Consider the following 57671-nt stretch of genomic DNA (forward strand, 5'->3'; position numbering starts at 1 on the left):
GTTAATAAACCAGGAGTTTATCAGGTTGGTAAAAACATGCGTGTTTCTGATGCAGTTGAATTAGCAGGTGGTTTTAATCGTTCAGCGGATGCTAAACACATTAATTTGGCGCAAAAATTGTCTGATCAACAGGTTGTTTATGTCCCAATTCGTGGAGAAATTAATGGATTACCAAAGACCAATCAAGTTGCTAGTGATTCATCAGGCAATTCGGCTGGAAGTGATAAAGGTTCTGATAGCGGAAAGGTTAATATTAATGAAGCAGATAAAGCTAAACTTCAACAGCTAAATGGGATTGGTGATAAGAAGGCTGATAAAATAATTGCTTATCGGAAACAAAGTGGCCCATTTAAAAAGCCTGAGGACTTGAAAAACGTTCCTGGATTTGGTGATAAGACCGTTGCAAATTTGAAAAGTTCGATTACTGTTTGAAGCAACTGTGATAGATAAATATTGGTATACTAGATTTAACTATTCTAGTGAAGGTGATGACAGTTATGAAAAAGAAAAGGATTCCGTGGGACCAATATTTCATGTTGCAAGCGATGTTAGTTGCGTCCAGAAGTACATGCAATCGACGATCTGTCGGTGCGGTATTGGTGCGAAATAAGCGAGTAATTGCTTGTGGATATAACGGTTCAGTATCAGGAGATGTCCATTGTATTGACGAAGGGTGTTATTTAGTAGATGGTCATTGTCAAAGAACAATCCACGCCGAGATGAATGCCATTCTACAATGTGCTAAGTTTGGTGAGTCAACTGATAATGCTGAGTTATACGTCACTGATGTACCTTGTTTGCAGTGTACAAAGATGTTACTTCAGGCCGGGATCATTAAAATCAAGTATTTAAGAAATTATCATAACAGTGAGTATGCTAAAAAGTTATTGGACATGAAACATGTCTCTTTAGAAAAAGTTGATGTTAATCAAAATGATGTTAATAATCTACCGTTTGAATCATTCTTATCCGTCGATAAATAATTAAAAAGAATTTTTTGGTTTTTACATCCATTTTGTGGGTGCTTGGTGCATTCGCATTTTTTGGAAATCACGTAATTGGAATTGTTTTATTAATTTTATGGTTGATTCGTATCTTTCTTTTAAGAATTCCCCGTTTCTTTTCAAAAAGTGTCATCTCACTGCTAATTCCACTGATATTTTTTGGAATTTGGCAAAATCACATTAACCGACAAGTTAGGGTGATACCTAAGACAGAAACGACTTCGACTTGGATAGCTAAGGTCCATCCAGATGAATTACAGCTTCATGGAGATACGTATAGTGGAGTTGTAGAAATTCCCCGGCTAAAACAGCGGGTATTAATTTATGGGTTTGTAAAAAATAAGAGTGAAAAAGATGCTTTGCTTCATCTTAATCACACCAGCGAATTTATTATTGATGGCCAACTTAGTTTGATTGATTCACCACCCAATTTTGCTCAATTTGACTCCAAGAGTTTTAATCGCGCTAAGGGAATTGTGAGTGAAATTAAATGTGATCAAATTAAATACCGTCAGATTTGTAGCAATCAAGGTTTAGGTAATCGGGTTCACGACTTAAGGTTTCAAATGATTAAAACGTGTGATCAATTACCTAAACATCTACGGATGTACGTTTTGGGTATCATTTATGGAAGTCGGAGTAGTGATTTTAGAGAAGAACTGACCGGGGTCCAACGCTTGGGTCTCATCCACTTATTCACAATTTCGGGGATGCACGTTTATTATTTAATTGGTTTGATTACGTGGATTATGACGACTTTGCGATTGAGAAGGGAGCAGGTTAATTCATTCTTAATCATTTTTCTTCCATTTTACTTTGTAATTGCTGGTGCAGGAGCTAGTTTACTTCGGGCAATTATAATGGCCGAAGAACGCTTGGGTCTAGATAAAGTGTATCTTGACATATCTCCCTTAGATATCTGGTCCAGTGCGGTGATGATCAACTTGCTGATTAATCCATTGTTTATTTTTCAGTTTGGATGTCAGCTTTCATATTTATTATCACTTGGGTTAATCCTGACGAAAAACTGTGGGTTTTTAAAACAAACTATCCTACTTAACTTAATTAGTTTACCGATTATTTTGTATCATATGTATGAGTGGCATGCATTATCTTTGTTTGCCAATCTGTTATTTGTCCCTTTCTTTTCAACCTTTATATTTCCGATTGTGTTAATTGGATATTTGCTGTCATTTTTAAAATTTGATTTGATTGTTTCATTAATTGATACAACCTTAAAGACATTTGACCAGCTTTTAAATTTTCTTTCAAGGCTTCCAGGAAATTTGGTGATCGGGAAACTAAACGTATGGATCGTTTTATTAATGGCAATAATTTCTTTACTACTCATTGAAAAAGTAACTATGAAGCGAATGATTCTTTTAGTGTTATTTTTTAGCATTGGTTTTGTGATGATTCATTTTCCAATGAATGGAGAAGTTGATGCATTTGATGTTGGTCAAGGGGATAGTTTTCTTGTTAGAGAGCCATTTAATCGTTCGATTACGTTGATTGACACTGGCGGAAAGCCTAATTTCTTTGGCAAACAGAAGCGGGCCAAAATTTATCAAGCCAATGATACTTCAATCCAATATTTAAAAAGCATTGGGATTTCAAAACTTGATAATGTTTGTTTAAGTCATCAAGATGCTGATCATGTTGGTGATTTGCCGGCCTTCTTAAGTAAAATGAAGGTTGATCGGGTTTATGTTCCGTGGGGGATGACTAATAATCAAAGCTTTTTAAGGCGAATTAGACCGTATCAAGGACAGTTTCAGTTGCTTGATGCCAAGACTGGAAATCGAATTAAAAATTCCCCATTTCAAGTTGTTCATCCGATGAAAAGTGGGTCTGGTGAAAATCAAGATTCCATGGTACTTTTTGGTAAAATTGGCGGTTTGAAGTGGATTTTTATGGGTGATTTGAACCGAGAGGAAGAACTTAAGATTATCCAAAAATATCCTGATTTGCGAGTTGATGTGATCAAGCTAGGTCATCACGGAAGTAAGACTTCATCCGATCCTAGATTTATCAGGGCAATTAATCCTAAAGTTGCTCTGATATCTGCGGGTCGTCATAATCGTTATAATCATCCAAATCAGGAAACTATTGATACAATGAACCAACAACATGTTGTAATTATCAGTACCAAAAAGAATGGTATGATTAGATATAAATTCAAAAATAATAACAAAGTTGGAAAATTTGAAACAAAGTGGAAGGTGGCACGTCGTTGAGTGTCGTAGAACAAGTTAATCAGATTGATAGTGATCCTAAATCAATTTATTTAATCCTTGGAAATGATGATTATTGGATCGATATAATTCAAAAGAAACTAAAGTCTCTGATCCCAAATGATGAACGGACAATGAATTTTGCTACTTATGATATGGAAGAAACATCGCTTTCCGTTGCGCTAAATGATGCGATGTCAATTCCCTTTTTTGGGAAAAGACGACTAGTCTTCATTAAGAATCCATATTTTTTAACCGGTGAAAAAAATAAAAGCAAAACCGTTCATCATTCAGAAGAACTCATAAATTATTTGAAGAATGCTCCTGATGAAACAACTCTAGCTTTTTTTGCTTCATACCAAAAGTTAGATGCTAGAAAAAAAGTTAGTAAGGAGCTTTTAAAACGTGCGGAAGTAATCGACTTAAATCGGTTTTCTGAAAGGGAAATTAAGCAGTTAGTGCAAAGTAAGATTAAGAACAGTGGATATTCGATCGATCGAAATGCACTTGAAGAACTTCTTTCTCGAACGTCGGGTAATTTGGCTAGTGTTATGAATGAATTAGATAAACTCTTTTTATACAAAATCAATGATAAAAAAATAACGCTTGATGCGGTCGATTCGTTAGTATCAAAATCGATGGATCAAAACGTTTTTGATTTAATTAATTATTTAATGAGTGGTAAAACAACGCAAGCAATCGAGTTTTATCATGATTTAATTTCTCAGAAGCATGAGCCAATTCAAATCAATGCAATTTTAGTTAGTCAGTTCAGATTATTACTGCAAGTTAAAATTTTAGATTATTTTGGCTATAGTCAGGGGAATTTAGCAAGTTCTTTACGGGTCCATCCGTATCGAGTAAAGTTAGCAATCAGGAACAATCGCAAGTATCCTAGAGAATATCTACGAGATGCATATATTAGTTTGGTAGAAATTGAAGAGCAACTGAAAAGTACGAGTATTGATCCAGAATTGTTGTTTGAAATGTTTGCCGTTAAACTAAATCAGAGTATAAAAAAAGAATCCGATTAATCGGATTCTTTTTTTAGTTGTCGTTTTTAGCAAGTTTATTTGCTAAATGAGACTTCTTACGGTTAGCGTTATTAGCTTTGATAAGACCCTTAGATTTTGCATGGTCAATTGCTGCAACAGCACTGCGGTATACACTATCTAAATCATCGGCACCAGAAGCTTCAGCTTTTTCGAATTTTTTGATTGCACTTCTCATTTCGTTCTTTTGAGATGCGTTTTTCTTTCTAGCTTCTTCGTTAGTTCGCATACGTTCGATAGCAGATTTAATTACTGGCATTAAGTTCACCTCCACCTTGTGAAATAAATTCAATTATTCACATCTTTTGACGTTCCTAATTATACAAAATCCATTGATTAATTGCAATAGCACTAAAAACAAGACTAATTTTTTAATGATAACTTGAATAACGCTTTCTTTTAGGTTATATTAAATAGGTAACTTAATCTTAGTTTTGCGAGTCACTGACGTATTACTCAGATTGAGGGATTAGATTAGAAAGGTGGAATGTAATAATGGCTTTAACTAAAGAACAAAAGAACGATATTATTAAAAAGTTTGCTCAACACGATGGTGACACGGGCTCGACAGAAGTACAAATTGCTGTACTGACTGCTGATATTAATGAAATTAATGGACACATGAAGACCCACAAAAAGGATTTTCATTCACAACGTGGACTTATGAAGAAGATCGGTCACAGAAGAAATCTTCTTGCTTACTTACGTAACAATGATGTACAAAGTTATCGTAAATTAATCAAGGAGTTAGGATTACGTCGTTAATCTTGATTTTAATAGGGCGGATTTTTTCCGCTCTTTTTTTATACATAAATAATTTAGTGCTTAATATAAATATGTTACACTGTTAACAGATATCATGAGCGTTTAGAGGCCAAGCTTCGCATAAAATAGTTAATTTTAATCGTAAGTAATTTTTTGAGAGGAACAAGTAATTATGAAAAAGAACATCAAAATCATTCCACTGGGTGGAGTGAGAGAAAATGGCAAGGATCTTTATGCCATTGAAATTAATGATAATAGTATTTTTATTTTGGATTGTGGACTAAAATACCCTCAAAACGAAATGTTAGGAATTGATTTTGTAATCCCAGATTTTTCGTATTTAAGGGATAACGCCGATAAAATTGTCGGGGTTTTTCTTACCCACGGTCACGCAGATGCAATTGGTGCACTTCCATATTTTTTAAGTGAATTTAACGTTCCCGTGTTTGGAACGGAGTTAACGATTGGTTTGGCAAAGTTGGCGGTTGCCGATAATAAGAAGACTAAGAAATTTAATGATTTTCACGTCATTAATAGTAAAAGCGAAATTGTATTTGAGGATGGCACGGTTAGTTTCTTTGATACCACTCATTCAATTCCTGACTCAGTTGGGATCGTGATTAGTACTGAACTCGGAAACATTGTTTATACTGGTGATTTTAAATTTGATCAGACTGCTGCTGACGGGTACAAAACGGATTATTCAGCTCTTACTGATATTGGTAAAGAACACGTGTTGGCACTTTTAAGTGACTCAAGAAATGCTGACAATCCGGAAGAGAGTACTGACGAGAAAGAGATCAGAGACTATCTCTATGAAACTTTTCACTATCAGAAGGGTCGTGTGATCGTTGCTTGTCTTGCTAATAATATTTTAAGAATTCAAGAAGTATTAAACGCTGCGTCTAAGTCAGGTAGGAGAGTTTATCTAACCAGCAAGGGTCTAGAAGAGGTTATTGATACTGCGTTGAAACTTGGCAAATTAACGTTACCTTCTGACGATTTGTTTATTGAATCTGCAAAAGAGTTAGAGCAAATGAATCCGCATGAAGTTTTGATTCTACAAACCGGTAAGAACGGTGAACCAATGGAATCACTTCAAAGAATGGCTGATAACCGAGACAGAGACGTTGATATTCAGCCAGGTGACCTGGTCTTGATTGCTACCAGTCCATCCCGTGCAATGGACACTCCATGGGCTAAGACTCGCGATATGATCTATAAAGCTGGTGGAGAGGTCATGAGCATTGCTGATGAAAAGAATATTTCAGGGGATGCCAGCAAGCATGATCTTCAACTGCTCCTTAATTTAATTCATCCTGATTACTTAATTCCAATCCAAGGTGAGTATCGATTAATGGAAGCACAAAAAGAGCTAGCTGAGGAAGTTGGGATGAAACCATCACACGTTATTTTACCCGCTAAAGGTGATGTAATTGAGTTTGATGGTGAAAACATGTTTTTGTCAGAAGCTGTCCCAGCTTCTGACACCATGATTGATGGGATTGGTGTCGGAGACATTGGAAACATTGTATTACGAGATCGAAAAGTGTTATCGGAAGATGGTGTCTTCGTGGCAGTGGTTACTATCGACCGTAAGAAGAAAAAAATTATTTCAGAGCCCAAAATCATGGCTCGGGGATTTGTTTACGTTAATTCTGATAAATCCTTGCTTAAAGAAGCAGCTGATATTGTATCTGAAGCAGTCCAGAATAACCTTAATAACAAGGAGTTTGACTGGGGTCATTTAAAACAGGATGTTAGAGAAGACCTTGGACAATTTCTATACAAAAAGACTGGGAGAAGACCAGTAATTCTTCCAGTTATTATGGAAGTCAATCAACACCATAGAAGAAAAAAAGCTAACAATAAAAACGATCAAGAAGACTAAAGAAGTTGAGCCCCGGCTCAACTTCTTTAGTCTTCTTATGTGAGGATAATAGATTGAATGATCATCAAAAGGCAAGATTAAAAAAAGCACAAACAGACTTTAGGCAAAAACATTATCAGAAAAGTTCACAGGAATTGTTGGCTTTGTATGATGAAGTTGACGATTACAATGTGATTGATTTGTTGGGACACTCGCTCTTTAATGAAAAAAAGTACGTTGAATCATATCGATTATTAGAAGATAACTTTAATTATTTTGTTGAAAATGACGTTAAATTATTAATAAATATTTACTTAAAAAACTGGAAGTTTATCCCATTACGAATAATTGTTGATTCAATTGATGTATTAGATAAGGATGATGTCAAAAGCAAAATCGAATCTTTAGAGAGAATCAATGACTCTGAGCAAGCTGAATCTAACCGGGCTAACTTGAAGCATTTTATGCACATGGGTGGACAAACGGGAATCAAGCAGCGCGACATAATGGAAAAGGCTGAAGAACTCCCGTATAAGCAATATTTGAAGGGTGCACAGTTTAACCTAGTAGATCCAGACGTCAATCCGGTATGGAGAAATCAGTTACTTAATAATTTAGCTAAGTTAAAGTATGATAAACCAGTTAAATATATTTGGATGGATGGAAAAACGTATACTTTAACACCATCACAGCTTGTTGATGAATTGGATTCTAGTGCGTATCAAGCAATGCAAAAGGAAATTAGGGAACGCTACGGACAAAATGATCCAATTCGTTATCAGCAAATTTCTAACGCGGCCGAATATGATGCTCAAATTTTGTATCCGTTTATTGATGATGTGATTAAGGAACCTGATGAATGGGTAACCGCTATTCATCGGCATATCATTAATCCGAATATGGTAGTGGATGATGAAAAAATGGGATCAATTGATCATTGGTTAGTGAAAATTGATAAAATCATGAATTTATTACTAAAGTAATTTAAGAAATTGTCTATATCTGGTTTACAAATAATTTGTCAGTGGATATAATATGAAAGTGAATTCCCAAAAGGGTGATAATTTTGCCTTTTAGGGGAAATGTAGTATAATTAATGATAAAGAGACATTGGCGTTTTGCTGATGTTTGTCTTACGAAAATGACAGGAGGGTTTCATAAATGGCAAAAGAACATTATGAAAGAACAAAGCCCCACGTTAATATTGGTACTATCGGCCATATTGACCACGGGAAGACTACTTTAACTGCAGCAATCACTAAAGTATTATCAGAAAAGGGCTTGGCTAAGGCTGAAGACTTTGCTGATATCGATGCTGCACCAGAAGAAAAGGAACGTGGTATTACTATTAATACTGCCCACGTTGAATACGAAACTGAAAAGCGTCATTATGCACATATTGACGCCCCAGGACATGCTGACTACGTTAAGAACATGATCACTGGTGCTGCCCAAATGGATGGTGCCATTCTTGTTGTTGCCGCAACTGATGGTCCTATGCCACAAACTCGTGAACACATTTTGCTTGCTAGACAAGTTGGTGTTGACCACATTGTTGTCTTCTTGAACAAGACTGACATGGTTGATGACGACGAATTGATCGACTTAGTTGAAATGGAAATTCGTGAGTTGCTTTCAGAATATGGTTACAATGGTGACGATGTTCCGGTTGTTCGTGGTTCAGCTTTGAAAGCACTTCAAGGTGACAAAGAACAAGAAGAAAACATCATGAAATTAATGGATGTTGTTGATGAATACATCCCAACTCCAGAACGTGATGACGACAAGCCATTCTTAATGCCTGTTGAAGATGTATTTACCATCACTGGTCGTGGAACTGTTGCTTCTGGCCGTATTGACCGTGGTAGCATCAAAGTCGGCGACGAAGTTGAAATTGTTGGTTTAGTTCCTGACACATTGAAGACTACTGTTACTGGTCTTGAAATGTTCAGAAAGACTCTTGACAAGGGTGAAGCCGGTGACAACATCGGTGCATTACTTCGTGGTATTGATCGTGACCAAGTTGTTCGTGGACAAGTTCTTGCAGCACCTGGTTCAATTCAAACCCACAAGAAGTTCACTGGTCAAGTTTATATCTTAACCAAAGAAGAAGGTGGACGTCATACTCCATTCTTCTCAAACTATCGTCCTCAATTCTACTTCCACACCACTGATGTTACTGGTGTTATCGAATTAGACAAGGGAACTGAAATGGTAATGCCTGGAGACAACGTTACTTTCCACGTTGACTTAACTAAGCCAGTTGCCATTGAAAAGGGTACTAAGTTCACTATTCGTGAAGGTGGACATACCGTTGGTGCCGGTGTTGTTACCGAAATCGATGATTAATTAGTATTTTTATTTAGAGATTGAAGACATTGTCTTCAATCTCTTTTTTTATTGCTATGGCCGTTTTAGCGTCGCTGTTTACTTTTGAGGACGCTTAAGTTAGAATATTATTTGAATACTATTACTTGGAAAAGTGTGTAAATATTTTTCATGTTGGAGGAAATGTTATGGCAGATTGGAAGAAAAAAGGTACCAATGATGGGGAATTAACTTTTGAAATTGGTCTTGATAAGATTAAAGAAGGATTAGATCGAGCTTTCAAAAAGAATAAGAAAAATATTAAAGTTCCTGGATTCCGTAAGGGTAAAGTTTCAAGACAAGTATTTAACCAAATGTATGGTGAAGAAGCTTTATACCAAGATGCTTTGAATTTGTTATTACCAGATGCTTACAGTGAAGCAATTAAAGACGCTGGCATTGAACCCGTTGGTCAACCTGACGTTAGTGTTGATTCAATTGAAAAAGGGAAGCCTTGGGTCTTAAAGGCTACTGTTAGTGTCAAACCTGATGTTAAACTTGGTCAATACAAAGGACTAAGCGTTCCAAAGGAAAGTACTCGAGTTTACAAGAAAGACGTTGATGCTAAGATTGATAAAATGCGTCAATCTCAAGCTGAACTTGTTCTAGTTGATCGTCCTGCCAAAAAAGGTGACACCGTTACCATTGATTTTGAGGGATTTGTTGATGGCAAGCCTTTTGAAGGTGGAAAAGCAAATAACTATTCTCTTGAACTTGGTTCAGGATCATTCATTCCAGGATTTGAAGATCAATTGATTGGAAAAAAGGCTGGCGATGATGTCGAAGTAAAAGTTACCTTCCCTAAGGATTATCAAGAAAAGTCACTAGCTGGCAAAGAAGCTACCTTTAAGGTTAAACTCCATGAAGTTAAAGAGAAACAACTTCCTAAGCTTGATGATGACTTTGCTAAAGATGTTGATGAAGATGTTGATACTCTTTCTGAATTGGAAGACAAAGTTAAAAAAGAACTTAAGGAACAAAAAGAATCAGCCGCTCACGATGCCAAGGAAAATACGGCTATTAGTGAAGCAGTAGATAATGCTAGTGTTAAAGATATTCCAGAAGTTATGATTAATGATGACGTTCAACGTCAGATGGACCAGTACTTAGCTGGAATGCAGCAGCAGGGTATTAACGCTGAAATGTACTACAAACTCACTGGTACTAAGCCAGAGGACTTAAAGAAGCAATTTGCTGATGGTGCAGATCGTCGAGTTAAAACTAATTTGGTCTTAGAAGCAATTGTTAAAGCTGAAAAGATTGATCCTAGTGAAGAAGACATTCAAAAAGAAGTTAGCAACCTCGCTAAACAATACGGAATGGAAGAAACAGCCGTTCGTAATGCATTATCTGATGACATGTTAAAACATGATATTGGTATTCAAAAAGCCGTTGACATTGTGGTTGACAGTGCTAAAGAAGAACCAAAATCAACTACCAAGAAGGCTTCTGAAAAGAAGGATTCCAGTAAAGAAAATAAGAAATAATTTATACAAGATGGGATCCGCTTGTTAGAGCGGGTCTTTTTTTGTAGAGCAAATTATTTTAAAAGGTTCTATTAGTATGGTATAGTTTCAAATTGCAGGCAACGAGACGAATTAACAACGAATTAACAAAAAGGAGAGATACCATGTATGATGATTCAAATCAAAATGAGACCATTACTTGCTCCTTTTGTGGAAAGTCACAGGACCAAGTAAAAAAAATTGTTGCTGGACCCGGTGTATATATTTGTAATGAATGTATCGATTTGTGTGAACAGATCATGAGTGATGAATTAAACAAGACCGATGCTGAAGACATCAATGTGCTTACTCCAAGTGAAATTGTTAAAAAACTTGATGAGTATGTGATTGGTCAAGATGAAGCCAAAAAAACGCTAGCGGTGGCTGTCTTTAATCATTATATGAGAATTAAGGCTTTGAATGATTCTGAAGATGATGATGAAAGTGAAGATGGTAACCAAGAACGACATGCTTATGATGATGCTCAGATTCAGAAAAGTAATATTGCGATGATTGGACCAACTGGATCGGGGAAGACTTATCTGGCCCAAACGCTTGCTAAAATTTTAAACGTTCCCTTTGCAATTGCTGACGCTACGACGTTGACTGAAGCTGGATATGTTGGAGAAGATGTTGAAAATATTCTTTTGAAACTCTTACAGAACGCTGACTATGACGTTGATCGGGCTGAAAAGGGAATCATTTATATTGACGAGATTGATAAAATTGCTAAAAAAGCCGAAAATGTTTCAATCACAAGAGATGTATCTGGTGAAGGAGTCCAACAGGCTCTTTTAAAGATTTTAGAGGGAACTACCGCTAATGTTCCACCAAAGGGTGGTAGAAAGAACCCGAGCCAAGAGTTTATTAAGATTAATACGAAGAATATTCTGTTTATTGTTGGTGGGGCTTTTGATGGAATTCAAGATATTGTTAGACGACGCTTAGGTGATAAGACAATTGGTTTTGGGGTTGATAATCATGAGACCCAAGACGTTGCTGATGAAGATATTATGCAAAAAGTAATTCCTGAAGACCTGATGAATTTTGGATTAATTCCAGAGTTTATCGGTCGTCTTCCAATTTTGACCGCTTTGAATAAGTTAAGTGAAAATGATCTGGTCAAAATTCTGACTCAACCTAAAAATGCGTTAGTAAAACAATACCAAAAGCTTTTATCACTCGAGGGTGTCCAACTTAAATTTGAAGATGCTGCACTTAAGGCCATGGCAAAAAAAGCCATTGCTAGAAATACGGGTGCTCGTGGTCTTCGTTCTATGATTGAAAGTGTGATGAGAGATATTATGTATTCACTTCCAAGTCGTGATGACGTTAAAGAAGTGATTGTTACCCCAGATTCAGTAAATAGTGGTAAAGAACCAAAGATGGTTTTAAAAAGCGAAACAAAGTAATTAAACGGAGATAATAATGGACGTAAATGATGTTGAACTTGTGATGAGTGCAGTTGATCCCAAACAGTATCCCACTACTGGATATCCAGAAATTGGCTTTTTGGGTCGATCTAACGTTGGCAAGTCTTCACTAACGAATGTGTTGATTAACCGGAAGGATTACGCTCATACGTCTGGCCAACCTGGAAAAACTCAAACTTTGAATTTTTATCGCGTTAACGATGAACTCTATTTTGTTGACGTTCCAGGATATGGGTATGCGAAGGTTTCTAAAACAGAACGGGAAAAATGGGCTCAAATGATTGAGACTTATCTAACGCAACGTGAACAGCTCCGGGGAGTGATCAATTTAATTGATGGTAGACACGCCCCGAGTGAGTACGATATTCAGATGCGTGATTGGTTAGAGTATTATGGAATTCCCGTGCTTTATGTAGCGACTAAGGTTGATAAAATTCCTAAAAGTAAGATCAAGAAACAAGAACAGACGTTGCGAAAAGGGCTGGAGCTTGAAGCAGATGAACCGCTGATAATGTTCTCTGCTAAAACCAAGGTCGGAGCAGATCAAATTTGGAACTGGATTGAACAACAAATTAAGTAATAAAAAATCAGCTGTGAGAACAGCTGATTTTGTGTTTATTTGGTTTTGTCTTGATCTAATATTTTATTCTTTTTTGATTCGCGCTGGTCTTCTTTGTTTTTATGATTCAAAAACTTGGTACGGTTAGGATCTTTCGGATTCTCTTTAGCGAATTTACTGAACATGGCATCAAGATCTTCATTTCTTCTAATTTTTAGTCCCATATTGATCGCTCCTTTAAACTCATCATAGCAAAAAAATCATTTCATGTCAGTTTGTTATACAAACTGTAACTAATTCATTATAATTGTAACAGTAGTATTTATCGGAAAGGAGGGAGTTTATGGCATCTGATTTAATTGAACGAAAATTAACGTTACTTCCGGATCAACCCGGTTGTTACATTATGAAAGATAAAGATGGCAAAATTATTTATATTGGTAAGGCAAAAAACCTAAAGAATCGAGTTCGCTCTTATTTCAAGAGTACTCAGTATGGGAGACGAGCCAAATTAGTGCGAAACATTGCTGATTTTGAGACAATCATTACTTCAAATGACAAAGAAGCATTTTTACTTGAAATCACTTTGATTCAGAAGCATCGGCCTTATTATAACGTTCGTTTAAAGCAAGGACACAGTGGGTATCCTTACATTAAAATTACTAATGAACGTGATCCCCGAATGTTGATTACTAATACCGTTAAAAATGATGGTGGATATTATTTTGGACCATATCCAAACGTCTATGCTGCAGATGAAACCTTGAATTTCTTACAAAAGATGTATCCACTCAGACGTTGTAATGGGTATCAAAAACGAGCTTGTTTGTACTACCACATGGGACAGTGCTTGGGGGCTTGCTTTAAGAAAGTACCTAAGTCAGAGTACGATGCTCAAATCAAGAAAATCAAGTCATTTTTAAACGGTAGTGTGGGACCTGCTAGACAACTACTGACTAAACGAATGAATACGGCATCAAATAACATGGAGTATGAGCGGGCAGCTGAATTGCGCGATCAACTGCATTACATTGATGCGACCGTTGAGAAACAAAAAATCATTTCACATGATAATACCCCACGAGATGTGTTTAATTTTTATGCTGATAAGGGATGGCTTTCTGTACAAGTTTTCTTTATTCGGCAGGCACGTTTGATGAAACGTGAGAAAAAATTGTTTCCGATTATCAGTACCGCCAATGAAGAGATGACTAGCTATATCGTTCAATTTTATAACGATTCTGATCGGATTCCACCCAAAGAAATTTTGGTACCTAACTCAATCGACCATGATGTTCTTTCGAAGATGATCGGAGTGCCAGTTAGAACCCCTCAACGTGGTCAGAAGAAAGCCCTTTTGGACATGGCAGAGCATAATGCGCGATTGGTTTTAAACGAACAGTTTAAGTTAATGGAAATGGATCGCAAAAAGACTACCGGAGCAATGGATGAATTGGGCGACGCTTTAGGAATTGGTCATCTCGAACGAATCGAAGCTTTTGATCATTCTCATATTTCGGGTGCTGATTTGGTTTCTGCTATGGTAGTATTTGAAGATGGAAAACCGAATAAGAAGAAGTACCGAAAATATAAGTTAAGAACCGTTGATCATGCCGATGAAGCTGCCAGCACGCGCGAAGTGATTAGAAGGCGCTACACACGGTTATTAAAGGAACACGCTGAAATGCCAGATTTGATCCTAATGGACGGAGGCGAGATTCAGATGAATGCCGTTACTGATGTTTTGGAAAATGAACTTAATCTGCACATTCCAGTAGCTGGAATGGTGAAAAATGAGAAACATAAGACGGCTGATTTGCTTTACGGAAGTAATGATCATCACGTTAATTTAAATCCGAAAAGCCAGGCCTTTTATCTAGTTCAAAGGGTTCAAGACGAAGTGCATCGCTTTGCAATTAACTATCATCATCAACTCCATAATAAGAATTCGATGACTTCTAGGTTAGATAGTATTAGAGGAGTGGGACCCAAAACTAGAAATAAACTTTTGCGAAAATTCGGCTCCACCAAAAACATTGCAGATGCTAGTGTCGAAGACATTCAAGCAGTCGGTATTTCAAAGAAAGTTGCTCAGACGGTAAAATTGACCTTTGAGAACGTTGCACCAGTGGCCAAGATGATGAAAAACTAATATGAAAATGGAGAAATTATGTTTGTAGATCAAGTAAAATTTAAAGTTAAGGCCGGTAAAGGTGGAGACGGAATGGTCGGATTTCGTCGGGAAAAATATGTACCAAATGGTGGACCTTCTGGTGGTGATGGTGGCCATGGTGGTAATGTTGTTTTCAAAGTTGATACTGGAATGTCAACTTTAATGGATTTTAAGTATAAAAAACAATTTAAAGCCAAAAACGGTGGGAATGGTGCTAACAAAAAGATGACGGGTGCAAGTGCACCGGATTTGGTAGTACATGTCCCCGATGGCACCACGATTTATAACTCAGAGACCGGCGAGCCAATTGCGGATTTGACTAAAGCAAACGATGAAGTTGTAGTTGTAAAGGGTGGTCGTGGAGGAAGAGGAAACGTTCACTTTGCCACCCCTAAAAATTCTGCGCCAGAAATTGCTGAAAATGGGGAACCAGGTCAAGAAATGGAGATCGAACTTCAGTTAAGGTTATTAGCTGATGTTGGTTTAGTCGGTTTTCCATCGGCTGGTAAATCCACGTTATTAAGTGCAATTACTTCATCAAAACCAAAAGTAGCTCAATACCACTTTACGACCATTGTTCCTAATCTGGGGATTGTACGAAATCATGATGGAAGTGACTTTGTGATTGCTGATTTGCCTGGACTGATTGAGGGAGCTTCCAAGGGTGTGGGATTAGGTTTTGAATTTTTAAGACACATTCAAAGAACTCGAGTTATCCTTCATGTTGTTGATATGAGTGGAGTTGAGGGACGTGATCCGTATGATGACTATGAAAAAATCAATCATGAACTGGCTAATTTTGATAAAAGTCTTTTGAAACGTCCCCAAATTATCGTTGCTTCTAAAATGGATATGCCGGATTCGGCTGAAAATCTTAAGTTGTTTAAACGTGAATTAGTTGAACATAATGACCACGTTAATGGCAAAATTATTCCCATTTCTTCCATTACTCATTCAGGGCTTAATGATCTCATTCGAGAAACGAGTAGTGAACTTGATAAGGCACCAAAGTTTCCAATTGTGGGTGCTAACGAGCTTAATGATTCTAAGGAAGTCATTTACCGTCCCGATGAGGATGAAAAGCCGTTTACTTTGACAAAAGATGAAGATGGAACTTGGGTTCTGTCTGGACATCAGATTGAACGAGTAATTCAAATGGCCAATACTGAACATGAACAAGGTGTGTTAAGATTAGCTCGAAAATTACGTGGAATGGGTGTTGATCAAGCACTACGGGATGCCGGCGCTAAGAATGGCGATCTGGTATCAATTTCGGACTTTACCTTTTCATATGTTGAATAATATAAAAGACGATACTTGCGGTATCGTCTTTTATTATCCAAAAATAAGCTCATCATTTTTTAAACGATAACCGAATAGTTTTGGAGTTTCAATTGTTTTACAAAAAAGTGATAGATGATCATCAAGTTCTCTTGTCCGGGTATTAAATTGATTCAAGGTTAGTGGCCGTTTGTTTTTGCTTGGTACTAATAAAATTTTATTTTGCGAAAATTCAATGTCAAAAACTGGTAGAATAATCTTATTAATTTCAACGTATATTTTATATGAATTATTTAAATCTTCGGATGAGACGTAAAATTCGTTTAATCTCAAAGTTATCACCTAGATTCAGCTTATTATTGCTAATGTGGTATGCTACAATTGTATAGTAATTCTTCACGAGTGTAAAAATTTGAGTGTCAAAAAGGAACGATAGGATATGCAATTAGAGTTTTTTGGAACTGGTGCGGGAGTTCCTGGTAAGTTTCGAAACGTTTCTAGTGTCGCTTTAAGATTGTTGGATGAGATTAATTCCGTGTGGTTGTTTGATGCGGGGGAAGGTACTCAACAACAAATCTTGCGATCAACGTTAAAACCGCGAAAAATTAATAAGATTTTTATTACCCACCTTCATGGTGATCATATCTATGGTCTTCCGGGATTATTATCAAGTCGTTCGTTTCAAGGCGGAGATGATCCGGTTACCATTTATGGCCCCTTTGGAATCAAAAATTACGTTCAGACTAGTTTGCAAGTGACGCAGACTAAGTTAGGGTATAAAATAAAATACGTAGAGCTGGACCAGCCTGGTAAGATTTTTGACGGTAAAAAGTTTACAGTTTATGCGGAAAAGCTTGATCATCAAGTTCAAAGTTGGGGTTTTCGAATTGTTGAACATGATCATCCGGGTGAACTGCTTGTTGATAAATTGCAGGAGGATAATATTCCGTCTGGTCCACTGTACGGAAAGCTTAAGGAAGGTAAGACGGTTAAACTTAGTGACGGGAGAGTCATTAATGGCAAGGACTACATTGGTAATTCCCAAAAGGGGAGAATTGTTACCATTTTAGGGGATACGAGAAAAGTTGATACCATCAATAAGTTAGCGCAAAATGCTGACATTTTAGTTCATGAAAGTACTTTTGGAAAGGGCGAAGCAAAATTAGCTCACAATTACTATCATTCTACGAACATCCAGGCTGCTAATACCGCCAGGGATGCCAACGTAAAACGATTATTATTAACGCACATTTCTGCAAGGTATACTGCTAAAATGGCTCATGAGTTACAGAGGCAGGCTCAACAAGTTTTTCCAAATACCAAGGTAGTTAAAGATTTTGATTTTATTGATATTCCCTTTAATAAGGGAGAGGAGAATGCCCAATGAAAAAGCAAGTTTCAATGATTTTAAGCATGGTCTTGATTGTGATTGTCGCTATTTTTGTTTTGCTAAATATGGGAAGTGCGGAGATTAATTTTGGTTTTACGACGGTTAAAATGCCGTTAATCTTAGTCTTATTATTGACATTACTAATTGGAGCTTTAATCATGTTCTTATTATCAATGATCAGTTCATTTAAAAATGGTTCCAAGCGGAAAAAAGAAAATCGTGATTCACAGAAAACCATTGATGGATTAAAGGGACAAATTAATGATTTAAATAAACAAATTGATTCTCTAAAGATGCAGTTAAAGAATTCAATTAGTAAACAAAAGGTTAATCAAGATAATCGAAACGTTGAAGATGTGATTAATAAACAGCAGAAGGACAACGAAAAATAGTGAAAAGAGGATCCATATTTGCTTTCTTCAAAGTATAATTGGGAGCTAAAACAAAATAATCTTAACCAAGATGCTGTTAATCAACTAGCTAATGATTTGGGACTTGAACCGTTAGTTGTTAGCTTACTGTTTGAACGTGGTTATGATAATGTCGATAAGATTCAACATTACTTAAACCCGGATACTAGTGACTTAAACGATCCCTTTTTAATGCATGATATGCAAAAAGCGGTTGAACGGATTGAATTGGCAGTTGAAAACGGTGAACAAATTACCGTTTATGGGGATTATGATGCTGACGGACTTACTAGTACCGCCATTTTATATGAAACGCTAGTCGAGATGGGAGCGGAAGTTCGTTATTATATTCCTAATCGGTTTAAAGATGGATACGGTCCAAATGTGAAGGCCTTTCAAAAAATTATTGATAGTGGAACTTCGTTAATTGTTACTGTTGATAATGGAGTTGCCGGCTTTGATGCAATTGAGGAAGCTAATAAATTGAGTTGTGATGTGATTATTACCGATCATCACGAATTACCAGAAAAGTTGCCAAACGCCTATGCAATCGTTCACGCTCAGTTGGGCGATCCTAAATATCCGTTTCAGTATCTTTCTGGAGCTGGAGTAGCTTTTAAGTTGGCGACGGCATTAATGGATGAAATTCCTCAAGATAAACTAGATTTAGCCGCAATCGGGACGGTTGCTGACTTAGTATCATTAACTGGAGAGAATCGGGCACTCGTTCAGTTTGGATTAAATGTCATTCACTTGACGGTGCGACCTGGATTAAAAGCCCTTATTAAACGATCTGGAATTGATTTGGAAAAAGTTGATGAACAAGATATTGGGTTTAACATTGCTCCTAGATTAAATGCACTTGGACGGATGGGTGACGCCAATATGGGCGTTGATCTGCTTACTACGGTTGACGACGATCAAGCTAACGAACTAGCTAAGAAGACTGAGCAAAAAAATGATCAGAGGAAGTTACTGGTTAGTTCAATTACGGACGAGGCAATCGCTCAAGCTGATTCACCTGAGAATAAGAAGAGAGAAACCCTTTTAATTGTGGGAAAGGATTGGCATACTGGAGTTTTAGGTATTGCAGCTAGTCGAGTTAAAGATAAATTTCATAAGCCGACGGTTGTTGTCAGTGTTGATGACCAAAATAAGATCGCCAAGGGATCCGGAAGAAGTGTCAAAGGATTTGATCTTTTTAAAGCCTTAGATAGTGAACGCGATCTGATGGATGCATTTGGTGGACATGCGATGGCAGTTGGATTAACGGTTCCAGCTGATAATTTAAAAACACTAGCTGAGCGGTTTGAACGGTCAGCAGCAAAACAGCAGGTTGATTTATCACAAAAGCCAACTTTAAAAATTGATTTTAAAGTTACTCCAGATGAAATTGATCAAAAGTTATTTCAACAAATTCAAACTTTGAGTCCATTTGGGACTGATAATGAATGCCCCCGATTTGATGTTGATCCGATTGCTTTAACTAATGTTCAGTCAATTGGGAAAGCCCATGATCACCTTAAATTTCAAGCTGTTGGCAATCATTCACGGATTTCTGCAATTGACTTTGGGATGGGTGATGTTGCTACTGAAGTTTCTAAATTGTCAGCTAATATTAACGTAGCAGCGACCTTGAATGAAAATGAGTGGAAAGGTCGTACTAATCTTCAGTTGATGGTTGATGATCTTAAAGTTGACGGAACCGTTGTTATTGACAAACGGACCACTACCTTAACTAAGTCAATGTTTGTAAATGAGGGAACGTATATTTTCTTTCATCGTAACTTGTATCAACAATTAAAATCATATGTTGGTAAGAATTCTAAAGCTATGCTTGCTTCGGATGTTAAAAAAGATATTACGAATGGGGTAGTTTATCTTGTTGATTGTCCTGAAACACTTGGTGAATTAAAAGGCGTTGTTAATCATTTCCAAAATCCTGAAATTATATTGTATTTATATAAAAAGAATCATATTTTAAATTTAGGGATGCCAGAACGTTCACAGTATGCTAAACTATTTAAGTTCGTTGAAACTAATAAAAATGTGCAAATTTCAAAGAATGTTGGTGAGGTTGCAAACCATTTGCAGGTTTCAACCAATATTCTGGTTTTCATGTTGCAGGTATTTAATGAACTGGGATTTATCACCATTCAAGATGGAATTTTGAATGGAATCAGTAATCCAAACAAGCAAAGCTTGTCAACTTCTCCCACATACCAATTGCGAGAAGAACAATTAAAGGTAGAAGATGCTCTTTTTAACGTTTCCCCAAGTGATTTGGTGAAAATAATTAATAAGATTGGGAACTGATAATAAGAAAGGAAGTATTTTTTATGGTCCTTAATTTAAAGGATTATGTAGCAAGTTATCCTAATTTTCCAGAGCCAGGTGTAACTTTTCGAGATATTTCTCCATTACTAGAAAGTGGCGAAGCATATCGTCAAGCTACTGACGAAATTGTCAACTATGCCAAGGGTAAGAACATTGATATGATTGTTGGTCCCGAAGCGCGTGGCTTTATTGTTGGATGTCCCGTTGCCTATGAACTTGGAATTGGATTTGCTCCTGCAAGAAAAAAAGGGAAGTTACCTGGTAAAACTGTCAAAGCTACATATGGTTTGGAATACGGTCAGTCATCACTTTATTTGCATGATGATGCGATTAAACCAGGTCAGAGAGTTCTTGTGACTGATGATTTGCTAGCTACAGGTGGTACCATTGAAGCTACCATTGAGTTAGTCAAAGATCTTGGTGGAGTAGTAGTTGGAACGGCTTTTATTGTCGAATTAATGGACTTAAAGGGTCGCGATAAGATTAAAGACTATGATATTCTCAGTCTGATTAAATATGATTAAGTTTTAAATTAAAAACACTTCTCAAGTTGATTATCGGTTCTTTTATGATTATACTTAAGTGGTGTTAATTTTGGCGAGTTGGCAGAGTGGTAATGCACCGGACTCGAAATCCGGCGAACCGGTTTATAGCCGGCGCGCAGGTTCAAATCCTGTACTCGCCTTTATAAGTAGTATTACAAAACAAAAAGACTACCAAAATTACAAGTTTTGATAGTCTTTTTGTGTTATTGAGCTTTTATAATTCAGATTGCATCCGGATTGCTTTTCCAATGATTTTGCCTGGATTATCTTTATTCAAGATAATCGGTGGGTACTCCTTATTATCAGGAACTAAGACGGTTTGGTCTTTTTGAGTACTAATCCTTTTAAGAGTAGCTTCGTCGTTATCGTTTAATAGGACAGCGGCAATTTCACCATTCTCCACCTCTGGTTGATAATGGATTAAAACGTACGATCCGTTTTGAATGGTAGGAGCCATTGAGTCTCCGTCACATTTTAACCAGAAATTTTCACCACTTGGCAGTCCTTCTTTTAAAGTTGGAAAGTACGCGGTAACGTTCTGTTCAGCAAAGATTGGTTTTCCGCAAGCAATGCTGCCAATGAGAGGAAGATCAATTGTCTCATTAGTTTTTGATTTAGCACTTGTACTATCATTGTGATAGTTAAGTTGATCAGTATTTCCTAATAGGTAATCGATCGACACTCCAAGTACTTTGGCGACTTTTCCAAGGCTTTTTGTACTAGGAGTTTTCTTGTTCCAAGTATAAATATTGTTAATCCCAATCCCAGCCTTCTGGGCCACTAACTGAAGTGACCATCCACGCATTCTTGAAAGTCTCTTTATTCGTTCAATTGTTGTCAAAATTGTTTCTCCTTTTCTGAAATTGGTGGTTAAAAAAGTTATTTCAAATAATAGAGAAAATCATTGACATTTTATTTTATATGATTGATAATTAATTTAGTTAAGTAATTGATCAGTCAGTCCAGAATAATATCAATGGTTAAAAGTATCTAAACTAGTTCCCACGAAGAAAATAGTTTAAATACAGTCCATTATTTTCATCATATTTACATTTTATTCCAAAGGATAGACATAGTCAATAACTTAATTAATAAATTGTGAAAGGAGGGATCAATAATGGCTAACGTTGAATTGGAACGTAATGCTCAAAGAGTATTTAAAAAGATCAAAGTTGCTTTAATTAACAAGGACTTGACTCAAGTTGATATGTCAAAAATTGTTGATGTCTCACCAGTTGAATTAAATCGGGCAATTCATGGTGAGATGAGTCCTAAATCTCAAAGAATTAGGAAGCAAATTTTTAAGTACCTAGATATCAAAGTTTCGTAATCTTCATTTGTTATCCATGTGATAAAAGAGCAATAAGATAAACTAAATGTATTAATACTACTTGTTTTCACGTTTGTAATTAGTATTAGTATGTGTAGTGATCGTAAGATTTAATAAGGCCTAGATCAGTTGCAGTAGTTGATCTAGGTCTTTGTCGTGTAATAATTAGTTTATTTGGTCTCATCAACTGACAATTGGTTTACTAATTGGTCAATCTGATTGTGGGGTAACTGGACACTTATCTTTAGCGTCTCCGCAAAGCGTAACGATTAAATCACACTTAACTAAATAACTTTTATCAATTAGCTTTGATGTGTTGTGAGAAATATCAATTCCACGTTCTTTCATCCCTTAACCGCAACTGGATTTAAACCATGAGTTTTTACTCCCGCACTTTTTATTTGCCAGTTTTGCGGGAAATATTTTTTGGCAAATCCTTCCGCCATTTGGCTTCGGCACGAGTTTCCCGTACACAAAAAATAAATTTTTTTCATTTTAATTCATCCCTTAATAATTTATACGTCATGATACCAAAAGATGATGACTATGGATACTATTAGTAACTTATCTTATCGGTTATTAATTGCTTAACTTATGGGTAGTTCAATCAAATTGTGTGCAAATAATTTATTAAATATTGAACATTTTGTAGTCTCATTAGGTAATTGCGTGGTACTATAAAAATGTTCATAGAGAACGACAATTTAAAAATTGAAGGAGGAAGCAGATATGAAAGTAGCTGTAATTGGATCATCTCATGGTGGATTCGAAGCTGTCAGAGGAGTTTTAAAAGATTTTCCTGATGCTGACATCGAATGGTACGAAAAGGGAGACTTTGTATCTTTTCTATCTTGTGGAATTGAGTTATATCTTCAAAACGTCGTAAAAGATGTTAACTCTGTAAGTTATGCAACTCCAGAAGGCATGGAAAAATTAGGTGTAAATGTTCACATTAATACTGAAATCACTGATATTGATCCTGAAGCTCACACATTAACTGCTTTAAACGTTAATGATGGCAAAGAGAGCACTGAAAAATATGACAAATTAATTTTAAGTGTTGGTGCTAATCCATTCCAACTTCCAGTTCCAGGGAAGGAATTAGGTAATATCTACGCAATGCGTGGACGTGATTGGGCCATTAAATTGAAGGAAGCTGAAGTTACTCCTGGTATCAACAACGTCACGGTCGTTGGTTGTGGATACATTGGGATTGAAGCAGCTGAATCATTCGCTAAGGCTGGTAAGCACGTTACCTTAGTTGATACTGGTAAAACCATTCTTCCTACTTACTTGGATCCAGAGTTTACTAAGATTCTCGAAGCTGAGCTTAAAAAGAACGGCGTAAAATTATCATTGAACCAAAGTGTTAAAGAATACGTTGGTGACGATGATGAAAACGTTTCTTCAGTTATTTCAACTAATGGTGACCAATGGGATGCTGATCTAGTGATTGAAACTGCCGGAATTCGTCCTGCTACCGATTGGCTTAAAGGTAAAGTTGATCTTGACGAAAAGGGCATGATCAAGACCGATGAATATCAAAGAACCAATCAACCTGATATTTTTGCCGTTGGTGATTCTACCGAGGTTACTTTCGCACCCACTGGCAAGAAGCAAATCATTGCTTTAGCTTCTAACGCTAGACGTCAAGGTCGCTCAGCTGCCATGAACCTGAACGATGAGAAGCGTAAGACTACTGAAGTTTCTGGTTCATCAGCACTTCATGTTTTTGATTACAAGTTTGCTTCAACTGGATTTAAGGACGTTACTGCTGAAAAAGCTGGCGTTGACGTTGAATCTGTCTTTGTTGTTGACACTGCAGTTCCTCCGTTTGTTCATGATGACAAGTTGAATGCAGAAGTATACTTCAAGTTAACTTTTGATCCCAAGACTCGTGAAGTTGAGGGTGCTCAAATCATGTCAAAACGGGATGTAACTGCTAATATCAATACCATTTCATTAGCAATTCAACAACACATGACCGTTGATGACTTGGCATATGCTGACTTCTTCTTCCAACCAGGTTTTGACCGTCCATGGAATATCATGAACGTCGCAGCTCAAAAAGCACAAGATAAGTTAGATCACAAATAAAACCAAAGGGTCCGTTGACTTAATCAACAGACCCTTTTTATTACATACTTTTTGCTACTAGAATATCACCATTTGACAATTTGAACGTTTTATCAAAACCATTTAGATAAATGGTAGTACCTCGTTCTGGAAAATCTTCACTGGTCTTAGGAAGAAATTCAATTTCAAGTGAATGGCCATCTGGAGCCAGATTATCTAAGGTAGTTAATTTCATGACGTACTGATTGTCATCGTTAACTTTAATGGTTTTAGTATCTGAATTTCCAGGTGCTGGAAATGTTAAAGTAATCCGTTTCATATCATCCCTTCTTTCGTAGTTATTATACTACCAATTAATTTTTGGTATTGGTATGAATCTAGTAGTAAGAGAAGTGCTAACATATAAAATAAATCTTAAAGAAAATGGTGAAGCAATAATGAAATTTTATACTTCTGATAATGTGGAATTAGACTATGATGATGAGGGAAATAAAAGCAATCAACCCGTGATGATTCTTACCGGAATTGGGGGCTATAAAGAGATTTGGACCCTTACTGTCCAAAAATTAGTCGAAAGCGGTTTTAGGGTTATTAACGTGGATGCTAGAAATCAGGGGATGTCTGAGCGTACTAGTAAGGATGAACGAATGTCGCGCCATGCGATGGATTTATATGAGATTCAGAATGAACTAAAATTAAAAGAACCAATCTTGCTTGGGAATTCAATGGGAGCAGCAACCATGTTTGCGTACGTTTCTTTGTTTACTGATAAGGGAATTAAGGCCATTGTAGACGTTGATCAGAGTCCTAAGATGATTGCGGATCGGTCATGGCCATACGGATTTAAGGCTTTAGACTGGAGTAATTTTCCTGAACTTTTGAAGCAGCCATTTGGACGTTCGACTTATAGTAAAATTAATGATCTTTTATATAGTAAGATTCAATCGTTAAAACAGAAGTATCCATATGACGCCGACTTAAACTATTCGTTGTTAGTGGATCATGCTTTTCAAGATTGGCGTGACATTTTGAGTGATTTGAAGGTTCCATTGATGATTATAGCGGGAAGAAAATCACCATTTTTTGATTATCACTTTGCAAAAGTTGCAGCTGGGATGGCTCGTAATGGTCATTATCAGATTGTTGAAGATGCGGGGCATATTATTATGGCTGAACAGCCAGATGTGTTTAACGATATTTTGTTGAAGTTTGTGAAAAGAATATAATAAATCACAATGGTAAGAAATATCACCGTGTGAATTATTAGACTTAACCCTTTAATAGCGGTCTCACTTTAATGAGGTCGTTTTTTATTTGGGTTTGTTAAAGAGTGTTAACTTGGTTGACTTTACGCACTTTGGTTAATATAATCACAATGTAAGCGGATATGAGCAATCTTGTCTGCGTGAAAATAAAAACAATTGGAGGGGTTTACGTGGCTGATAATATTTATTCCATTCATGAAAAGCACACGGGAATGCTAGAAATGGAATCAGAATTTCCTGTAAAAAACCGTGAGGAACTTAGTGAAGCTTACACACCTGGTGTTGCTAAGATTTCCAAGGCCATTGAAAAAGACCCTAGTTTAAAGGACAAGTACACAATGAGTGGAAAGTTGCTTGCTGTTGTTACTGATGGTTCAGCAGTTCTAGGATTAGGTAACATCGGACCAGCTGCAGGGCTTCCGGTTGTTGAAGGGAAAGCTTTGTTATATAAAGACTTGGCCAATGTTAATGCGTTACCAGTTGCCATTGATCAGGAAGATGCCAAGAAAATGGCCACTCACATTAAAAGTATTCAATATACCTTTGCTGGGATCCATTTGGAGGACATTGCGGCACCAAAATGCTTTGAGTTAGAGGATATCTTGAGTAAAACATTAGATATTCCGGTCTATCATGACGACCAAGAGGGAACTGCTATTGTAGTTTTGGCCGGATTAATCAACGCTAGTAAAGTAGTTGGTAAAGAGTTGAAAGATTTAAAGATCGTCGTCAATGGGGTTGGAGCATCTGGTGTCGCTACTGCCTCGTTGCTGGAGCATGTTGGCATTAAAAATATTACTTTGGTTGATATCGATGGCGTGGTTAAGCCAAATAGTGAGAACTATAATTCATATCAAACTGGACTTGCCCAATCTTTGAACGGAAAAGAAGGACAAACTCTGGATGATGTAATTGATGATCAGGATGTTTTTATCGGTCTGTCAGATGCTAATGTTTTAAGTACTAGTCAAGTTAAAAGAATGGCAAAGGATCCGATTGTCTTTGCGCTTGCTAATCCAGTTCCGGAAATTCTTCCACAAGACGCTAAAGCTGGTGGTGCTAAAGTGATTGCGACTGGATCTAGTAAGTATCCAAATCAAGTTAATAATATTTTGGTTTTCCCAGGTCTGTTCAAAGGACTTTTAAAGAGTGGAATTAAAAAGGTTACATACCAAATTGAGGAAGTCGTTGCTGACGCGTTAGCCAGCATGATTCCTGATCCTACTCCAGATAAAATTGTCCCTGGGGTTTTTGATGAAAATGTTGTTAAAACAGTCACAAATTCAATTATAAAATATGGTGAAAAAGGATAAGAGGTGCAATTATGGCAATATTTATTACATCAATCCAGAGTGTGCTAGCGATTGTAATTATGATTGCAGTTGGTTATGTAACACAAGGACTTGGATGGTTTAAAGAATCATTTTCCGGTTCAATCTCAAAGATTATTATGAAAGTTGCTTTACCATGTTCTATTTTTGTGGCAATGCTTAAATATTTTCATCCAGAACAACTAGCTAATTTGTCAACTGGATTAATCTATGTTGTGCTTGCTATCCTTTTAGGCTACGTTATTTCATGGATTGAAGTTAAGTTATTTAGAGTTAAAAGGGGTCGAAGAGGACTGATGATGACCGGTATTAACGGTGCTAATACCGTTTTTATTGGAATGCCCTTAAACGTTGCTTTATTTGGTGAGATATCAGTCCCTTATTTACTTGTTTACTATATTGTAAATACGATCATTATTTGGACTTTAGGTGTTTGGGTAATTGCTGCAGACGATCCAACCGCTAAAGATGGTTCCAAAGCTAAATTTGATTGGCACCATTTGATTCCGGCTCCATTATGGGGATTCATTGTTGCCATTCCATTTTTGTATATTCCATGGCTTCAGGAACATTTATTGGTTAATTTTGTCCAAACAACCTTAACTGATTTGGGGGCACTGGTTACCCCACTTGCATTAATCTATATTGGAATTATGTTGAGATCATTTGGTCTTAGAAACATGCATTTTGATAAAGATGTCATTTTGACTTTAGCAGGCCGTTTCGTGATTTCACCATTAGTCATGGCTGCAATTATTTTTGTTGGGTTCAAACTCGGAGCATCAATGGTTCCAACCTTCTCCAAGACTTTGATTGTTCAAGCTGCTACGCCTTCACTTGCAGTTCTGCCAATTTTGGCACAAACTTATCATGGTGATGTTAAGTTTGCTACAAACGTGGTTGTATCTACCTCAGTCCTCTTTATCATCGTAATTCCGATTATTATGTTAATCATGGGTTAGTAGAAACGGGAGATTATTGAGGATATGAATATTGAGACTAGAGAAATTAATTTAGAGGTTCCTGACCAATTTAATCAGTGGAGAGATTTTTTGAAATCACTTGGCATCGCCAATTTTTCTGGTGATGAGGTTGATCCCTTAGATTATACCGTTGGACTTTTTGATGGGAATAAATTAGTTGGTACTGGTTCATATTCTGGAAACATTTTGAAGTACATTGGTGTTTGTCATAAGTACACTGAAAATGGGGTTTATTTTAACAAGGTAATTTCGAATCTTTTAACAAGTTTGGGACAACGTGGAGTCTTTCATGTCTTTGTCTTTACAAAGCCAATGTATGCGGAAAGTTTCGAACACGTTGGGTTTAAGGAACTCGTTCAAAGTGATGATGCGGCCTTTTTAGAGACCGGTGATTATAGTATTACTGATTATCTTAAAAGTCTGCCTAAAGTTAATAAAACTGATAATAATGCCGGGATTGTCATGAATGCTAATCCTTTTACCGATGGTCATCGATATTTGGTTGAAAAAGCGTCAGAAGTTAGTGATAACGTTTACGTATTTGTTGTAAGTACTGATAAATCACTGTTTACGTCACAAGAACGATTAAAACTTGTTCAAGAGGACGTTTCTGACTTAAAGAATGTGATGGTTGTTCCGGGTGGCGATTACTTAGTAAGTTATGCCACTTTTCCTTCGTATTTTTTGGGGGCGCAAGCAGACAAGGTGCGGTATCAGACAACCATTGATGCATTAATCTTTAAAGATTGGATTGCCAAAGATCTTGGCATTAACGTTCGGTTTCTTGGAACGGAGCCAAATTCCAAAACGACCTCAATCTATAATCAAATTTTAGAAAAGGTTCTCCCGCCTGAAGTCAAAGTTAAAGTTATTAAACGAGATCAGGATGAAGCCGGAAAAGTGATTTCGGCCCGAACGGTTCGGATGGCCATTAAGAATGGTGAGTTAACATCAATTAAAGGGATTGTCCCAAAAACAACTTACGAGTTTATTACCAAACATATGGATTCGTTACAGGAAAGAATTAAGAAGGGAATGAAGATCAATGGGAATTAATAAAACGGCAATGGATGGAACGCTGGAATCTTCTGACATTCAGATCACAGTCAGTAAGGGTACTAACGGAATCCAAATTAATCTTGAATCTGATGTTAAGAAACGGTTTGGTGATGATATTATTGCTACCATTAAGGAAGTTGTTAACAAATTTGAATTAGATAATGTCAATATTAAGGCAGTTGACCAGGGAGCTTTAGATTGCGTAATTAAGGCTCGAACGATTACCGCAATTCAACGGGCCGTGGGCGACAGCGAACAACCAGCATGGGAGGCACTATAATGGCTGAAAATGGTGAACGACTCAGAAGAACGATGATGTTTGTTCCAGGTAACAATCCAGGGATGATCAAAGATGCTGGGATCTATGGCGCCGATTCAATCATGTTTGATCTTGAAGACTCAGTTTCGTTAGCGGAAAAAGATTCTGCAAGAAACTTAGTTTATGAGGCTTTAAAAACGGTTGATTATGGTGATGCAGAATTAGTTGTTAGAACTAATGGACTCGACACTGACTTCTTTGAAGCTGACGTCAAAATGATGGTTAAGGCTGGCATCGATGTTATTAGAATTCCTAAAACTGAAAGTGCGGCAATGGTTGAAGAGATGGAGAGTCTAGTTGTTGACGCTGAAAAGGAGTTCAACATTCCAGTTGGAACCACTCATTTAATGGCCGCAATTGAGAGCGCTGAAGGTGTCATGAATGTACTTGAGATTGCTAAAGCCTCTGATCGCATGATTGGGATTGCTTTATCGGCGGAAGATTACACAACGGATTTAAAAACACACCGTTATCCAAATGGCTTGGAACTACAGTTTGCCAGAAATATGATTTTAAATGCTGCTAGAGCAGCTGGTATCGCCGCTTTTGATACGGTTTACACCGATGTTGATAATGTGAAGGGATTCTTGGCAGAAACCGAGTATATTCATGAGTTGGGTTACGACGGAAAATCAGTTATTAATCCACGCCAAATTCCTTTAGTTAACCAAGTATATGCTCCAAGTGAAGAAGAAATTAAGAACGCCGAGAATGTACTTGCTGCGATTGAAAAAGCAAGAAAAGCTGGCTCAGGAGTTATCTCAATGAACGGACAGATGGTTGATAGACCAGTTGCACTCAGAGCTGAAAGAGTTATGAAACTAGCTAAAGCTTCTGGCTTGATTGATAAGGAGGGTCATTACATTGGAAAATAAATTAGGTCGTAATTTACCCGATAAATTAATGAATGAACTGCACTTTAAACCATTTGAAACCACTAGGATTGGTAACCCGGTCTTTCAAAGAACGGCTCCTAAAGTCCAGGTTCAAGATGGACATGATAAATTAAAGGATGATTTAAAGCAGGTTGTTAAAGATAACGTGAGGGATGGGATGACCATCTCATTTCATCACCATTTACGTAATGGTGATTACATCTTTAATCTTGTGATGAAGGCGATCATGGACCTTGGAATTAAAGATCTAACTTTAGCACCTTCTTCACTGACCGGCGTAATGAATGATATGGCAATTAAAGCCATCAAGAATGGAACCGTTACTAACATCACCACATCCGGAATGCGTGGTTCATTGGGTGACGAAGTTTCTCATGGAATTCTTAAAAATCCAGTGATTTTCAGATCCCATGGAGGCCGTGCTCGTGCCATTGAAAACGGTGATATCAAAATCGATGTTGCCTTTTTAGGGGTTCCTAATTCTGACTGTTGTGGTAATGCTAACGGGATGGAAGGTCCAGCCGCATTTGGTTCACTAGGGTATGCGTTAATGGACGCAGCTTATGCTAATAAAGTCGTTTTATTAACTGATAATGTGGTGGACTATCCCAACACCCCTGCCTCAATTCGACAAACACAAGTCGATTATGTCGTTAAGGTGGATAAAGTTGGTGATCCTAATAAAATTGGCTCTGGCGCTACTCGTTTCACTAAGGATCCAAAAGATTTGACCATTGCTAGAGCGGTCAATCAAGTAATTGTTAATTCACCGTACTTTAAAGATGGCTTCTCATTTCAGACTGGCTCTGGTGGAGCTGCCCTTGCTGTTACTCGTTACTTAAGACAAGCAATGCTTGATAATCATCTTCATGCCTCGTTTGGTTTGGGTGGAATTACTAAACCAATGGTTGATTTGCTTGAAGAGGGATTAGTTGATAAGTTAATGGATGTTCAAGACTTTGATAAAGCCGCTGCTGATTCAATGAAGAACAACAAAAACCAACAGGAAATTGATGCGTCATGGTATGCTGATCCTGATAATAAAGGATCAATGGTCGCTCAGTTAGACATTGCGGTCTTAAGTGCCTTGGAAATTGATACTGATTTTAACGTTAATGTGTTAACTGGTTCTGATGGCGTAATTAGAGGAGCGGTTGGTGGACATCAGGATGCTGCTACATCTAAGATGACAATCATCTGTGCTCCACTGGTACGAGGTCGCATTCCAACGGTGGTAGATCATATTAGTACAGCTGTTACTCCAGGGCAATCGATTGATGTCTTAGTAACCGAATTTGGAATCGCCGTTAATCCTAATCGTCCAGACCTGATTAAGCAATTTAAGGATGTTCCGAGTTTGCATGTATACAGCATCCAAGAATTAGCTGAAAAAGCTGAAAAGATCGTCGGCAAAGAAGAACCACTGAAGTATACTGATAAGACGGTTGGATTGGTTGAGTATCGGGATGGAACGATCATTGATTCAATTCGACAAGTAAAAGATTAATTTTAAAGACGGTGCTATCTGTAAGGCAGATGGAGCCGTTTTTTTAAGGAGTTTGATAAGTTGGAAGATAATATTTTTTTAACTGGGAAAGTGCAGGGGATCCCAGCTGTACTTGCTAACAAAGACAGACGGGCACACATACAGGCTCAATTAAAGGAGCAGTATCCAAGGGATACGATTGTGTCAATCAAGTTAAATATTCCGGGTCCCATCAAGAACAACCCACAAATCATGAACTTATTTGATGTTGGCTATAAGCGATTCTTTAAAACGCAGTTGTACAATATGAAAATTATCGATAAAATGGGGTGGAACACTGATGCGGGAAAAGAACGGTTTTTGGTGGTTGATGGTGATGGGCTTGTTTTGAAGAAACGAGCAATTCATTTTGAAGATCATGATCGTTTAGGACGTTTGTTTGATATTGACGTAATGGATCATAATCATTCTCATTACTCCCGGACTGATGTCAAAATGAGACCCAGAAGATGTCTGATTTGTGATCGAAATGCTAAAGAATGCGCTAGGAATCGTACTCATTCCGTGTCTGATTTGCAACGAAAAATTAGCGAGATATATTTTAGGAATGTCGGATATGAATAATGCGGTAATGGATTGGAAAGTTAAAATTTGTCAAAAAAATAAAACCGTTAACGCTGTGATGGAATCAATGTTAGATGAAGTTGTTTCTAATCCAAAACCAGGATTGGTTGATCCAGTTTCTCATAAATCTCATCCTGATATGGATGTCTTTACGTTCATTGACAGCATTATTACAATGCGTCCTTATTTTGAAACCGCTTTTTTACGAGGACAAAATTTTTTAAGTGATGACTTAAGTCAATTATTGAAGTTGATTCGACCTGATGGAATTAAAGCTGAAAAAAACATGTTTAGGGAGACTAACGGTGTCAATACCCATAAGGGTGCAATCTTCGTAATGGGAATTATTGTTGCAGCACTAGGCTATCTTTCTCAGTCCAAAGCTTCCTTTACACTTGGAGATATAATTAATGTAGAAAAAGCTATGACTGCTGGAATCGTTAAATCAGACTTTTCGCAGGTGAGAAGAAAATCTGCTAGCAAATTAACCGCTGGTGAGCACCAATTTTTAGAATATGGGATGACAGGAATTCGTGGAGAAGCCGAGGCTGGATTCAAAACTGTGACAGGTCATGGCTTGCCAGCTTTGGTCGCTTTTAATGGAAATAAAAATGAAAAGATTCTTCGGGCGTTACTTAACATTGTTGCTCATAGTCAAGATAGTAATTTGATTAAACGTGCTGGATCGCCTGAAATCGTTGAAAAGGTACACAGGCAGGTTACTTCAATTTTAAACACTGAAGCTTTTAATTCCGCTCTAATTAAAGAACAACTGGAAAAAATGTGTGAAAACTTTGATAATCAAGATTTAAGCTTAGGTGGTTCAGCTGATTTATTAATTTTAACCATCTTTTTTGGTAAGATAACTGATCATTTTTAAACATGAGTGACGTTTAGAAAATTAAATTGAAAATGGAGTGGTATTAGTGAAAGTTGGAATTGATAAAATTGGCTTTTATACCCCATCTTATTTTATTGATATGGTGGATTTAGCCAAAGCACGTGATGAAGATCCAAACAAGTATTTAATTGGGATCGGGCAAACTCAACAAGCTGTCATTCCCTCCACCCAAGATTCTGTTACGTTGGCAGCCAATGCTTCGAACCAAATTGTAAGTCAAGAAAATCGAGATAAGATTGATTTAATTATTTTTGGATCAGAAAGTGGAATTGATAACTCTAAGTCGGGAGCAATTTATGTTCAAAACCTGTTAAAACTGAGTTCACACGCACGAGCATTTGAAATTAAACAAGCCTGCTATGGAGCAACTGCAGGATTACAGATGGCTAAAGACTATGTTCACTTGCATCCCGATAAGCAGGCTTTAGTGGTTGGATCTGATATTGCTAGATACGGAGTTCAAACTGCTGGCGAGGTTACACAAGGTGGTGGAGCAGTTGCCATGACGGTGTCGAGTAACCCACGTATTATGACTATAAGCGATGATAGTAGTGTTTATTCTCAAGACATTATGGATTTTTGGCGGCCAATCGGAAAGACTGAGGCCCTTGTGGATGGACACTACTCAAATGATATTTATGAAAAATTTTTTAATGAAACCGTTCATGATTATTTAAAAAGACATGGTCTTACTTTTAATGATTTAAAGGCAATTGTTTTTCATTTACCTTACACTAAGATGGGGTTAAAAGCATTACGCCAAGTCCTTCCTGAAGTTTCAGTTAAGGAACAGGAAAAATTGTTAAGAGAATTTGAAGCTAGTCGGGTTTACAGTAAACGAGTTGGCAATTTGTATACCGGGTCACTATATTTGAGTCTTCTTTCACTTCTGGATAATTCTTCAGATTTAAGGGTAGGAGACCAAATTGGTGTGTTTAGTTATGGTTCTGGAGCTCAAGGAGAGTTTTATACAGGAATGCTACAAGATCACTTTAGGGATCAAAATCGGAGACAGTTAATGAATAATCTGTTAGACAGTCGAAAGAAATTATCAATTGAAGAGTATGAACAAATATTCAATGGTTTGCCTAGTCTTTTGGATGATAATTATGAATTGGATCTAAGTAATGATCCTGCTAAATTTGTCTTTTCTGGTGTTAAAGAAGGTAAACGTCAGTATTTAAATCAAGAAAAAAACCATTCACTTTGAAGTGAATGGTTTTTATTTAATGCCGATTCGATATAAACCGACAACTTTACCTAAGATGACTACGTTTTTTAAAATAATTGGTGCCATGTCATCATTTTCGGGTTGGAGTCTGAAATGGTCACTTTCTTTAAAGAATCGTTTGCAGGTGGCTTCGTTTTCGTCGTTCATGGCGATAACAATATCACCATTTTCAGCGGTATTTTGGCGTTTTACAATTACCTGATCACCGTCTAAAATTCCGATATTGATCATACTTGTACCACTAATGGTAAGCATGAAGAGTGAATCAGAACTTCGTTGGAGTTCGGTTGGAATCGGGAAATAATCAGTTGCGTCTTGAACCGCAAGAATTGGTTCTCCGGCAGCAACGGTTCCAAGTAAAGGCATCTCGTCCGGCTTTGATTCTTGAGAAACACCAAGATAGTTCATTCCATCAGAAGTAACTTCAAGGGCGCGCGGCTTAGTTGGATCCTTGATGATATAGCCCTTCTTTTCCAAACGAGCGAGATGACCATGGACCGTTGAAGTTGACGATAATCCAACGTGTTCGCCGATTTCTCGAACGGTTGGTGGGTATCCTTGATCACGAACTTGTTTCCAAATGTATTCGAGAATATCATGTTGTTTTGTTTGTGATGCTTGCGACATAAGGCACCTCTGTGCTTTCTAATTGGTTTTTAGCTAAAATAAGAATACCACAAAAACGGAATTTTGCAAACGTTTGTTCGTGTACAAATCCTTGTTTTCACGCTTTATTTCGTGATATTATGATATCAGATGAAGGGAGAGGTTAACATGGCTGAAGATAAAGAATTAGAAAAACTCATTCCAAGAATTAACGAATTATCTAAAAAATCAAAACACGAAGGTTTATCTGAAGACGAAAAAGAAGAACAGAAGAAGTTACGAAAAGAGTACTTAGATCGTTTCAAGGCTAATTTTAAAAGTCAGATTGAAATGACTAAGGTCTATGATAAAAAAGGGAACGAAATTACTTCAGACAAAGTCAAGGAATCTCAGCGAAAGAAAAATTTGCGAGACGATTGATTCCAATCTTTTCAAAACCTTGCTAATTGTGTAAAATAATAATAAAAGGCTTGAAGGGAGGTCAATGATTTGTCTACATGGATCTGGATTTTAATAGTGATTTTGGCTTTACTAGCTGGTGCACTAATTGGCTTCTTCGGTGCTCGTAAGTACATGGAAAAGTATTTGAAGGATAATCCACCAATCAACCAGGAACAACTTAAAGCGATGATGCTTCAGATGGGACAAAAGCCATCACAAAAGAAACTTAACCAAATGATGAACGCAATGAAACATCATCAAAATTAAAAAAACGTCGAATTACTTCGACGTTTTTTTATTATGCGGTTTTGATTCATCAATGTACACGTAGTTGGGATTAATTTCATCATCGAGCTTGTCAAATGCGGCTTGCATTTGATTTTCAATTAATTTTTGATTCTTATCATCCAATCTTTCTTTTTTGTTGATATAAATTGGATCACCAAAGTTAATTGAAACTTTCTGGCGTTTGAAAACTTCTTTGAGGGTCAATGGCCCCTGATAAACAACTGGTACCAGGGGCACTCCAGCTAGTTGGGCAATCAGTGCTGCACCGCCCTTGAGTTTTTTGGAATGCCTCGTACCAGACGGGAACATCATGAGTGATAGATTGGTTTTTCTCAGTGTTCTAACTGGAATTTTAATTGCTGAAATTCCTGGATTTGAACGATCAACCGAAAATACGTTGACGTGCCGCAAAAACCATCCCAGCATTGGATTTTTGAATAGTTCTTTTTTAGCCATGAAACACAACTGTTTAGGGCGAATTACCGTTGCAATTAGAATCATATCAAACCAACTCCGGTGGGGAGCAATTAACACGTAATTTCCGTCTGGGATACGATTCTTGTGCATCACATTCATTGGTCCATTTATAATTCTTAAAATGAATTGGCCAACTGTAAATAAAAACGAGTACCACAAAAGATTTTAAGCTCCTTTTTTTAAGATGTATAATTTAATAGTATATTATTAACGGTAAAAGTGACAAGTTAAATTTAAAAAATGGTGGTGAACTAGGTGAACTTGATTGGTGATGAACGAATTGACCAACTCTACAGTCAGGACATTAAAGTCATTCAAAGTCCAAGTGTGTTTTCATTTTCTTTGGATGCCGTAATGCTTGCTAATTTTGCTCAGCCTAAGATCAGTAAGAATAGTCTTTTGGTTGATTTATGTGCTGGTAATGGTGCCGTTGGTTTGTTTTTAAGCAAAAAAACACATGGTAAGATTGCCGAAGTCGAGATTCAATCACGTCTAAGTGATATGGCAACTAGGAGTGTTCAACTGAACGGCTTAGAGGATCAGATATCCGTTTATAATGATGATTTAGCTAATGCTACCACAATTTTTGGCAAAGATGAGGTTGATACTATTACGGTTAACCCTCCGTATTTTTCAAATCTTCCGACTAGTAAAAAAAATCCGAATGAATATTTAGCGATTGCAAGACACGAAGTAAAAACTAATTTGAAAAGTGTTATTAAAACTAGTAGTGAGCTTTTAAAAACTGGTGGGAAACTTTACATGGTTTATCGTCCTGATCGCCTACATGAGTTAATGAACTTAATGACTAACTTTCGACTAGCAATGAAGCAAATTCAATTTATTTACCCTAAAGAGGGAAAGAATTCTAACATGATTTTGGTATCTGCAATTAAAGATGGAAAAAATGCTGGTTTAAAAGTCGATTACCCGATTACGGTTTATGACCATGGTAGTTATTCAAAAGAGGTTAAAAAGATGTTGTATGGAAAGTAAAAGTTACTATATGTATGTCTTACTTTGTTGTGACGGGACGTTTTACGGTGGGTTTACCGATGACGTTTATCGTAGATTAGCGGTTCATCAAGCTGGGAAAGGGGCCAAATATACTAAAACTAGGCGACCTTTAAAGCTACTGTACTACGAAAAATTTAATGATAAAAGGAGTGCCATGAAAGCAGAATACGCTTTTAAGCATCAAACTCGGAGAAAAAAAGAATTTTTTCTAATTAGCCATGGAATTGACTCGACTCTTTGGGGTAATTAGTGGTTGGGTGTTATAATTATGGTGAAAAGAAAAGGGGGACTAAGTTATGAAAATCATTGCATATGGAATTAGAGACGATGAACGACCATACTTAGAACAATGGGATAAAGCTCATCCAGACATTGAAGTAAAAGCAGAATCAAAATTATTGGATAATGACACTGTCGACGAAGCAAAGGGATTTGATGGTGTGGTTGCATACCAGCAAAAGCCTTATACTGCTGATATTTTAGACAAATTAGCTAGTTTTGGCATTAAATCACTTTCACTTCGAAACGTTGGGGTGGATAATGTTGATGCTGATGCTGTTAAACGTGATGGCATTAATGTCACTAACGTTCCAGCTTATTCACCAGCTGCTATTGCTGAATTAGCGGTTACAGAAATGATGCGGTTACTTCGTCATACTAAAAAGTTTGAAGATAAGGAACGCCATGGTAACATGACCTGGGCTCCAGATATTGCTGACGAAATGAACAAGCAAACCGTTGGTGTCTATGCTACTGGGAGAATCGGACGCCAAGTTGTTAAAATCCTTCAAGGTTTTGGTGCCAAAGTGATTGCTTATGACCCTTATCCAAACCCTGAGCTCAAAAAAGAGGGAATTTACGTTGATACCCCTGAAGAATTGTATGCAAATTCTGATATTATAACTCTTCATGCCCCAGCATTAAAAGAAAATGATCATATGATTAATGATGATTCAATTGCGCAAATGAAAGATGGAATCAAAATTATCAATGCTGCCCGTGGAAGTTTAATTGATACTGATGCTTTGATTCGTGGCCTTGACAGTGGCAAGATCTCAGGAGCTGCTCTTGATGTGTACGAAAACGAAGTGGGTATTTTCAATGTTGATTTTGGAAGTTTTGATAAGATCCCAGATGACAGATTGAAGAACTTGATGAAACGGGATAATGTTTTAATCACTCCACACATTGCATTTTACACGAAGCCTGCGGTTAAGAACATGGTTCAAATTGCACTCGATTCAAACGTTCAATTGATTAAAAACGGTAAGTCCGATAACTCAGTTGAAGTTAAATAGGAAATCAAAATAAAAAGCGCACTTCATATGAAGTGCGCTTTTTATTTTGATAGAGCCTTTAAAAGTTCACAAAGCTCAGTTTGAGAAGTTACCGTTTGGTCAGGAACGAAGTTTGTTTCTGGAACAGACCTTTTGCGGTGATTGAACCAAAAGGCATGCCAACCAGCTCGCTTGGCTGAAATGATGTCACCAGTAAATGAATCGCCAATGTAAGCTACTTCGGATGGTCTTACATCTAATCTATGATTCATAACGGTAAAAATTTTAGGATCCGGTTTTAACATGCCAACTGACTCTGAAGCAATGATGTAATTAGGATCAATGTAATCATCTAATCCAAGGATCTTTAGTTCGTTATTTAAGAATTGACTGGATCCGTTAGCAATAATTCCAATTTTTAAATCATTTGACAACATTTGGATTGTCTTTAAAAGATCGTGATAAGATGAAATTTCTTTAATACAAGTTAGATAGTTTTTCTTAAAATGTTTAATTTCTTCTTTATCCGGATCAAGATCGTTAACACCATTTTTGATGTTTTGATAAACTAGTTCATTTTGCTTGTAAGTTCCAGACATTATATTGGAATAAACTAAGGGACTTTGAATTTGAAAATTTTTAAATGAAGTAGCTGAGTCAATAATTGGATGATTAGGGAACGTCTTAAAAAAGGCCTCTTCTGAAACCCGCTTTTGATCATACAATGTGTCGTCGACGTCAAATACGACAGCTTTTATCATTTAAACTCCTCCTCAGATACATAGAACCGTAACACATTTTTAATATTATACGCAAGATTTGATTAAATCTCAAAATATTATTGTTATTTACGTTGATATTTTGTATACTAATCCTTGGTGTTAATTACCAATACACACCTAGAAGGCTTTGTAAGGCGGTGCTCATTTGAGTTCCTTGCATAATTCTAGGGAGGAAAAAACTTTTATATGGAGGCTAATTATGGCTGTAGTTACAATGAAACAATTACTTGAGGCTGGTGTTCATTTCGGTCACCAAACTCGTCGTTGGAATCCTAAGATGAAGAAATACATTTTTACTGAACGTAATGGTATTTATATCATCGATTTACAAAAGACGGTTAAGTGCATTGACCGTGCTTACAACTTTATGAAGGATGAAGCAGCAAATGATGCTGTAATTCTTTTTGTTGGTACTAAGAAACAAGCTCAAGATTCAATTGAAGAAGAAGCAAAACGTGCTGGCGTTTACTACGTTAACCATCGTTGGTTAGGTGGTACTCTTACCAACTGGAACACGATTCAAAAACGAATTAAGTACTTGAAGAAACTTAAAAAGATGGCTCAAGATGGCACTTTTGAACGTTTACCAAAGAAGGAAGTTGCTTTGCTTAAGAAGCAAACCGACAAACTTGAAAGATTCTTAGGCGGTATCGAAGATATGCCTAAGATTCCGGATGTAATGTTCATCGTTGATCCACATAAGGAACAAATTGCTTTGCATGAAGCTCAAAAGCTTAATATTCCGGTTGTAGCAATGGTAGATACTAATACTGATCCTGATGGAATTGATTATGTTATTCCTTCTAATGATGATGCAATTCGTGCCATCAGATTGATTACTTCAACAATGGCTGATGCTATTATTGAGGGTAAACAGGGTGAAGATGAAGTTAGCGAAAAAGATTTTGATAAAAATGCTGACCAAAAAGATGAAAAATCCGAAGAAACTAAATAATTAAAGTGATAGGCTGACTTTTGTTTAGACCCTTTTGGCCTAATTTAAGTCAGTTTTTTATTAAAACAAAGGAGATCACAATTATGGCAAAAGTAACTGCTAAACAAGTTAAAGAGTTACGTGACAAGACTAGTGCTGGTATGATGGATGCTAAGAAGGCTTTAGTTGCCGCCGATGGTGATGAAAAGAAAGCCATTGATATTCTTAGAGAAAATGGGGTTGCAAAGGCTGAAAAGAAGAGTGGAAAGGTGGCTGCTAGTGGCCTCACTCGAGTTGCTGTTCATGATAACAAGGCTGCGATCGTTGAAATTAACTCGCAAACGGACTTTGTTGCCAGCAATGATGACTTTAAGGATTTGATTGATGCTGTTGCTGATGCAATTGCTTTAAATCAGCCTAAAGATTTAGATGCAGCAATGAAACTTGAATTAAACGATGGAACCGTCGAAGATGCCATCATTAATACTACCCAAGTTACTGGTGAAAAAATCAAATTGCGTCGTTTCAAGACCTTTAATAAAAATGATGATGATAGTTTTGGCTTTTATCTTCATAATGGTGGAGAAATTGGTGCTTTGGTTGAACTTCAAGGTGGAGATGACAATACTGCTAAGGATGTTGCCATGCATGTTGCTGCTGAAAACCCAGAATTCTTAACTCAAGATGAAATTCCTTCAGATCGGTTGCAGCATGAACGTGAAGTTCTTAAAAAGGAAGCTCTAAGTGAGGGTAAACCTGAAAAGATCGTTGAAAAGATGGTTGATGGGCGTTTAAAGAAATTCTTAGCTCAAATTAGTTTAGCTGATCAACCTTTTGTTAAGGATCCTGATATGTCTGTTCAACAATATGTTGAATCAAATAATGGTAAACTAAAAGGCTTTGTTCGATATGAAGTTGGTGAAGGTATTGAACAAGATACTCAAAGTTTTGCTGATGAAGTTAAACAACAAATGAATCAATAATATTTCAGCAAAAAGTCAGTGTTAAATGCACTGGCTTTTTTGTTATACCTAACTTCAGGGCACTGTTGTTATACGTTAATATATGCTAAAATTATCGTAGTTAATTTATATTGTTGGAGGAAATCTGATGGCAGATTTAAAGTACAAACGGATCGTTTTAAAGTTAAGCGGTGAAGCTCTTGCTGGTGATAAAGGATTTGGAATTAATCCCCCCGTTATCAAGACGATTGCTGAAGAAATTAGAGATGTTTATAACTTAGGGATTCAAATTGCCATCGTTGTCGGTGGTGGAAACATGTGGCGTGGTGAAGCTGGTGAAGAAATGGGAATGGAAAGATCCCAAGCCGATTATATTGGGATGCTTTCGACCATTATGAACGGTTTAGCCTTACAGGATAACCTTGAATCAGTGGATGTTCCGACTAGGCTTCAAACATCGATTGAAATGAAGCAAATTGCAGAACCCTACATTCGGCGTAAAGCAGTTCGCCACTTAGAGAAGGGACGAATTGTGATTTTTTCTGGAGGTACTGGTAATCCGTACTTTTCAACTGATACTACGGCAGTCCTCCGTGCTGCTGAAATTGACGCTGATGCCATTTTAATGGCAAAAAACGGAGTTGACGGAATTTACTCAGCTGATCCTAAAACCGATCCCAATGCTAAAAAGTATGAGAAATTAACGCAAATGGATATCATTAACAAAGGCTTACATGTTATGGATACTACTGCGAGCTCACTTTCGATGGATAATAATATCCCGTTAGTGGTATTCAATTTAAATAAGCCTGGCAATATCAAGAAGGTTGTTCAAGGTGATAAAATTGGAACAATCGTGGAAGGAAAATAATATGCCTAGTTCAAATGAAATTATTGACACAACTAAGTCAAAAATGAAAAAAGCAGAGGAAGCCTTACAGCGGGAACTTGGAAACATCCGAGCTGGTAGTGCTAATGCTAGTTTATTAAGTCCGGTTAGAGTTAACTATTATGGGGCATCAACGCCATTAAACCAAGTCGCTTCAATCTCAATTCCAGAACCGCGTGTAATTTTAATTACACCTTATGATAAGAGTTCGTTAAAGGACATCGAGCATGGTATTTTAGAGGCTGACCTTGGAATTAATCCGATGAATGATGGTGACAATATTCGAATTGTGATCCCACAGTTGACAGAAGATCGTCGAAAAGAAATTGCGAAAAAAGTTAAAGCAACTGGTGAAGAAAGTAAAGTAGCAGTTAGAAATGTTCGTCGTGATGGCATGGACGCTGCTAAACGGGGTAACAAAGATGGTGATTTTACGGATGACGAGTCTCATAATTTGGAGGACAAAATTCAAAAAATCACTGATAAGTCAATTTCTGAAGTGGAAGACATTATCTCGAAAAAGGAAGACGAGATTCTTAATGGTTAATAAAATGGGGAGTTTTTCTAATGGCTGATGATAATGATAACGAAAAAGAAGTAACACCGGGCACACCTGAGTTTGATCACATGGCATTTCGTTTGAAACAGCCAGTTAACGAAGGAAACCTGCGTGCACTGGACTATGATGGTAATCAATTACAGAAAATTCAAGATAATGTGTACGTGATGCCCGCTTATATTAATGATGACTTTAACTTATTTTTTGTAGTTTCTCCCTTGATCGAAAATGACTGGATTATTGCTTTCTCAAAAGCGACGATTGAGAATGGAAACGAGATTACAGATCTGTCAGAGCCAATCCCAACGGGTGAGGGATTGAATCAACTCGGGGAACAGAGCCCAGAAGACGCTAATAAGATTTTAAAGTATTTTAATACTTTGGTTGACGCAGGTCGTGGAGAATGGAAATTAGTAAAGTAAAAGGATGAGGATTCTCTCATCCTTTATTTATGTAAAAGTATTGAGGTACTCAAATGACTAACGAACTGGATATAAAAAACATTCCTAATCATATTGCAATAATTATGGATGGAAACGGGCGCTGGGCAAAAAAAAGACACTTACCTAGAATTGCTGGCCATAAACGCGGAATGGAAGTAGTAAAAGATATTACTACCAAAGCAAGTAATCTTGGGGTTAAAGTATTAACGTTATACGCATTCTCTACTGAAAACTGGAAGCGACCCGCAAAGGAAGTTGGCTACTTGATGAGTTTGCCAGCTAAATTTTTTGATGATTTTGTTCCGAGCCTCATTAAACATAATGTTAAGGTTACGACAATTGGTGACATTTCTGGATTACCTAAAAGAACCCAAAAAGCAGTTTATGACGCAATTGATGATACTAAGGATTGTACCGGGATGGTTTTGAATTTTGCTTTAAATTACGGTAGTCGTGACGAGATTGTGCGTGGCGTTAAGGAAATTGCGCAAAATGTAAAAAGGGGTAATATAAATGTTGATGAAATTTCTGATCAGACAATTTCAGATCATTTGATGACCGCTTTTTTGGGTGAATATTCTGATCCTGATTTGTTGATTCGAACTAGTGGTGAAGAACGGATTTCTAATTTTTTGTTATGGCAAATTGCGTACAGTGAATTAGAGTTTGTTGATCAGTACTGGCCTGATTTCACACCTGCCGATCTAGAAAAAACAATTATACAATTTCAACAGCGTCACCGTCGATTTGGTGGTTTGGACGCAAAATAGGAGATTTATTATGAAGCAGAGAATTATCACAGCGGTTATTGCTTTGATTATTTTTATACCGATTATCATTGCTGGTGGAATATGGATTGATTTAGCCGCTATCGTGTTAGGTTTGATTGCTCTAGCAGAAATTTTTATTATGAAAAAACGACTTTTAGTGTCTCCAGAGACACTAATTGCGTTTGTTGCGACAATTGCTATGATTATCCCGACAAACTGGTTATCATTTTTACCATTGTGGATTAAGCCTCCATTTGCAATTTACATTTTAATAATGTTATTGATGTTATTTACCGTATTTTCTAAAAATAAGTTCAATTTTGATGACGCTGGGGTCTTTACCTTGGCAATTTTGTACATTGGGTTTGGATTTCATTACTTTATTGAAGCCCGGACTGATGGATTAACAACCCTGTTGTACGCTCTGTTTATTGTGTGGTTAACTGATTCTGGTGCCTACTTTTTTGGAAGGACATTTGGAAAGCACAAATTGGCACCTCATATTTCTCCTAATAAGACTTGGGAGGGATCGATTGGCGGTACAGCACTAGCAGCCATTTTGTGTACAATCTTTGTCTGCTTTTTCCCAATTGATGGGATTGGTACTGTAAGTATGTTCTTTATTACGATTGTTCTTTCCATTTTTGGTCAATTTGGTGATTTAGTTGAGTCAGCTTTAAAGCGTTATTATGGAGTTAAGGATTCCGGCAAGATTTTGCCAGGCCACGGTGGAATATTAGATCGATTCGATAGTTTATTATTTGTTCTACCACTACTACATTTATTTGGAATTGTGTAATATCTGGAAGGGACTGGGTCTTTATTGTTAATTACAATCATTAGTTTCATAATCATTTTTGGAATATTAGTTTTTGTTCATGAATTTGGTCATTTTATCGTGGCTAAAATGTCAGGAATCATGGTCCGTGAATTTTCGATTGGAATGGGTCCCAAGTTGTTTTACTATCGACATAATCACACGACTTATACACTACGATTACTGCCTATTGGTGGATATGTTCGAATGGCTGGAAGTAGTGATGATGAGGATGAAGAAATTCAGCCAGGGACTCCAGTTCGGCTTCAAACTAATAGCAAAGGTGTTGTTACTAGAATTGATTTGAGTAATAAAAGCCAACTGTTTCAAGGAATACCACTAGATGTGTCGGGATCCGATCTAGAAGGGGGTCTCTGGATTGAAGGATACGAAAATGGTGATGATTCTGAGAAAAAAAAGTTTTCTGTTGATCACGATGCTACTATTATTGAAAAAGATGGGATCGAGGTTCAAATCGCGCCGGTTGACGTTCAATTTCAGTCAGCACCCTTGTATAAACGACTTTTGGTAAATTGCGCGGGAATTTTTAACAACGTTGTCTTGGCAATTTTGGCATTTATGCTTTTGTCCTTCATGCAAGGTGGAGTTCCTAATAACTCAAACAAGGTTAACCTGTCGCCACAAGTTTCAATTGCGAAAAAAGCTGGTCTGCAAAATAATAGTAATATTTTGGCTGTTGATGGTCACAAAACCAACACGTGGAATGATATCGGCACGTTGATTCAGAAGCGCCCAGATAAAAAAGTAACTTTAACGGTTAAGCATGATGGAAAAGTTAAAAATATTTCAATGACGACTGAAGCCAAAACCATTCAGAAGCAAAAAGTTGGTATGATTGGGGTTCAGCAGGCGATGGACACTAGTTTTTCAGCTAAGTTGTTTTCTGGATTTACTCGAACCTGGGATATGACAACTGAATTGTTTGGTGTGTTGGGTTCAATGTTTACCCATTTTTCTTTAAATGACTTAGGTGGTCCAGTTGCCATTTTTGCGGAGACGTCTAACGCATCCAAGGGCGGTTTTTTAGGACTGTTGAGCTTTTTAGCATTTTTATCCATTAATTTAGCCATTGTAAATGTGTTACCAATTCCAGCTTTGGATGGTGGTAAAATATTATTAAATATTGTGGAAGCAATTAGAAGAAAACCAGTTTCGGAAAAAACGGAAACGATCATTACGCTCATTGGTTTTGCCATTCTGATAGTATTGATGGTACTGGTAACTTGGAATGATATTGAGCGATACTTTATTCGATAAAACTTTAGGGGTTATAAAATGAAACAGTCAAAATTATTGATACCAACTTTAAAACAAGATCCAGCGGGAGCTGAAGCTCTTAGTCATAAAATGCTAGTTCGATCTGGATTCGTTAGGCAGGTTTCGGCAGGTATGTATGCATATTTACCACTGGCATATCGCGTGCTTGAAAACATCAAAAAAATTGTTCGTGAAGAATTAGATAAAACCGATGCAGCAGAAATGTTGATGCCCGCAGTTATTCCAGCTAAATTATGGAAAGATTCGGGTAGATATGACACTTATGGTCCCGAACTATTTAAATTTAAAAATCGACATGATACGGATTTTATTTTGGGTCCTACACATGAAGAAACTTTTACAGATCTAATTAAAAATAATATCAAATCATATAAAAAGCTTCCTTTAATTTTATATCAAATTCAACCTAAGTATCGTGATGAAGATCGGCCACGTTATGGATTGTTGCGTAGTCGAGAGTTTATTATGCTCGATGTCTATTCCTTTTCTGAAGATGATGATGATTTGGATAAGATTTATAAACAAATGGAAGCAGCGTTTCAGAGAATTTTTGACCGGATTGGGTTAAATTATCGGACCATCATTGGTGATTCTGGGTCAATGGGTGGCTCCGATTCAAAAGAATTTTCTGCTCCTGCTGCGGTTGGTGAAGATACGATTGTCTATTCGGATGATAGTGATTATGCTGCTAATCTGGAGATGGCAACGAATATGTTTGTTGATCAAAAGGGACATCAAGAATTAAATGATTTGGAATTAGTTGACACTCCAGATGTTAATAACATTAATCAAGTTAGTAAGTTCTTTGATGTTGAAAAAGATCAGATTATTAAAAGTTTACTTTATATCGTTGATGGTAAGCCAGTAATGATTTTGATTCGGGGAGACCAAAAAATTAATCCAACAAAGGTTAAGAATTATTTTGATGCTGATTCGGCAGAACTTGCTAGCCCAACTGAGGTTTCTAAATACTTAGACGTTAAACCTGGATCGGTTGGACCAATTAATGTTCCAGATGACGTTTCTGTTTATGCTGATCAGTATGTTAAAGGTATTAGTAATGGTGTTACTGGGGCTAACAAAAACGGGAAGCATTATAAAAACGTTAATTACGACCGTGATTACCAAGTAAAAGACTTTGGGGATTTTCATTTAGTTAAAGAAGGAGACATTTCTCCTGATGGTAGCGGAGTATTGAAGTTTACCAAGGGAATTGAAATTGGTCATATTTTCAAATTGGGAACACGATATTCCAAAACATTGGGTGCTGATATTCTCGATCAGAATGGTCGTAATATCCCGGTTGTCATGGGCTCATATGGAATTGGTGTCAGTCGTTTGTTGTCGGCAGTTTCAGAGCAGCAAGCTGATCAAAATGGATTAGTTTGGCCAAAAGAAATTGCTCCATATGATGTTCATGTTATCCCAACGAATGTTAAAAATGATGAGCAATTAGAGATGACATCTTCAATTGAAAAAGAATTGGAATCAAAAGGACTATCTGTTTTGGTTGATGATCGTAAGGAACGTGCCGGGGTTAAGTTTGCTGATTCTGATCTTATTGGAATTCCAATTCGGGTTACAATCGGCAAAAAGGCGGATGAAGGAATTGTAGAAGTTAAAATTCGTAAAACTGGCGAAACGATTGAGACTAAACAAGATGATTTAAGTAATACAATTGATATTTTGTCTAAAGAGATTTAAATTAAAGACCAGGTTTTAACTGGTCTTTTTTAAACTAATGAAAGAGAGGATCAAAGTGAGTTTAAATAAAAAAGAATTATTTAGTAAATTACTTCAGCAAATTAAATTAGAAGATTCAGCTGATCAATCTTACTTTCAAAATGCTGAAATTGACAAAATCGATGTCCATCAGAAATCAAATCGATGGCATTTTCATTTGGTACTACCAGAGATTATGCCTTACGAAAAGTTTATAGAATTTGTTCATCATTTGGGTGTGGCCTTCGATGGGATTGCTAAGGTAGATTTCGAGATTAAAACTAAGAATAGTGGTTTTGATAATCGTAAGCTTGGTGACTATTGGCAATGGGTTGTAAATCACGCTGGAATTACTTCAAATTTAACGCATGAATTATGTAATAATAACTTACCAAAACTGATTGATGACCGAGTTACCTTTCTTGCTGAAAATGAAATCGTCAAAGATTTTCTAAATGGTAATGCTTTAGGACCAATTGAATCAACTTATCAAAGAGTTGGATTTCCTAAATTTTCCATTCATACCATGATTGATACTACAGCATCTCAAGAAAAAATAGATGATTTAAAGAAAAAGAAACAACAACGTGACGTTGAGTTGGCTCAAAGGGCGATGCAGGCTCTAAAGAATTCCTCAGGCAAATCACATCCAACTAAGCATTCTAAAATGATTGGAAAGAAAATCAAAGATGATGTTGATATTACTAAGATGGTGGACATAACCGAAGAGGAACGTTCCGCCGTGGTTAGTGGATATGTTTTTGATAAAGAAATTCGATCATTACGATCTGGCCGCCAATTGATGATTTTAAAGGTTACTGATTATTCTTCGTCAATTGTTGTTAAAAAATTCTCCAAAAATGATGACGAAGAACAAGAATTTGCATCATTAAATGTAGGAGATTGGGTTAAAGTTCGTGGAAGCATTCAAGAAGATAACTACTCTCATGAATTGACACTTAATGCTTATGATATTAATCCAATTAAACACGAAGAAAGAAAAGATACTGCCCCTGAAAATAAAAAAAGGGTTGAGCTGCACTTACACTCTAACATGAGCCAGATGGACGCTACTAATTCGATTAGTGATTATGTTAGTCGCGCCAAAAAATGGGGTCATCCCGCAATTGCCATTACTGATCACGACGACGTGCAATCCTTTCCGGATGCCTATCATGCTGCAGTTGATAACGATATTAAAATGATTTATGGAATGGAAGCAAATGTCGTTGATGATGGTGAACCAATTGCTTATAACGATAAACATGTTGCTTTAAAGGATGCTACATACGTTGTCTTTGACGTTGAAACCACTGGTTTATCAGCAATTTACGATAAGGTTATCGAACTTTCGGCTGTAAAGATGCAAAATAACAATGTGATTGAACAGTTTGAGGAGTTCATTGATCCTGGTTTCCCATTGTCTGAACAAACTACCAATTTAACTTCAATTACCAATGATATGGTGGCTGGTTCTAAGTCTGAAGAAGAAGTCTTTAAGTTGTTCCGTGAGTTTTGTGGTGATGCAATCATTGTAGGACATAACGTTACTTTTGATATTGGGTTCATGAATACTGGTTACGAACGCCATGACATGAGTAGGATTAGTAATCCAATTATTGATACTTTGACGTTGGCACGTTTTCTGTATCCTAATTTTAAGAGTTATCGATTAAACACGTTAGCTAAAAAGTTTGACGTTTCATTAGAGCACCATCACCGTGCGATTTATGATGCAGAATCAACTGGTCATTTAAATTATCTTTTTTTAAAAGAGGCTGAAGATAAATATAACATTCAGTATCACGATCAGCTTAATGATCATATGGAGGAACATGATGCTTATAAGCATGCTCGTCCATTCCATGCGATTATCCTGGCGAAAACTCAAGCTGGTTTAAAGAATCTGTTTAAACTGGTGTCACTTGCTCATGTTGATTATTATTATCGGGTTCCTCGAATTCCTAGGAGTCAGCTTAAGAAGTTTCGGGATGGCCTATTGATTGGATCGGCCTGTTCAAGCGGTGAAGTGTTTACGGCGATGATGCAAAAGGGTAAAAAAGAGGCGCTTGATAAGGCTAAGTTTTACGATTATCTTGAAGTTCAACCTCAAGCAGCGTATCAGCCACTAATCGATCAAGGATTAATTAATGATCGGGGTAAGTTACAAGAAATTATTAGTAATATGTATGAAATTGCCCATGAGCTAGACATTCCGTTAGTAGCAACTGGTGACGCTCACTATCTTGATCCTCATGATTATATTTATCGTAAGATCTTGATTAATTCTCAAGGTGGAGCTAACCCACTGAATCGCCAAGAATTACCCGATCTCCATTTTCGGACCACTGATGAAATGTTGAAAGATTTTAATTTTCTGGGTGAAGATAAAGCTGAAGAAATTGTAGTTGATAATACTAATAAAATTGCTTCCGAAATTAATGACGTAAAACCCTTAAAAGACAAGTTGTATACACCAAAAATGGAGGGTGCTAAGGACGAAATTAGAGATCGAACGATGAATACAGCGCATCGTTTGTATGGCAATCCGCTTCCTGAAATTGTCCAGAAGCGTCTTGATAAAGAACTAAAAAGTATCATTGGAAACGGCTTCTCTGTTATTTATTTAATTGCTCAAAGGTTAGTTTCTAAAAGTAACAAGGATGGATATTTAGTAGGTTCTAGGGGCTCAGTTGGATCGAGTTTAGTTGCCACTATGTCTGGAATTACTGAAGTTAATCCACTTCCTCCCCATTATCGTTGTCCTAAATGTCAGTACTCGCAATTTTTCACTAAAGGTGAATATAGTTCTGGATTTGATTTACCACATAAAAAGTGTCCGAAGTGTGGAACAGTTATGGTTGGTGATGGGCACAACATCCCCTTTGAAACTTTCTTAGGATTTAAGGGAAATAAGGTCCCGGATATTGATTTAAATTTTTCTGGAGACTACCAACCAATTGCGCATAATTATACCAAGGTTCTGTTCGGTGAAAAGAATGTATATCGGGCCGGAACAATTGGAACCGTTGCTGATAAAACAGCTTACGGATACGTAAAGGCTTATGAACGGGACACCGGCAAACGTTTTCGAAATGCTGAAATTGATCGACTTTCTAAGGGTGCAACTGGTGTTAAAAGAACTACTGGACAGCATCCGGCAGGAATCATTGTTGTTCCAGATTACATGGATATTTATGATTTCACTCCAATACAATATCCGGCCGAAGATCAAAATGCGGCATGGAAAACGACTCATTTTGACTTTCATTCCATCCATGATAATATTTTAAAAATTGATATTTTGGGACATGATGATCCAACGATGATCAGAATGCTTCAAGATTTATCAGGAGTTGATCCGACAACGATTCCAATGGATGATCCGGGTGTGATGTCATTGTTTGCTAGTCCTAAGATTCTTGGTGTGAGTCCTGAACAAATTTTTTCAAAGACAGGGACACTTGGAATTCCTGAATTTGGGACGCGTTTTGTGCGGGGAATGCTTGAAGAAACTAAACCAAGTAATTTTTCTGAATTATTGCAAATCTCTGGGTTGTCACACGGGACCGATGTTTGGTTAGGAAATGCTGAAGAACTGATTAAGGATGGGACGGCTACCATTGCGAATGTGATTGGATGTCGTGATAATATCATGACCGACTTGATTAACTGGGGGTTAGATTCAGAAACCTCATTCCAGGTCATGGAACAAGTTAGACATGGTCGCGGAATTAAGGATGAGTGGCAGGATAAGATGACAGACGTTGGTGTTCCGCAGTGGTACATTGATTCTTGTTTAAAGATTAAGTATATGTTTCCGCGAGCTCATGCGGCTGCTTATGTGTTAATGGCACTAAGAGTGGCTTACTTTAAAGTCTATTTTCCACTAGTTTACTATGCCGCTTACTTTTCTGTTCGGGCTGATGATTTTGACATTGTGGCTATGAGTCATGGAAAAGAAGCAGTTAAATCAAGCATTAAGGCAATCAACGATAAAGGGACCGAAGCATCCACTAAAGAGAAAAATCTTTTGACTGTTTTGGAAATTGCCAATGAAATGTTGGAGCGGGGCTATGAATTTGAGATGGTCGATATTAATCGCTCGGACGCTTCTGAGTGGTTAATTGATGGTAAAAAATTAATCGCACCATTTCGAGCAATTCCTGGACTAGGTTTAAACGTTGCTAAACAAATCGTGGCGGCTCGAGAAGATAAGCCATTTATTTCAAAGGAAGATCTTGCTAAACGTGGTAAAGTTTCTAAAACCATTATTGAATTTATGACCCAAAATGGAGTCTTAAGTGAATTACCCGATGAAAATCAGTTAAGTCTGTTTGATATCTAGGGCTTTTTGATATTATTTGGGTTATATGGTATAGTTATATCAGTAATAATAAACTCTTCTGATGAGTGAGCAGGGATGCTCGCTCTTTTTATTGGTATTTTTTAGGAGGTAAAGTATTTGAGCGAAGTTATTGATAGAGTTACTAAAACCGTTCAACCGATTTTAGATGATAACAATTTTTACCTTTATGACATTGAGTATGTTCAAGAGGGTGGAAGCTGGTATTTGCGAGTTTATATTGATAAAGACCAAGGAATTAGTTTGGATGACTGTGTTTTGGTTAGTGATCAGTTAAGTGAAAAACTTGATGAATTAGATCCAGATCCATTTGACGAACCATACTTCTTAGAGGTGTCTTCGCCAGGTGCCGAACGGCCATTAAAACGGGAGTCTGATTATCAAAATGCAATTGGTGATTATATCCACGTTTCTTTATATCAAAAACTCAATGGGAAAAAGTCTTTTGAGGGAACCCTCAAAAGTGTTGATGATGATAAATTAACGTTAGCAATTAAAGATAAAACGCGAATTAGTGAACTTGAAATTCCGCGAAAATTAATTTCAAAAGCTAGATTAGCAATTGAATTTTAGTTAGGAGATTAAAATGAGTAAAGAATTAGTAAGTGCGCTTGATCAACTTGAAAAAGAAAAGGGCGTAAAAAAAGAGGTTGTGATCGATGCCTTAGAAGCAGCATTGTCTTCGGCTTACAAACGTAACTTTGATCAGGCTCAAAACGTCGAAGTTAACTTCGACGAAAAAACTGGAAGTATTCATGTTTACGCTGTTAAAAAAGTAGTTGATAAGGTTGAGGATCAACGGTTAGAAGTTAGCTTGGATGAAGCTTTAAAGATTAATAAAGGGTACGAGCTTGGTGACGAAATTAAGTTTGAAGTTACGCCAAAAAACTTCGGAAGAATTGCTGCCCAAACCGCTAAACAAGTTATTACTCAAAGGGTTCGTGAAGCTGAACGTGAGACCGTTTATGACAAGTACAGTAAGTATCAAGATGAACTTGTAACTGCTGAAGTAGAACGTCAAGATAGTCGTTTTGTGTATATGAACCTTGGTCAAGTTGAGGCCGTGATGGCTAAAAATGATCAGATGCCAAATGAAACTTATCGTCCACAGGACAAGTTAAAAGTGTATGTTACAAACGTTGAAAATTCCTCAAAGGGACCACAAATTTTTGTAAGTCGAACTGCACCTGGAATGCTAAAACGACTCTTTGAACAAGAAGTTCCCGAAATTTATGATGGAACAGTTGAAATTGTCTCGATTGCAAGGGAGGCCGGCGACCGTGCTAAGGTGGCTGTTCGTTCTAATAGTTCTGATATTGATCCAGTGGGAACTAGTGTTGGACCTAGAGGAACCAGAGTTCAAACAATTGTAAATGAACTTGGTGGAGAAAATATGGACATTGTCCAATGGGATGAGAATCCAGCTGAGTACATTGCCAATGCATTGAAACCCGCTGATGTTATTGACGTTATTTTTAAAGATGGAGACGACCGTTCTTGTACCGTTGTTGTTCCAGACGACCAGTTGTCGTTAGCAATTGGAAAGCGTGGTCAGAACGCACGGTTAGCCGCTAGACTGACTGGATACAAGATTGACATTAAATCCGAATCAGAAATGGATGGCACTGACGAAAGTGACAGTGAAGATAATCATTCTACTGATGATGTTTCATCAAATGAAGACGAAAACGAGGAATAATTTTTGAGGAGGTACTGTTATGAGAAAAAGAAAAGTGCCAATGCGAAAAGATGTGGTGTCGGGTGAAATGGCACCTAAACGACAATTAGTAAGAATTGTTCGTGATAAAGAGGGTAATGTGTCAGTCGATCCAACTGGGAAAAAATCTGGTCGAGGAGCTTACGTAAAGATTGACGTAACAATTGCCAAAAAAGCCAAGCAGGATAAAATCCTTGATCAAGTTTTTGATGTAACTTTAACAAATGATTTTTATGATGAACTTATTAGTTACGTCGACCATAAGCAGGCTCGACAGGAATTGATTGATAATGACAAATTATAATAAAGTCTTAAACTTATTGGGAATTGCAAGACGAGCTGGTAAAATAATCTCAGGTGAGGGGATTGTCTTGAATGCAATTAAAAAGGGACAGATTAATTACCTGTTTATTGCATCAGACTGTGGTGCAAGTACCAAAAAGAAGTTTCTCGATAAAAGTAAATTCTATGAAGTTCCAGTTAATACTGGTATGCTTAAAGATGATCTTAGCGACGCGATTGGGATGAAACGATCAATCGTAGCGATTAAGGATAAAGGATTTTCGAAAAAATTTAAAGAATTAAAATAATACAAGTAAAGGAGTGTGATTATATGGCCAAAAAAAGAATTTATGAATTAGCCAAAGAGCTTAATATACCTAGTAAACGTGTGATTGACACTGCTAAGTCAAATGGTTTTACGGTTAAAAACCATATGTCATCGCTTGATTCAAATCAGGAGAAGACCGTCCGAGGCGCACTTAAAAATAGTCAGAAAGCGACCAGTGGAAGTGAACAACGGCATGCTCCAGCAAAAAAGACTGCTGACTCCCATAACGGAAGTAATGGTCACAATACTGCAAAACATGAAAATGGTCAGAATAACAATCATTTTGGTAGAAGCAATCATTCTAACAATCAACATCGACCAAGTAATTCTGAACATAAACAAGTAAATAAACATCAAAATAATGGGCAAACAAGTAATCAGCGTCCAGAAAATGCTCATAGCAATGGTGTTCATACTAACGGTCAGCACCGGAATCAGAATTCAAGTAATCATTTTAATCACAACAATCATCAAAATAGTCAACATTCGCACACGAATAATAGTCAAAATGCGGCCCATGCGAATAGTAATCGTTCTACAACTGCAAATAGTGCAAGCAAGAAGCCGGTTAATAATACTTCTAAGCCACATAATAACGGAAGTGGAAAATTTGGTGGTAGTTTGAACCGCAACAAAAATAAAAAGGGCAAGAAGCGTAATAAGCGTCGCGATAATCGTTATAATATGTATTCTAAGAATCAACGAATTCGTCAGAATCACAAAAAGAATGCGGCGCCAACCCGTAAGAGTCGTCCATTACCTAAAGTTTTAATCTATCAGGATGGTATGAATGCGCAGGATCTTGGTAAGTTACTGCATCGGGAACCAGCAGAGATTGTTAAAAAATTATTTATGCTGGGAATGATGGTTAATCAGAATCAATCCTTGGATAAGGATGCCATTGAACTTCTTGCCACCGATTATGGGATCGAAGCTAAAGAAAAAGAAAATGTTAATGTATCAGATATTGACAAGTTCTTTAATGAAGAAGAGCATAACACCGATTACCAAGAAAGCCGTCCACCCGTTGTTACCATCATGGGACACGTTGATCATGGTAAAACCACGTTACTAGATTATCTTCGTCATTCACACATTACAGCAGGTGAAGCCGGTGGAATTACTCAAGCTATCGGTGCTTATCAATTAAAACATGGCGATAAGACCATTACCTTCCTTGATACTCCAGGACATGCTGCTTTTACTGCCATGAGAGCTCGTGGTGCTGACATTACCGATGTGACTGTTTTGGTAGTGGCAGCTGATGATGGTGTTATGCCACAGACTGTTGAAGCAATTGATCATGCTAAAGCAGCGGATACTCCAATTATTGTGGCAGTTAATAAAATTGATAAACCGAATGCCAATCCACAACATGTTAAAGAGCAATTGATGAACTATGGATTGGTTCCTGAAGATTTTGGTGGAGATACGATTTTTGTTGATATTTCTGCTAAAAATGGAACTAATGTTGATGAATTGTTAAATATGATCTTACTTCAGTCCGACGTGCTTGAACTTAAGGCTAATCCAAAACAAAATGGAGCTGGCTCAGTCGTTGAAGCAAGATTGGATAAGGGTAAGGGTCCTGTTGCTACCCTTTTGGTTCAACAAGGAACTTTGCACGTTGGGGATCCAATCGTTGTTGGTGATACTTTCGGGCGAGTTCGAACCATGACTAATGAGAACGGGAAAGAAATCAAGAATGCTAAACCATCAACTCCAGTTGAAATTACGGGGTTAAATGATGTTCCTGAAGCCGGTGATCGTTTTGTTGTCTTTAATGACGAAAAGACTGCTCGTGCTGCTGGAGAAGAACGAGCTAAAGAAGCCCAAATCGAAGAACGGAAGCAAAATAACCGTGTTACTCTTGATAACTTGTTTGATTCAATGAAACAAGAAGATATGAAACAGGTTAACGTAATTATTAAAGCTGATGTACAAGGATCAGTGGAAGCCTTAGCTGGAAGCCTCAAAAAAATTGATGTTGAGGGAGTTAAGGTTAACGTTATTCATGCCTCTGTTGGTGCGGTGAACGAAAGTGATGTTGCACTTGCTGAAGCAAGTAATGCCATCATCATTGGTTTTAATGTACGTCCTACTCCGCAAGCTAAAGCTCAATCTGAAACTGATAAGGTTGATATTCGTCTTTATCAAGTTATCTATAACGCCATTGATGACGTGGAAGCTGCAATGAAAGGCATGCTTGATCCAACTTATGAAGAAGAAGTTACTGGTAATATTGAAGTAAGACAAATTTATAAAGCTTCTAAAGTTGGAACGATTGCTGGTGGAATGGTTCTTGATGGGTACGTAAAAAGTGATAGCAAAGTTCGTCTGATTAGAGATAATGTTGTGATTTATGATGGAGAGCTTGGTAGTCTAAAGCGTTTTAAAGATGATGTTAAAGAGGTTAAACAAGGCTTTGAGTGTGGTTTAACGATTGAAAACTATAATGACATTAAAGTTGGAGATAAAGTCGAAGCATACCACATGAAAGAAGTCCAACCTAAGTAGATACCGTAAGGAGTGATTGTCATGGCACAATATCGTGTTGGAAGACTACAGCAGGAAATTCAAAAAGAAGTCGACGATATTTTACTTAAGCGTGTTCGTGACCCACGAGTTCAAGGAGTAACTATTACTGGTGTTGAAGTTACTGGTGATTTGCAACAAGCTACGATTTATTACAGTAGTTTATCTGACAAGAAGTCTGAACAAGAAAAGGTTCAAAAGGGCTTGGATAAAGCAACTGGTTTAATTCGAGGCGAGTTAGGTCATCGGTTAAGTATCTACGTTACTCCAGAGATTCATTTTGAACGGGATGGATCCATTCAATACGGAAGTAAGATTGATCGTTTGATTGATAATTTAAATAAAAAAAATAAGTAAAAAATTGACTGGAAATATTTATTTCCGGTCTTTTTTGCGTATATGGTACAGGAGTGAGTGAATTGGTCACTGGAATTATCCCTTTGTATAAGCCTAGGGGAATGACGAGCTTTGATTGTGTGAGTAAGATTCGACACATTATTGGACAAAAAAGAGTGGGCCATAGTGGCACACTTGATCCTAATGTAGATGGAGTTTTACCGATTTGTTTGGGCCATGCCACTAAAGTAGTTGATTATTTAATGCAATCAGGGAAGGTTTATAGTGGGTCAATTACGTTAGGTTTTTCCACTACTACCGAGGATTTAGATGGTGAAATTATTGATACTAATTTTGATTTTCAGCCAATCACAGATCAAGAAATTGACGAAGTCTTG

59 protein-coding genes, 1 tRNA gene and 1 pseudogene (2 of these 61 cut by a window edge) are annotated in these 57671 nt (G+C 37.1%); 52 read left to right on the forward strand and 9 right to left on the reverse strand.

Going from position 1 to position 57671, the window contains the following annotated elements; all coding sequences use genetic code 11:
• The 4 genes from AC6UDE_RS03280 to holA form a co-directional block, all read left to right on the forward strand.
• Positions 1–432 carry the 3' portion of a helix-hairpin-helix domain-containing protein gene (locus AC6UDE_RS03280; RefSeq protein ID WP_500693899.1) on the forward strand. Its footprint begins 252 nt before the window's first position, so the window shows 432 of its 684 coding nt (coding positions 253–684); the start codon falls outside the window, past its left edge; the stop codon is at positions 430–432.
• Between the two features lie 65 nt (positions 433–497).
• Positions 498–983, forward strand: coding sequence for a ComE operon protein 2 (locus tag AC6UDE_RS03285; protein ID WP_500695550.1), 486 nt, complete (start codon positions 498–500; stop codon positions 981–983).
• A gap of 218 nt (positions 984–1201) precedes the next feature.
• The gene (locus AC6UDE_RS03290) at positions 1202–3241 is read left to right on the forward strand and encodes a DNA internalization-related competence protein ComEC/Rec2 (RefSeq protein WP_500696608.1); all 2040 of its coding nucleotides are present in this window, start codon (positions 1202–1204) and stop codon (positions 3239–3241) included.
• The gene (gene holA / locus AC6UDE_RS03295) at positions 3238–4272 is read left to right on the forward strand and encodes a DNA polymerase III subunit delta (RefSeq protein WP_500696609.1); all 1035 of its coding nucleotides are present in this window, start codon (positions 3238–3240) and stop codon (positions 4270–4272) included. Before AC6UDE_RS03290 ends, holA begins: the two co-directional genes overlap by 4 nt.
• Before the next feature lie 13 nt (positions 4273–4285).
• Here the strand turns inward: holA and rpsT are convergent, their stop codons facing one another.
• Positions 4286–4549, reverse strand: coding sequence for a 30S ribosomal protein S20 (rpsT, locus tag AC6UDE_RS03300; protein ID WP_500695552.1), 264 nt, complete (start codon positions 4547–4549; stop codon positions 4286–4288).
• Positions 4550–4785: 236 nt separating this feature from the next.
• Here rpsT and rpsO point away from each other — a divergent pair, with 236 nt between their 5' ends.
• The 7 genes from rpsO to yihA all read left to right on the forward strand — a co-directional run bounded on the left by rpsO (position 4786) and on the right by yihA (position 12810).
• On the forward strand, positions 4786–5055 hold the full coding sequence (rpsO, locus tag AC6UDE_RS03305; protein ID WP_500693894.1) for a 30S ribosomal protein S15: 270 nt from the start codon (positions 4786–4788) through the stop codon (positions 5053–5055).
• Positions 5056–5227: 172 nt separating this feature from the next.
• On the forward strand, positions 5228–6946 hold the full coding sequence (locus AC6UDE_RS03310) for a ribonuclease J (protein ID WP_500693893.1): 1719 nt from the start codon (positions 5228–5230) through the stop codon (positions 6944–6946).
• A 53-nt stretch (positions 6947–6999) separates the two neighbouring features.
• On the forward strand, positions 7000–7908 hold the full coding sequence (locus AC6UDE_RS03315; RefSeq protein ID WP_500696610.1) for a hypothetical protein: 909 nt from the start codon (positions 7000–7002) through the stop codon (positions 7906–7908).
• 178 nt (positions 7909–8086) lie between these two features.
• Positions 8087–9274, forward strand: coding sequence for an elongation factor Tu (tuf, locus tag AC6UDE_RS03320; RefSeq protein WP_500693891.1), 1188 nt, complete (start codon positions 8087–8089; stop codon positions 9272–9274).
• Positions 9275–9441: 167 nt separating this feature from the next.
• The gene (gene tig, locus AC6UDE_RS03325; RefSeq protein ID WP_500696611.1) at positions 9442–10779 is read left to right on the forward strand and encodes a trigger factor; all 1338 of its coding nucleotides are present in this window, start codon (positions 9442–9444) and stop codon (positions 10777–10779) included.
• 143 nt (positions 10780–10922) lie between these two features.
• Positions 10923–12209, forward strand: a complete 1287-nt coding sequence (gene clpX, locus AC6UDE_RS03330) for an ATP-dependent Clp protease ATP-binding subunit ClpX (protein WP_500696612.1) — start codon at positions 10923–10925, stop codon at positions 12207–12209.
• Between the two features lie 16 nt (positions 12210–12225).
• Positions 12226–12810, forward strand: coding sequence for a ribosome biogenesis GTP-binding protein YihA/YsxC (gene yihA / locus AC6UDE_RS03335; protein ID WP_500693888.1), 585 nt, complete (start codon positions 12226–12228; stop codon positions 12808–12810).
• A gap of 35 nt (positions 12811–12845) precedes the next feature.
• Here the strand turns inward: yihA and AC6UDE_RS03340 are convergent, their stop codons facing one another.
• Positions 12846–13013, reverse strand: coding sequence for an SPJ_0845 family protein (locus AC6UDE_RS03340; protein ID WP_500695557.1), 168 nt, complete (start codon positions 13011–13013; stop codon positions 12846–12848).
• Positions 13014–13132: 119 nt separating this feature from the next.
• Here AC6UDE_RS03340 and uvrC point away from each other — a divergent pair, with 119 nt between their 5' ends.
• Both uvrC and obgE read left to right on the forward strand, forming a co-directional pair.
• Complete coding sequence (gene uvrC, locus AC6UDE_RS03345) at positions 13133–14941, forward strand: excinuclease ABC subunit UvrC (RefSeq protein WP_500696613.1); 1809 nt, start codon at positions 13133–13135, stop codon at positions 14939–14941.
• An 18-nt stretch (positions 14942–14959) separates the two neighbouring features.
• Complete coding sequence (gene obgE, locus AC6UDE_RS03350) at positions 14960–16264, forward strand: GTPase ObgE (protein ID WP_500696614.1); 1305 nt, start codon at positions 14960–14962, stop codon at positions 16262–16264.
• A 33-nt stretch (positions 16265–16297) separates the two neighbouring features.
• On the opposite strand, the gene AC6UDE_RS03355 is transcribed toward obgE, so the two are convergent.
• Positions 16298–16576 (reverse strand): hypothetical protein, encoded by a 279-nt coding sequence (locus AC6UDE_RS03355; RefSeq protein WP_500696615.1) that lies wholly within the window; start codon positions 16574–16576, stop codon positions 16298–16300.
• Between the two features lie 106 nt (positions 16577–16682).
• On the opposite strand from AC6UDE_RS03355, the gene rnz reads away from it, so the two are divergent.
• From rnz to AC6UDE_RS03380, 5 genes are all read left to right on the forward strand, one after another.
• A complete protein-coding gene (gene rnz, locus AC6UDE_RS03360; protein ID WP_500695560.1) occupies positions 16683–17630 on the forward strand; it encodes a ribonuclease Z in 948 nt (315 codons plus the stop codon).
• Positions 17627–18025 carry a LapA family protein gene (locus tag AC6UDE_RS03365; RefSeq protein ID WP_500693882.1) on the forward strand — a complete coding sequence of 133 codons (399 nt, stop codon included), beginning with the start codon at positions 17627–17629 and terminating at the stop codon, positions 18023–18025. Before rnz ends, AC6UDE_RS03365 begins: the two co-directional genes overlap by 4 nt.
• An 18-nt stretch (positions 18026–18043) precedes the next feature.
• Complete coding sequence (gene recJ, locus AC6UDE_RS03370; RefSeq protein ID WP_500696616.1) at positions 18044–20359, forward strand: single-stranded-DNA-specific exonuclease RecJ; 2316 nt, start codon at positions 18044–18046, stop codon at positions 20357–20359.
• Between the two features lie 23 nt (positions 20360–20382).
• Entirely contained in the window at positions 20383–20904 is a 522-nt protein-coding gene (locus tag AC6UDE_RS03375; protein ID WP_500695562.1) for an adenine phosphoribosyltransferase, read from the forward strand.
• A gap of 72 nt (positions 20905–20976) precedes the next feature.
• Positions 20977–21065: transfer RNA gene (locus AC6UDE_RS03380), tRNA-Ser, on the forward strand.
• A 74-nt stretch (positions 21066–21139) separates the two neighbouring features.
• On the opposite strand, the gene AC6UDE_RS03385 is transcribed toward AC6UDE_RS03380, so the two are convergent.
• Positions 21140–21766 (reverse strand): helix-turn-helix domain-containing protein, encoded by a 627-nt coding sequence (locus tag AC6UDE_RS03385; RefSeq protein ID WP_500696617.1) that lies wholly within the window; start codon positions 21764–21766, stop codon positions 21140–21142.
• A gap of 276 nt (positions 21767–22042) precedes the next feature.
• On the opposite strand from AC6UDE_RS03385, the gene AC6UDE_RS03390 reads away from it, so the two are divergent.
• Positions 22043–22255: a helix-turn-helix domain-containing protein gene (locus AC6UDE_RS03390; RefSeq protein ID WP_500693872.1), complete on the forward strand. Its 213-nt coding sequence runs from the start codon at positions 22043–22045 to the stop codon at positions 22253–22255.
• 222 nt (positions 22256–22477) lie between these two features.
• Here AC6UDE_RS03390 and AC6UDE_RS03395 read toward each other — a convergent pair.
• Positions 22478–22749 (reverse strand): annotated as a pseudogene (locus AC6UDE_RS03395) (arsenate reductase/protein-tyrosine-phosphatase family protein); the annotation flags it as partial.
• 235 nt (positions 22750–22984) lie between these two features.
• Between AC6UDE_RS03395 and AC6UDE_RS03400 the strand changes: the two are divergent.
• Positions 22985–24352 (forward strand): FAD-dependent oxidoreductase, encoded by a 1368-nt coding sequence (locus tag AC6UDE_RS03400; RefSeq protein ID WP_500693871.1) that lies wholly within the window; start codon positions 22985–22987, stop codon positions 24350–24352.
• 40 nt (positions 24353–24392) lie between these two features.
• Here AC6UDE_RS03400 and AC6UDE_RS03405 read toward each other — a convergent pair whose 3' ends face one another.
• The gene (locus tag AC6UDE_RS03405; protein ID WP_500693870.1) at positions 24393–24650 is read right to left on the reverse strand and encodes a hypothetical protein; all 258 of its coding nucleotides are present in this window, start codon (positions 24648–24650) and stop codon (positions 24393–24395) included.
• Between the two features lie 118 nt (positions 24651–24768).
• Between AC6UDE_RS03405 and AC6UDE_RS03410 the strand changes: the two genes are divergently transcribed.
• The 10 genes from AC6UDE_RS03410 (at position 24769) to AC6UDE_RS03455 (ending at position 34405) form a co-directional block, all read left to right on the forward strand.
• The gene (locus tag AC6UDE_RS03410; RefSeq protein ID WP_500696618.1) at positions 24769–25557 is read left to right on the forward strand and encodes an alpha/beta fold hydrolase; all 789 of its coding nucleotides are present in this window, start codon (positions 24769–24771) and stop codon (positions 25555–25557) included.
• Between the two features lie 161 nt (positions 25558–25718).
• Entirely contained in the window at positions 25719–26909 is a 1191-nt protein-coding gene (locus tag AC6UDE_RS03415) for an NAD(P)-dependent malic enzyme (RefSeq protein ID WP_500696619.1), read from the forward strand.
• Between the two features lie 11 nt (positions 26910–26920).
• Positions 26921–27889 carry an AEC family transporter gene (locus tag AC6UDE_RS03420; protein WP_500696620.1) on the forward strand — a complete coding sequence of 323 codons (969 nt, stop codon included), beginning with the start codon at positions 26921–26923 and terminating at the stop codon, positions 27887–27889.
• Positions 27890–27913: 24 nt separating this feature from the next.
• Positions 27914–28966, forward strand: a complete 1053-nt coding sequence (citC, locus tag AC6UDE_RS03425; RefSeq protein ID WP_500696621.1) for a [citrate (pro-3S)-lyase] ligase — start codon at positions 27914–27916, stop codon at positions 28964–28966.
• On the forward strand, positions 28956–29249 hold the full coding sequence (citD, locus tag AC6UDE_RS03430; RefSeq protein ID WP_500696622.1) for a citrate lyase acyl carrier protein: 294 nt from the start codon (positions 28956–28958) through the stop codon (positions 29247–29249). Before citC ends, citD begins: the two co-directional genes overlap by 11 nt.
• The gene (gene citE, locus AC6UDE_RS03435; RefSeq protein WP_500693864.1) at positions 29249–30163 is read left to right on the forward strand and encodes a citrate (pro-3S)-lyase subunit beta; all 915 of its coding nucleotides are present in this window, start codon (positions 29249–29251) and stop codon (positions 30161–30163) included. The genes citD and citE overlap by 1 nt, the downstream gene beginning before the upstream one ends.
• A gap of 28 nt (positions 30164–30191) precedes the next feature.
• Entirely contained in the window at positions 30192–31691 is a 1500-nt protein-coding gene (citF, locus tag AC6UDE_RS03440; RefSeq protein ID WP_500693963.1) for a citrate lyase subunit alpha, read from the forward strand.
• 60 nt (positions 31692–31751) lie between these two features.
• On the forward strand, positions 31752–32294 hold the full coding sequence (gene citX / locus AC6UDE_RS03445; protein ID WP_500693863.1) for a citrate lyase holo-[acyl-carrier protein] synthase: 543 nt from the start codon (positions 31752–31754) through the stop codon (positions 32292–32294).
• Positions 32287–33174 carry a triphosphoribosyl-dephospho-CoA synthase CitG gene (citG, locus tag AC6UDE_RS03450; RefSeq protein WP_500695570.1) on the forward strand — a complete coding sequence of 296 codons (888 nt, stop codon included), beginning with the start codon at positions 32287–32289 and terminating at the stop codon, positions 33172–33174. The genes citX and citG overlap by 8 nt, the downstream gene beginning before the upstream one ends.
• A 46-nt stretch (positions 33175–33220) precedes the next feature.
• Positions 33221–34405, forward strand: a complete 1185-nt coding sequence (locus AC6UDE_RS03455) for a hydroxymethylglutaryl-CoA synthase (RefSeq protein ID WP_500696623.1) — start codon at positions 33221–33223, stop codon at positions 34403–34405.
• Positions 34406–34417: 12 nt separating this feature from the next.
• Here the strand turns inward: AC6UDE_RS03455 and lexA are convergent, their stop codons facing one another.
• On the reverse strand, positions 34418–35053 hold the full coding sequence (gene lexA / locus AC6UDE_RS03460; protein WP_500693860.1) for a transcriptional repressor LexA: 636 nt from the start codon (positions 35051–35053) through the stop codon (positions 34418–34420).
• A gap of 147 nt (positions 35054–35200) precedes the next feature.
• On the opposite strand from lexA, the gene AC6UDE_RS03465 reads away from it, so the two are divergent.
• Together AC6UDE_RS03465 and AC6UDE_RS03470 are read left to right on the forward strand one after the other, a co-directional pair.
• Positions 35201–35452 (forward strand): DUF896 domain-containing protein, encoded by a 252-nt coding sequence (locus AC6UDE_RS03465; protein ID WP_500696624.1) that lies wholly within the window; start codon positions 35201–35203, stop codon positions 35450–35452.
• Positions 35453–35521: 69 nt separating this feature from the next.
• The gene (locus tag AC6UDE_RS03470) at positions 35522–35740 is read left to right on the forward strand and encodes a YneF family protein (RefSeq protein ID WP_500693858.1); all 219 of its coding nucleotides are present in this window, start codon (positions 35522–35524) and stop codon (positions 35738–35740) included.
• 12 nt (positions 35741–35752) lie between these two features.
• On the opposite strand, the gene AC6UDE_RS03475 is transcribed toward AC6UDE_RS03470, so the two are convergent.
• The gene (locus AC6UDE_RS03475; RefSeq protein WP_500693857.1) at positions 35753–36397 is read right to left on the reverse strand and encodes a lysophospholipid acyltransferase family protein; all 645 of its coding nucleotides are present in this window, start codon (positions 36395–36397) and stop codon (positions 35753–35755) included.
• A gap of 96 nt (positions 36398–36493) precedes the next feature.
• Here AC6UDE_RS03475 and AC6UDE_RS03480 point away from each other — a divergent pair, with 96 nt between their 5' ends.
• From AC6UDE_RS03480 to AC6UDE_RS03490, 3 genes are read left to right on the forward strand one after another with little or no spacing between them, the layout of a single operon-like run.
• Positions 36494–37234, forward strand: coding sequence for a tRNA1(Val) (adenine(37)-N6)-methyltransferase (locus AC6UDE_RS03480; protein ID WP_500696625.1), 741 nt, complete (start codon positions 36494–36496; stop codon positions 37232–37234).
• A complete protein-coding gene (locus AC6UDE_RS03485; protein ID WP_500693855.1) occupies positions 37224–37505 on the forward strand; it encodes a GIY-YIG nuclease family protein in 282 nt (93 codons plus the stop codon). The genes AC6UDE_RS03480 and AC6UDE_RS03485 overlap by 11 nt, the downstream gene beginning before the upstream one ends.
• A gap of 46 nt (positions 37506–37551) precedes the next feature.
• Positions 37552–38553 carry a D-2-hydroxyacid dehydrogenase gene (locus AC6UDE_RS03490; RefSeq protein WP_500693854.1) on the forward strand — a complete coding sequence of 334 codons (1002 nt, stop codon included), beginning with the start codon at positions 37552–37554 and terminating at the stop codon, positions 38551–38553.
• A gap of 41 nt (positions 38554–38594) precedes the next feature.
• Here the strand turns inward: AC6UDE_RS03490 and AC6UDE_RS03495 are convergent, their stop codons facing one another.
• A complete protein-coding gene (locus AC6UDE_RS03495; protein ID WP_500696626.1) occupies positions 38595–39293 on the reverse strand; it encodes an HAD family hydrolase in 699 nt (232 codons plus the stop codon).
• Positions 39294–39513: 220 nt separating this feature from the next.
• Between AC6UDE_RS03495 and rpsB the strand changes: the two genes are divergently transcribed.
• From rpsB to truB, 17 genes are all read left to right on the forward strand, one after another.
• The gene (rpsB, locus tag AC6UDE_RS03500) at positions 39514–40269 is read left to right on the forward strand and encodes a 30S ribosomal protein S2 (protein WP_500693852.1); all 756 of its coding nucleotides are present in this window, start codon (positions 39514–39516) and stop codon (positions 40267–40269) included.
• An 80-nt stretch (positions 40270–40349) separates the two neighbouring features.
• Positions 40350–41231, forward strand: coding sequence for a translation elongation factor Ts (tsf, locus tag AC6UDE_RS03505; RefSeq protein ID WP_500693962.1), 882 nt, complete (start codon positions 40350–40352; stop codon positions 41229–41231).
• A gap of 127 nt (positions 41232–41358) precedes the next feature.
• Positions 41359–42081, forward strand: a complete 723-nt coding sequence (gene pyrH / locus AC6UDE_RS03510) for a UMP kinase (protein WP_500695573.1) — start codon at positions 41359–41361, stop codon at positions 42079–42081.
• A 1-nt stretch (position 42082) separates the two neighbouring features.
• Complete coding sequence (gene frr, locus AC6UDE_RS03515) at positions 42083–42646, forward strand: ribosome recycling factor (protein ID WP_500693850.1); 564 nt, start codon at positions 42083–42085, stop codon at positions 42644–42646.
• Between the two features lie 20 nt (positions 42647–42666).
• Positions 42667–43080, forward strand: a complete 414-nt coding sequence (locus AC6UDE_RS03520; protein ID WP_500693849.1) for a hypothetical protein — start codon at positions 42667–42669, stop codon at positions 43078–43080.
• Between the two features lie 53 nt (positions 43081–43133).
• A complete protein-coding gene (gene uppS, locus AC6UDE_RS03525; RefSeq protein WP_500693848.1) occupies positions 43134–43871 on the forward strand; it encodes an undecaprenyl pyrophosphate synthase in 738 nt (245 codons plus the stop codon).
• A gap of 10 nt (positions 43872–43881) precedes the next feature.
• The gene (locus AC6UDE_RS03530) at positions 43882–44670 is read left to right on the forward strand and encodes a phosphatidate cytidylyltransferase (RefSeq protein WP_500696627.1); all 789 of its coding nucleotides are present in this window, start codon (positions 43882–43884) and stop codon (positions 44668–44670) included.
• 24 nt (positions 44671–44694) lie between these two features.
• Positions 44695–45966: an RIP metalloprotease RseP gene (gene rseP, locus AC6UDE_RS03535; protein WP_500695574.1), complete on the forward strand. Its 1272-nt coding sequence runs from the start codon at positions 44695–44697 to the stop codon at positions 45964–45966.
• Positions 45967–45984: 18 nt separating this feature from the next.
• Entirely contained in the window at positions 45985–47691 is a 1707-nt protein-coding gene (locus tag AC6UDE_RS03540) for a proline--tRNA ligase (RefSeq protein ID WP_500695575.1), read from the forward strand.
• A 55-nt stretch (positions 47692–47746) separates the two neighbouring features.
• The gene (locus tag AC6UDE_RS03545; RefSeq protein ID WP_500696628.1) at positions 47747–52057 is read left to right on the forward strand and encodes a PolC-type DNA polymerase III; all 4311 of its coding nucleotides are present in this window, start codon (positions 47747–47749) and stop codon (positions 52055–52057) included.
• Positions 52058–52174: 117 nt separating this feature from the next.
• Positions 52175–52648, forward strand: coding sequence for a ribosome maturation factor RimP (gene rimP, locus AC6UDE_RS03550; protein ID WP_500695577.1), 474 nt, complete (start codon positions 52175–52177; stop codon positions 52646–52648).
• A gap of 13 nt (positions 52649–52661) precedes the next feature.
• Positions 52662–53774, forward strand: coding sequence for a transcription termination factor NusA (nusA, locus tag AC6UDE_RS03555; protein WP_500695578.1), 1113 nt, complete (start codon positions 52662–52664; stop codon positions 53772–53774).
• 19 nt (positions 53775–53793) lie between these two features.
• Positions 53794–54096: an RNase P modulator RnpM gene (rnpM, locus tag AC6UDE_RS03560; protein WP_500693841.1), complete on the forward strand. Its 303-nt coding sequence runs from the start codon at positions 53794–53796 to the stop codon at positions 54094–54096.
• Positions 54083–54382 carry a L7Ae/L30e/S12e/Gadd45 family ribosomal protein gene (locus tag AC6UDE_RS03565; RefSeq protein ID WP_500693840.1) on the forward strand — a complete coding sequence of 100 codons (300 nt, stop codon included), beginning with the start codon at positions 54083–54085 and terminating at the stop codon, positions 54380–54382. Before rnpM ends, AC6UDE_RS03565 begins: the two co-directional genes overlap by 14 nt.
• Positions 54383–54405: 23 nt before the next feature.
• Positions 54406–56919, forward strand: coding sequence for a translation initiation factor IF-2 (gene infB, locus AC6UDE_RS03570; RefSeq protein ID WP_500696629.1), 2514 nt, complete (start codon positions 54406–54408; stop codon positions 56917–56919).
• 21 nt (positions 56920–56940) lie between these two features.
• On the forward strand, positions 56941–57294 hold the full coding sequence (gene rbfA, locus AC6UDE_RS03575) for a 30S ribosome-binding factor RbfA (RefSeq protein WP_500693838.1): 354 nt from the start codon (positions 56941–56943) through the stop codon (positions 57292–57294).
• A 62-nt stretch (positions 57295–57356) separates the two neighbouring features.
• Positions 57357–57671 carry the beginning of a tRNA pseudouridine(55) synthase TruB gene (truB, locus tag AC6UDE_RS03580; protein ID WP_500695581.1) on the forward strand. The gene runs 597 nt beyond the window's last position, so only the first 315 of its 912 coding nucleotides appear in the window; it begins with the start codon at positions 57357–57359; its stop codon lies beyond the right edge, outside the window.

The organism is Fructilactobacillus sp. X2R5C3 (assembly GCF_059901325.1).

What these genes read in the sequence shown, in the direction of transcription:
- AC6UDE_RS03285 (WP_500695550.1), top strand. Translation starts at nt 498, where the DNA reads ATGAAAAAGAAAAGGATTCCGTGGGACCAATATTTCATGTTGCAAGCG.
- rpsT (WP_500695552.1), bottom strand. Translation starts at nt 4,549, where the DNA reads ATGCCAGTAATTAAATCTGCTATCGAACGTATGCGAACTAACGAAGAA.
- rpsO (WP_500693894.1), top strand. Translation starts at nt 4,786, where the DNA reads ATGGCTTTAACTAAAGAACAAAAGAACGATATTATTAAAAAGTTTGCT.
- AC6UDE_RS03310 (WP_500693893.1), top strand. Translation starts at nt 5,228, where the DNA reads ATGAAAAAGAACATCAAAATCATTCCACTGGGTGGAGTGAGAGAAAAT.
- tuf (WP_500693891.1), top strand. Translation starts at nt 8,087, where the DNA reads ATGGCAAAAGAACATTATGAAAGAACAAAGCCCCACGTTAATATTGGT.
- tig (WP_500696611.1), top strand. Translation starts at nt 9,442, where the DNA reads ATGGCAGATTGGAAGAAAAAAGGTACCAATGATGGGGAATTAACTTTT.
- clpX (WP_500696612.1), top strand. Translation starts at nt 10,923, where the DNA reads ATGTATGATGATTCAAATCAAAATGAGACCATTACTTGCTCCTTTTGT.
- yihA (WP_500693888.1), top strand. Translation starts at nt 12,226, where the DNA reads ATGGACGTAAATGATGTTGAACTTGTGATGAGTGCAGTTGATCCCAAA.
- AC6UDE_RS03340 (WP_500695557.1), bottom strand. Translation starts at nt 13,013, where the DNA reads ATGGGACTAAAAATTAGAAGAAATGAAGATCTTGATGCCATGTTCAGT.
- uvrC (WP_500696613.1), top strand. Translation starts at nt 13,133, where the DNA reads ATGGCATCTGATTTAATTGAACGAAAATTAACGTTACTTCCGGATCAA.
- obgE (WP_500696614.1), top strand. Translation starts at nt 14,960, where the DNA reads ATGTTTGTAGATCAAGTAAAATTTAAAGTTAAGGCCGGTAAAGGTGGA.
- rnz (WP_500695560.1), top strand. Translation starts at nt 16,683, where the DNA reads ATGCAATTAGAGTTTTTTGGAACTGGTGCGGGAGTTCCTGGTAAGTTT.
- AC6UDE_RS03365 (WP_500693882.1), top strand. Translation starts at nt 17,627, where the DNA reads ATGAAAAAGCAAGTTTCAATGATTTTAAGCATGGTCTTGATTGTGATT.
- AC6UDE_RS03375 (WP_500695562.1), top strand. Translation starts at nt 20,383, where the DNA reads ATGGTCCTTAATTTAAAGGATTATGTAGCAAGTTATCCTAATTTTCCA.
- AC6UDE_RS03390 (WP_500693872.1), top strand. Translation starts at nt 22,043, where the DNA reads ATGGCTAACGTTGAATTGGAACGTAATGCTCAAAGAGTATTTAAAAAG.
- AC6UDE_RS03400 (WP_500693871.1), top strand. Translation starts at nt 22,985, where the DNA reads ATGAAAGTAGCTGTAATTGGATCATCTCATGGTGGATTCGAAGCTGTC.
- AC6UDE_RS03405 (WP_500693870.1), bottom strand. Translation starts at nt 24,650, where the DNA reads ATGAAACGGATTACTTTAACATTTCCAGCACCTGGAAATTCAGATACT.
- AC6UDE_RS03410 (WP_500696618.1), top strand. Translation starts at nt 24,769, where the DNA reads ATGAAATTTTATACTTCTGATAATGTGGAATTAGACTATGATGATGAG.
- AC6UDE_RS03415 (WP_500696619.1), top strand. Translation starts at nt 25,719, where the DNA reads ATGAGCAATCTTGTCTGCGTGAAAATAAAAACAATTGGAGGGGTTTAC.
- AC6UDE_RS03420 (WP_500696620.1), top strand. Translation starts at nt 26,921, where the DNA reads ATGGCAATATTTATTACATCAATCCAGAGTGTGCTAGCGATTGTAATT.
- citC (WP_500696621.1), top strand. Translation starts at nt 27,914, where the DNA reads ATGAATATTGAGACTAGAGAAATTAATTTAGAGGTTCCTGACCAATTT.
- citD (WP_500696622.1), top strand. Translation starts at nt 28,956, where the DNA reads ATGGGAATTAATAAAACGGCAATGGATGGAACGCTGGAATCTTCTGAC.
- citE (WP_500693864.1), top strand. Translation starts at nt 29,249, where the DNA reads ATGGCTGAAAATGGTGAACGACTCAGAAGAACGATGATGTTTGTTCCA.
- citF (WP_500693963.1), top strand. Translation starts at nt 30,192, where the DNA reads ATGAATGAACTGCACTTTAAACCATTTGAAACCACTAGGATTGGTAAC.
- citG (WP_500695570.1), top strand. Translation starts at nt 32,287, where the DNA reads ATGAATAATGCGGTAATGGATTGGAAAGTTAAAATTTGTCAAAAAAAT.
- lexA (WP_500693860.1), bottom strand. Translation starts at nt 35,053, where the DNA reads ATGTCGCAAGCATCACAAACAAAACAACATGATATTCTCGAATACATT.
- AC6UDE_RS03465 (WP_500696624.1), top strand. Translation starts at nt 35,201, where the DNA reads ATGGCTGAAGATAAAGAATTAGAAAAACTCATTCCAAGAATTAACGAA.
- AC6UDE_RS03485 (WP_500693855.1), top strand. Translation starts at nt 37,224, where the DNA reads ATGGAAAGTAAAAGTTACTATATGTATGTCTTACTTTGTTGTGACGGG.
- AC6UDE_RS03490 (WP_500693854.1), top strand. Translation starts at nt 37,552, where the DNA reads ATGAAAATCATTGCATATGGAATTAGAGACGATGAACGACCATACTTA.
- AC6UDE_RS03495 (WP_500696626.1), bottom strand. Translation starts at nt 39,293, where the DNA reads ATGATAAAAGCTGTCGTATTTGACGTCGACGACACATTGTATGATCAA.
- rpsB (WP_500693852.1), top strand. Translation starts at nt 39,514, where the DNA reads ATGGCTGTAGTTACAATGAAACAATTACTTGAGGCTGGTGTTCATTTC.
- pyrH (WP_500695573.1), top strand. Translation starts at nt 41,359, where the DNA reads ATGGCAGATTTAAAGTACAAACGGATCGTTTTAAAGTTAAGCGGTGAA.
- frr (WP_500693850.1), top strand. Translation starts at nt 42,083, where the DNA reads ATGCCTAGTTCAAATGAAATTATTGACACAACTAAGTCAAAAATGAAA.
- AC6UDE_RS03520 (WP_500693849.1), top strand. Translation starts at nt 42,667, where the DNA reads ATGGCTGATGATAATGATAACGAAAAAGAAGTAACACCGGGCACACCT.
- uppS (WP_500693848.1), top strand. Translation starts at nt 43,134, where the DNA reads ATGACTAACGAACTGGATATAAAAAACATTCCTAATCATATTGCAATA.
- AC6UDE_RS03530 (WP_500696627.1), top strand. Translation starts at nt 43,882, where the DNA reads ATGAAGCAGAGAATTATCACAGCGGTTATTGCTTTGATTATTTTTATA.
- AC6UDE_RS03540 (WP_500695575.1), top strand. Translation starts at nt 45,985, where the DNA reads ATGAAACAGTCAAAATTATTGATACCAACTTTAAAACAAGATCCAGCG.
- nusA (WP_500695578.1), top strand. Translation starts at nt 52,662, where the DNA reads ATGAGTAAAGAATTAGTAAGTGCGCTTGATCAACTTGAAAAAGAAAAG.
- rnpM (WP_500693841.1), top strand. Translation starts at nt 53,794, where the DNA reads ATGAGAAAAAGAAAAGTGCCAATGCGAAAAGATGTGGTGTCGGGTGAA.
- AC6UDE_RS03565 (WP_500693840.1), top strand. Translation starts at nt 54,083, where the DNA reads ATGACAAATTATAATAAAGTCTTAAACTTATTGGGAATTGCAAGACGA.
- infB (WP_500696629.1), top strand. Translation starts at nt 54,406, where the DNA reads ATGGCCAAAAAAAGAATTTATGAATTAGCCAAAGAGCTTAATATACCT.
- rbfA (WP_500693838.1), top strand. Translation starts at nt 56,941, where the DNA reads ATGGCACAATATCGTGTTGGAAGACTACAGCAGGAAATTCAAAAAGAA.